Here is a 54,876-nt window from a genome sequence, read left to right as displayed (position 1 = left end):
ACCGGGTCGACCAGTGCGTCGCGTTGGCCGGCGTCGACTCCAGCGTCGCGGTGATCACCGCCTCGACCTGGTCATCGGAGATCGTGCGCGGACGCCCAGGACGCGCCTCGTCGAGCAACCCGTCCAGCCGGTCGACCACAAACCGCGAACGCCATTTCGCCACCGTCGCCCGCCGGATCCCCAGCTCCGCCGCGATCTCACTGTTCGAGCCGCCTTCGGCGCACCGCAACACGATCCGCGCCCGCAACGCCAACGCCTGCGCCGTCTTCCGACGCCGCGTCCAGCCTCGCAACACGCTCGCCTCGTCGTCGGAGAGCGCCAACTCGGGCAGCTTCGGGTTCGGCATGCCGCCGAACCCTACGCCTGCACACGAACTAACGACTCAGGACACTAGATGTCCGCTTCGCGCAGCAGACGGCCGCCCGCGTCGTAGGCCCGGACTCGCACGATCCTGACGTGGTGGTGCGGAATCCGGCAGAGGTAGGTCTCGCCGTACAACTCGGCCTTGAAGATCTCTCCGCTGGGCAGTACGAACTCGAGGGCGGCGACCTCGGGGCCGACCCGCCCCACCTCGACGGTCCAGTCGTCGCCGACCAGGCCCAGGCGGCCGGCGAAGTACTCGGCACCAGGTGGACCGACCTCGGCTGTCGAGGTGCCCTGTGACTGGGGGTCGACGGTGCACACGACGAACTGGCTGTCGGTGACGCCCACCTCCAGGACGATGCCGTGCAACCGCTGCAGGGTGTTGAGCCGGAATCCGGGTGGCCGCTTGCAGCCGTCGTCGGCGAGGACGCGCATCGACTCGATCGACAGCGGGGTCGGCGTCCCGGGAATGGCGGCAGCGCCCGCCATGTCACGGGCGAGAGCCAGCCCGGTGACGACCGCGAGCGCTCCCAGCACGTAACCCGTCGCTCTCATGCGTTCCCCCCGGAACGCAGTCTAGGGCGGTGACCACCGCCCTAGACCGGTTTCGCCACAACTAGCTGACGAGAGAGAGGTTGCGGCGCGAGGGCGTTTCGGGAGCCTTGACCTCTGCCGAGGGGATCTCGACCTCCTCGCCGCCGATCTCGCGGGTGATCCAGGCGCCGGACTCCACCATGACCTTCAGGGTGCGGGTGTCGAGGGCGTTGACGCGGCCGTAGTACCACTCGTCGGTGGCCAGCGGGCCCATGCGGTCGCCCATGCGCTTCTTGATGTCGAGAACTCGCTCGAACAGCGTCTTCACGAGCGCCGCGCGGTCGTAGGGGCCCTGGAGGCCCTCGCGGATGCGGTCCTCGATGCCGCGCGGGGTGCCTTCCGAGTCCGGCATGAGCATGGTGGTCCAGGCGCGGGACTTCTCGCGGTACTGGAGCTGCTGCATGATGCCCTCGTGCTGGGCGAAGTCGGCGGCGCGGAAAGACCTGCCACGCCAGCGCTTCTGCAGGTTCACGGCCAACGACAGCGCGCTCTTCAGGCCCGTGTTGAGGCCGCGGCCCGGCCAGAAGTGCAGCGAGTTGGCGGCGTCGCCGAGCAGGAAGCCGAACGTGTCGGGCGCCAGCTGGGCGGTGAACTTCGACATCTGCTGCATGCCGAGCGTGAACGAGTTGATGCCGACGACGTCCGCCACGCCGACGCCGAAGAAGCGCAGGCCGTCGAGGATTCGGGGCCACAGGTAGGAAAGCTTGTCGACGGACGGCTTGAACACGGCGCGGTGCCGGTCGCAGACGAAGCGGCCGTTCGGAGCAGGACGCATGGTGCAGCCGAACTTGCCGATGCACGAGACCGGGCCGCTCTCACCGAGCGCGACGATCTCGGACGCCTCCTCGGCGGTCAGGCGCATGTTGATGAAGCCGCCGCCGAGCGAGTTGAAGAGGAACCTGTTCTGCGCCACGGTGAGCGGGACGGTGTGCTCGTCGGGCGACTTCGCGGTGACGCGGATGCCCAGGACGCGCTCGTCGAGCGGCGAACCGTCCACGGAGAACAGTTCGCGGCTCGGGGTGCCGAACTGCGCCGAGAACGCGTCGCGGGTGGCGGAACGCGCGCCGTCCGCGATGGCGAGCACGTGCAGGCCGTCGAACTTCGCGGGCGGGGTGTAGGCGGCGGGGACGACCTCGATGCCGTAGACGTCCTGCGCCATGTCCAGCAGGCAGTCCTCGATCCAGCGGATCTTGATGTTGCGCGGACGGCCCTTGGACGCGGGTGAATCGGGGCCGAGCGGCCACATCTCCGAGAACTTGCCGGGCGTGAAGAGGCGCTGCTGCACGGCGGACGGCAGGGCGGCCCAGACGTTGCTCTGCAGCGTCACGACCTGCTCGCGCCGGTTGTTGCCCTCGGACAAGCCCTTCCACACGACGCGATTGCCCTGGCGCATCCAGCGGCGGTCGTGCACGCGGACCGAGACCTGCTCGCCCAGCAACGACTTGATGGTGCACGCGAAGGCGAGGCCGACCGGGCCGCCACCCGCCACGTCCACCCGCAGCGGGGTGGACCTGCGCAGCGGAACGATCTTGCTGCCCTGCTTGGGCAGCAGCACCGTCGGGCCGCAGCGGCCGATCAACACCGTCTTCTCGTCAGCCATGGCCCATCCCCCTCGTTCCCGTTGTACGGCGGGAACACGTAGCGAGACGGGAGGCGGTTCAACGAGTTTCGAGGAAATTTTTCCGGCTAGCCGAACCGGTTGCGCGCGAAGCCCGACCTGCTCTGACCGAACGCGTTCAGCACGTGCACGGCGACGGCGTCACCGGTGTCGGAGAACGCCCGGACCGTGCCCAGGTTCGCCGTCAGGCTCATCAGCTTGCGGAACGTCACCTGGTCGTCGCGGAACTGCGGTGCCGGGGTGTGCGCGTGGGCCTGGCGCAACGTCTCGACGTGCTCGGCGAGCCGGGAGTTCGCCGTCTCCCGGTCGTTCTGGTAGAGGTCGTCGAGCGCGTAGAAGGTGATCTCGCTCGTCCACAGGCCCACGGCGTGCGCGAAGGCGGTCTCCGGGGCGATCGTGCTGTCGGCGCCGAGTCGCAGCTTCTGCAGACGGTTCCCGCCGGCGACGAGGTCCACGTGCTGCACGGTGGCGGTGCCGAAGACCGCGTCGGCCGGGGCCTGCACCTCCAGGACCACCCAGTAGGTCTCGCCGTGGGCGAGGTCCGGGGCGAAGATCCGGATGCCCTCGTCCTGGGTGACGAGGTCCGGCAGCGACTCGACGCCGAACTCCTCCCGTGCGCGCTCGCGAGCCGCGGCGACGTCTCGCTCCACGCGGGCACGGGTCGGGACGTCGGTGATGAGGTCGTGGCCGTACAGGTGCCAGGCGGTGACGGTCGCGTCGAGGCTGATCTGGAGCTGGATGTTCAGTGCGGCGAGGTGTTCGCGCCGCGCGAGGTCCTCGGCGAGGGTGACCCGCACGTCCTCGGGATCGGTGACGAGCGTGCAGAACCCCCCGGTCGTGCCCGCCAGTGCCTCCAACTCGCGCAGGCGGGCGTCCCGGCCGAACCCGAAGCACGACAGCGTCAGTTCGCCCCGAGCTTTGGCGGCGATGTTGCGGCGGATGGCGATCCAGTCGCGTTCGCCTGAGTTCGGCTCCCCGTCCGAGAACAGGTAGACGCAGTTCACGACATCCGGCCGGGAGTGCCGGGAGATCTCGTCGATGCCGTAGAGGACGCCCAGGTTGATGTCGGTGCCGCCGTCCGCGCGCAGTGCCGCGACGATGGCGTCCAGCTTCTCCTGCCCGAGCGACGCTTTCGGCGTGGCCTTGAGCAACGTCCTGGCCGTGGTGTCGAACGCGACGATGCCGAGGACGTCCGTGTCGCGCAGCTGGGCGTAGAGCTCGCGGATCGCGGTCCTGACCGTCTCGATCTTCCCGCCGGCCATGGAACCGCTGGTGTCCACGACGAACACGAAGTTCACCGGCACGGACTGCGCGGCGGACCCGCCCGCTTCCCCCGCCCGCAACGCGATCTCGACGAAGTGGGTCGTGTTCTCGTTGGCGCGCAGACCTGCCTGGGCGGGACAGGAGCCGCTGCTCACCGCGAGCGCGTGGCCTGGCGGCGGCAACGGGATGCCGGACGGGTCCGAGGCGACGAAGTCGTCGAACCTGATCTGCGCCTGGTCGATCAGGACCCCCTCGTCGATCAGGTCCTTGATGCCGAGCACCGCCCTGGTGCCGAACGCGTTGTTGCGGCGCACGAACAGGCCGTCCCGGGGCAGTGGAGACTTCCTGCCGCCGAGCGGGACGTCCTCCGAAAGCCAGCGCCCCAGCTGAGCGGCGACCGTGAACCCGGACCTCGAGGACTCTTCCCCGCCGACCGACCGTGCTGCGGACACGCCGTCCCACTGGTCGTCGTAGTAGTCGGTGTCGTCGAGGTAGTCCGTGTCGTCGTCGAACTGGTAGGCGGGCTGTCGCCGGTACAACGACTCCTCTTCGACACCACCGATCAATTTTGAGTGCCTGTCCCGACCCGCGGAGACGCGGCGCGTCCTGGACGAACGACGCCGGAGCCGGAGCCATGCGCCTGCCACGACGGCCAACGCCACGCCCACGCCAAGCAGGACCCACACGAGGTTCATGTGATCGTCCTAGCAGGCTGTGCCGCCGAACGGAGCAGTTGTCAACTAACTGGCAACCTCTGGACGAAGTTCGCCCAGGCGATGGCACCGAAGGTCAGAACGCCCCCAGCCGGATTCTTCGAGTCACGGACCAGAGCATCAGCGGCGACCGACACCTCGACGCAGTCGCTGTCCTCCGTGCCCCCGCTGTAGCTGCTCTTACGCCAAACGCGTTCCTGCGCCATAGAGGTCCTCTCGCGGTCGGCTGACGTACTCCGCCAGCTTGCTCCGCGATTGTTCCTCATCCAAGGCAACCTCAGCCAAACGGTCGAACAGCAAACGAGCCCTGATGATTGCGGCGGGATCCTGCACGAACACCTTCGCCAGGTCGGTGTCGATGAACGCCACCGGCATCGCCTTTTCGAACTCCCACAACGTGCAACTGGAGGCGAACACAGGCGCGTCTGCGGGGATGATCCGCACGAGGGGCGCGTAGAACAGCAGCTGGAGGTACTGATCCTCCATGACTTGGTCGTCGCCGACCCGCACCTGCAACGCGCGCTCGTGGATGTAGAACAGGCAGCTCGGCTTGTTGTGCCGCTTCAGGATCGACTGACGATCGATCCGGGACTGCACGAGTGCCGGGATGCGGTCCTCGGTCACGAACCCGCTCAGCTGGTAGACGCCATGCGCGTACTCCGGCGTCTGAATCAGCCCCGACACCGACTGCGGGTCGTACCGCATGATCTTCGTGGCGGTCGCCTCCGCCATCGCGAGGGTACGGAGGTTGTCCGAGACCTGGACGATGTACTCCTCGAACGCGTAGCGGAAGCGGCGCTTGAAGTCCTCGAAGAAGTCGATGTCCTTGCCCAGCATCGACAGGTACTGCACGAGGTCGATCTCGCTGGGACGGTACTTGCCGTTCTCCAGCGTGGAGACCTTGCTGGGGTCCCAGCCGAGGCGGACGGCCAGGGCGGCGCCCGTCAGTTCGGACGACGTCTCGCGAACTTTGCGCAGTTCGTCGCCCAGATCCCGGCTGTATGCGGTAGATGGAGTACTCGTGGCCATAACCTCGACCGTAGGGCTTGCTCGAAAAGCAACAAGGGGCTCATTCGGGTGAAAACGGTCGAGCTGATCTTCAGCTCGTTGCCAGGAAACTCGCAGCCCTGACACAGCTTGCCGGACGACGATCCCGAGCCATGACTCGACGTCGCAGATCCTTGTTGATCAACGGACTGCTGGTGGTGGTGCTCCTCGGGGCCGGTGTGGCCGGCTACCTGGTGTTCTTCGGTTCCTCCGGCAATGCCCAGTCCACCACCACCGCTCGTACGGCCGCCGCCGCCAACCGGGACGTCAGCGAGGTGGTGACGGCCTCGGGGACGGTGCAGAGCTCGTTCAGCGCCGCCGCGTCGTTCGGGGCGAGCGGCACGGTCACCGAGATCAACGTCAAGGTCGGCGACGCGGTGACCAAGGGGCAGCAGCTCGCGAAGCTCGACCCGACGCAGGCGCAGCTCCAGGTCGACATCGCGCAGGGCAACCTGAACGCGGCCCTGGAGAAGGGCACAGGCACGAACGCGCTGCTCACCGCGTACCGGCAGACGCAGCTCGCGCTCCAGCAGGCCAAGGACAACCTCGCCGCGACCGTGCTGACGGCTCCCGGCGACGGCACGATCACGTCGGTGACCGGGGCCGTCGGGCAGAAGGTCGGCAGCGGCAGCACTTCCAGCAGCAGCTCCTCCACCTCCAGCACCACGGCCACCACGACGGCGTCCGGGTTCGTGGTCGTCACCGACCTGAAGAACCTCGTGGTGAAGGCGAACGTCTCCGAGTCCGACGTCAGCAAGCTCAAGGCCGACCAGGCGGCGACCGTCACGGTCAACGCGATGGCCGGAACTCCGGTGCAGGCGAAGGTCACCACCGTCGACCTCACCCCCACGACCGCGAACAACGTTGTGCAGTACGGCGTGAGCCTCGCGTTGACGCAGCCGCCGGCCGAGCTGAAGCCGGGTCAGTCGGCGAGCGTCGAGATCACCGTCGCGTCCGCGCAAGGTGTCCTCGCGGTGCCCGCGGCGGCCGTGCAGACCGTCAGCGGCGCGAGTTCGGTGCAGGTCATGGAGAACGGCGTGGAGTCGCGCAAGACGGTGGAGATCGGTGTGCGCGGTGACCAGTACGTGGAGATCAAGTCCGGGCTGAGCGCCGGTGAGGAAGTCGTGCTACCGCAGGTGAGCACGTCCAACAGCACCAACCGTCAGCAGCAGCCGGGCACCGGGCAGTTCCCCGGCACCGGTGGTGGGCAGCGCAACGGCGGCGGCCTCACCGGGACCGGTCGATGAGCCCGGTCATCGAGGTCCGTGACCTCCGCAAGACGTACGGCAACGGTGACACGGCCGTGCATGCGTTGCGGGGCCTCGACCTGATCGTCCAGAAGGGCGAGTACATCGCGATCATGGGTGCGTCGGGCTCCGGCAAGTCGACGTTGCTCAACATCCTCGGCTGCCTCGACATCGCGACGTCCGGCCAGTACCTGCTGGACGGCATCGACACGGGCGAGTTCGACGAGGAGCAGCTCTCGTTGCTGCGCAACAGGAAGATCGGGTTCGTCTTCCAGTCGTTCAACCTGGTGCCGCGAACCACGGCACTCGCGAACGTCGAGCTCCCGCTGGTGTACGCGGGAGTTCGGCGTGCCCAACGCCGGGAACGGGCGCTGGCGGCGCTTGAACTCGTTGGTTTGCAGGACCGCACGCACCACCGGCCCAACGAGCTTTCCGGTGGCCAGCAACAACGTGTCGCGATCGCGCGGGCGCTGGTGACGTCGCCCGCGATCGTGCTGGCCGACGAGCCGACCGGCAACCTGGACACCGAGTCGAGCCGTGAGGTGCTGGGCATCCTCGACCGGCTCAACGCAAGCGGGCGCACCGTCGTGCTGATCACGCACGAGGACGAGGTCGCGTCGCACGCCATGCGCACGGTCCGCGTGGTCGACGGGAAGGTCGCGGGGGTGCTGGTGTGAGGATCTTCGAGATCGCAGCGTTCGCGGTGAGAGGCCTGACCGCCAACAAGATGCGGTCGGGGCTCACCACGCTGGGCATCCTGATCGGTGTCGCGTCGGTGATCCTGCTGATCGCGGTCGGCAACGGCGCGTCGAGCGCGGTGCAGCAGAGCATCGCCGGGCTCGGCACGAACATCCTGACGATCAGTCCGCAGCGCGCCCAGCCCGGCAGCACGGCGAAGCCGCTGACCACGGCGGACGCGGCTGCGCTGGTGAGCCAGGACTCCCCCGACGTCAAGTACGCGTCGCCGGTCGTTTCAGCGCAGGCGACCGCGGGCTACGGGGACACCACGCACGACATCGGGCAGTTCATCGGTTCCGACCCGCGCTACTTCGACACCACGAACAGCTCGGTCGCGCAAGGAAACCTGTTCTCCGACAACGACGTCCAGCAGGCGCGCAAGGTCGTCGTGATCGGCGCGACCGTGGCAACGGAGCTGTTCCCCGGCACGGATCCGGTCGGGAAGTCCATGCTGGTCAACAACATCCCGTTCACGGTCGTGGGAGTGCTGGCGGCCAAGGGTTCCAGCGGGTTGCAGGACGCCGACGACATGGCCGTGGCGCCGTTGTCGACCACGCAGAACGCGTTGACCGGCTACGGCAGTCTCACCCAGATCGTGGTGCAGGCGCAGTCGGCCGACGCGCTGCCGAACGCACAGGCCCAGGTGACGACGATCCTCAACGGCCGGCACAAGATCACCGACACCGCCGACTACCGGATCCTGAGCCAGGACCAGCTGCTGACCGCGCGGACCGCGACGACGGAGACGTTCACCGTGCTACTGGCGTCGGTGGCCGCGATCTCCTTGCTGGTGGGCGGAATCGGCATCACGAACATCATGCTGGTCACCGTCACCGAGCGGATCCGCGAGATCGGCATCCGCAAGGCCGTTGGTGCGCCTCGTTCCTCGATCCTCGGGCAGTTCCTGATCGAGGCGACGCTGCTGAGCCTGTTCGGCGGGGCCCTGGGTGTGGCGGCGGGGATGATCGGCAGCCAGTTCACCATCGCCGGAATCCAGCCCGTGCTCGTGCCGTCGTCGGTGCTGCTCGCTTTCGCGGTGTCGGCGTTGATCGGCCTCTTCTTCGGCAGCTACCCGGCTTCGCGCGCGGCGAAGCTCCGCCCCATCGAAGCCCTCAGGCATGAATAAGGAGTTTTCGACGTGACCAACCCACTCGATCAGCCGCTCGAGAACGACATCTCGGCCAAGCTGAAGGAGCGCAAGACGGGCTTCGGCAAGACGACGGTCATCCTCGGGGTCGCGGTGCTCGCCATCGTGGCGTTCGTCGGCGGGGTGTTCGTGCAGAAGTCCTTCGGTGCCAGCGAGACGCCGACCCGCACGAACGCGGCCGGGCGGCAGTTCCCCGGCGGCAACGGTGCCGCTCCCCCATCCGGCACGAACCGGCAGGGCGGTGGCCAGTTCGGAGGGCGCGGCACCGCCGGCACGATCGACCACGTCGAGGGCACGACCGTCTACGTGAAGACGCAGAACGGGCAGATCGTGAAGGTGTCCACTTCGGACACGACCAAGGTGGAGGTCACGTCCGAGGGCAAACTCGCTGATCTGAAGGCCGGTCAGCAGGTCGTCGTGCAGGGTCAGGCGGGTTCCGACGGCACCGTGAGCGGGCAGACCATCACCCAGCGGCCGACCACCGGGTGATGCAGGATTCACGCGTGGAACGGGGCCGGTTGCTCGTCGTCGAGGACGAACCCAGCATCCGCGAGCTGCTGTGCGCCAGCCTGCGGTTCGCGGGGTTCACCGTGTCGAGCGCGGCGACCGGCTCCGAGGCGTTGACGGCGGCTCGGACGGACGTGCCTGACCTCGTGCTGCTCGACGTGATGCTGCCCGACCGGGACGGGTTCGAGGTGGTGCGGCGACTGCGTTCCAGCGGCGTGCGGGTGCCGGTGCTGTACCTGACCGCGCGGGACAGCACGGACGACCGCATCACCGGCCTGACGATCGGCGGCGACGGGTACATCACCAAGCCGTTCAGCCTGGAGGAGGTCATCGCGCGGGTCACGGCCGTGCTGCGCCGCACCCGGCCCGGAGTCGAGAGCGAGCAGCTCACCTGCGGTGATCTCTCGCTGGACGTGGAGAGTCATGTGGTCAGGCGTGGTTCGCGGGTCGTGGAGCTGTCGCCGACGGAGTTCCGGCTGCTGCACTACCTGATGCGCAACAGCGGGCGGGTGCTGTCGAAGGCGCAGATCCTGGATCAGGTGTGGTCGCACGACTTCGACGGTGACGTCGGCGTGGTCGAGTCGTACATCTCGTACCTGCGGCGCAAGGTGGACGCCTCCGAACCTCGGCTGATCCACACGGTTCGCGGCCTGGGGTACATGATCCGCCGATGACGTTGCGCGTGCGGCTGGTGGTCGTGCTCGTCGCCCTGGTGGCCGCGGGCCTGTTCGGCACGTGGCTGATCGGGTCTCAGGTGATGGAGCGCTATCTGCTCGGCCAGCTCGACGCGCGGCTGGACCGGGTGGTGTCGGTGCCGCGGACGTTTCCCCTGCGCGAGAACGTGATCGTGCGCGACGCCGGCGGGGTGCTGTCGGGAACCGCGTTCGACGGGTTGCCTGCGTTCGGTGTCCTGGCGTCCGGCGAGCACGTCACCATCGGCGCGCGGCGGGTGGTGGTGCGGGACCTGGACGGGACCGAGTTGATCGCCTCGGTCGACCAGTCGGAGGTGGATCGGGCGGTCGACGACCTGCGCCTCGCGTTCCTGCTGATCAGTCTCGGCGCGTTGATCCTCGTCGGGATGGCAGGGTATGCGCTGGTCAGGGCTTCGACGCGGGCGTTGGAGGAGGTCGAGCAGGTCGCCGGGGAGATCGCGGCCGGTGATCTGTCGCGGCGGGTTCCGGTACGGCGGCCTGGTTCGGAGGTCGGGCGGCTGGCCTCGGCGTTGAACACGATGCTGGGGCAGATCGAGCAGGCGTTCGCCGTGCGGGTGAGCTCGGAGAAGCGGATGCGGCAGTTCGTCGCGGACGCGTCGCACGAGTTGCGGACGCCGTTGACGTCGATTCGGGGTTATGCCGAGCTTTACCGGCAGGGCGCGGCTTCGGATGCCTCCGAGGTGTTGAAGCGGATCGAGGACCAGGCCTCGCGGATGGGGTTGCTGGTCGAGGATCTGCTGCAGTTGGCGCGGCTCGACTCGGAGCAGCCGCTGGCGTTGTCCACTGTGGACCTGGTGGTACCGGTGAGCGATGCCGTGGTCGAGGCACGGATGCGCGATGCGGACCGGTCTGTCTCGTTGGTGCTGTCCGCGGGGCCGGTGCTCGTGGAGGCCGACGAGGCGCGGGTGCGGCAGGTGCTGACGAACCTCCTCGACAACGCGCTCATTCACACGCCGGCGGGGTCGCCGATCGAGGTCCGGTTGGGGGCGGGCGAGTTCTCGGTCGCTGATCACGGGCCTGGGATGACCGCCGAGCAGGCTTCGCGGGTGTTCGAACGGTTCTACCGCGCTGATCCCGCGCGTGGGCCCGGTGGAAGCGGGCTGGGGCTCGCGATCGTGGCAGCGCTGGTCGCGGCGCACGGGTGGCGGATCGAGCTGGACACCGCGCCCGGTGAGGGCGCGGTGTTCCGGGTGCTATTCGGGGCGTGAACGGTTCGGCCAGGCTCGTTCGTAGTGCTCTTCCGGGAAGTCGCTCGGGCTGGAGCCGGTCGCGTGGGCGTGCTGGATCTCCTTGGCGTAGCGGTCGTTGCGAGGGCATGACGGCGCGGCCGGGATGTACATGACGTTGCCCCAGCCCTGCTGATCGATGACCGGCGCGACGCTGTGGATCATGTCGCAGTGCCACCAGACCGAGTCGCCCGCGCGGACGTCCGGGATGCCGCTCAGGGCCTCGATCAGGAGTGAGTGGTACTTCGGGTTGACCGGGAAGACCTGGTTGACCGTGACGCCGCACATGTCGTCGTCCGGGACGTCGTCGAGCAGCGGGCGCAGCATCAGGTACGCCATGGCGCCGGGGATCGGGACGGTGTGCAGGACGCCCTGGTCGTGGGCCATGTCCGACAGCGCGGTCCAGCCCTGGAAGGTGCGGAACACCGAGCACATCGTCGTTCCGGGGTACTGCGGGCCGGTGGTGCGGTGGGCGGCGTCCCACGGGTCGTACTGCTCCGGCGTGCCGTTGAACAGGTGCCGGAACGCCTGCTGGTACTCGCGCGTCATCCACAGGTCGAGCGTGCCGGGGTCCAGGTGGGTGCCGAGGCCGTTGGAGTTCGCGCCGGGTGGGCGGCGGCGGATGCGGTCCGGGTAGCCAACGTCCTTCGCCGGGTCGAACCAGCCTTCGTGGTGCCACAGGCTGTTCAGGAACTGTTGGACCGTTGCCATGCGTTTGTGTTGCCTGGCTTGGGTTTGCGCTTCGGACCAGTAGATCGGGTAGATCTCGGGCTTCGAGCCGACGCTGCCGAAGAAGTCGTCGCCGGGGCCGCGGTAGTTCTCGAAGAAGTCGTTGCTCTCGACGTAGTCCACAATGGACTTGTCCCAGGCCAGCGCCTGCTCGCGGTCGAAGTGGTTCCGCACGACCAGGCAGCCGCGGCGTTTCACGAGGTCGGGTGACGCGGTGCCGGCCTCGATGTCGGCGTAGTCGATCACCGGCCAGGCCTGCCCGGCTTTGACGTCGTCGACCTCGCGCTGGATCTGGCGCTCGACGACCGCGAACACCTCCTCGACGGAGCGTCCCGACGCCTCGATGTTCGCCCGGATCGCCTTCTTCACCTCCCTGACGGCTTTCGGCAGGTCAGCAGGGGTGGTCTCCCAGTTCGGCAGCACCGCGACTCCTTCCAGTAAGGACTCCTAACTTAGAACCATAGGCGTGTCGTGCCGTTGTAGGCAAGCCCCCTAACTAGAGTGCGGCGCGTGACCAGGCCGTCCCAGGAGTTGCTGCGCTCGATCTCGGACGAGCACGTGCTGCGGTCGTTGATGTCCGAGCGCAAGCTGACGCGGGCCGAGCTGGCGACGACCACGGGCCTGTCGAAGCCGACCGTGAGCGAGAGCGTCCGTCGGCTGGTCGAGAGCGGACTGGTCGCCGACACCGGGGAACGCACGCCGGGCGGGCGTGGCAAGGGCAGAGTCGGCTCGTTCTACAGCCTGGCCGAGGACATCGGCGTCGCGCTCGTCATTGCGATCGCGCCGGACGGCATCACGGCCGAGTGCGTCGACGCCTACGGGGACGTCGTCGGCCGCACGCACCACCCGATCGCCGACCCGGCCGAGGTTGCGGCCGTGCTGCCGTCTGTCGCCGCGGAAACCGTTGCGGCGCACAACGTCCGGCTCTGCACGGTGAGCGCCGCAGATCCCGTGGACCGGCGCACCGGCAGGCTCGTCCAGCTGCCCGACTCGCCGTTCCTGGTGGGAGAACTGGATCCGGTCGCGGTGCTGGGGCCGTTGCTGCACGGGCCGGTCGTGGTGGACAACGACGTGAACTGGGCCGCGCAGGCCGAACACGCCGCGCTGGGCGTCGCGGACTTCGCCTACCTGTTCTTGGACGAGGGCCTGGGTTGTGCCGTCGTCTCCGACGGCGAGGTGCGGCGCGGGCACTCGGGCCTGGCGGGCGAGATCTCGCATCTGATCACGGCCGGGCCGTCCGGCGCGACGCCGTTCATCGAGGTGTTCGGCGAGCTCGGGTTGCGCCGGCCGGGGACGACCGCGATCGACGTGGCACGGCTGCGGACGGCGGATCCCGTCGTGCTCGCACGGGCCATCGGGGGTGTCGTCATGGCGTTGGTGACGCTGGCGGATCCCGAGGTCGTCGTGATCGGCGGGTCGTGGGGGCCGTCGTTGCTCGGCGCGATCAGGGACGAGTGCGCACGGTTGCCGCGTCAGGTCGACGTGGTCGCGGCGTCCGTGGCGTCTCCGTCGCTGACCGGAGCACGAGCGTCCGCCCTCGACCAGCTGCGGACCGCTCTCGTCACGGCGTCGCGCTAGGTCATTTCCTCGCCGCCCAGACAGTGCGTTCGGTGCGCAGAGACAGGTCGTCGCGGAGCAATGCCTCTTCTGCCGCCTCTGGGCCGAGTTGCCTACGCAGAACGATGCGGGCGTAGCGTTCCACGGCCTCGGACCGTTCGATGTGGACGGTGATCGTGCGTTCGTCTTCGACGGTGAACCCGGCTTCGGTCAGCTTCGGGCCCCAGTCCGCGCCTCGGTGGGGCAGGCGTTCGTCGTGGCCGTCCGGCGCCTGTTCGGGGAAGAACTGCGGCATGCCGGCGAGTTCCACGACAGCCAGCAGGCCTGCGGGGGCGAGGGTCTTGTGGAGCCGGCCGAGGGTGTGGGCCGGGTCGGCCAGGTGGTGCAGGGACGCTGATGCCCAGATCAGGTCGGGGGTGCCCAGGTCCGGCCAGTCCGCGTCGAGGTCGGCCAGGACGGTGTGGACTCGGTCGGCCAGGCCTCGTTCGCCGGCCTTGGTGCGGAGTCGTTGGAGGTGGTCCAGCGAGGAGTCGACCGCGGTGATGTGGGCCTCGGGGTAGCGGGCTAGCAGGGCGAACGTGCCCGCGCCCGTGCCGCTGCCGAGGTCGACGATGTGGCGGGGGTTCGAGGTGGGCAGCCAGTCGATGATGTCGGCGGTGTGGGTGGCGAGGAGTTCGGCGTCGAGGTCGAGGATCTCGGCCTGGTCGTCATCGTGCCCATGCCCGTGGCCATGCCCGTGGTCGGAGCCGTGGCCGTGCCCGTGCTCGGAGCCGTGCCCGTGCTCGGAGCCGTGCCCGTGCTCGGAGCCGTGCCCGTGCTCGGAGCCGTGGTCGGAGCCGTGGCCGTGGCCGGAGCCGTGCCCGTGGCCATGCCCGTAGTCGGAGCCGTAGTCGGAGCCGTGCCCGTGGCCACGGCCGTGGTCCTGCCCGTGCCCGCCACCGTGGCCATGTCGTTCGTCGCTCATGCGGCCAAGCTAAGCCGCCCGTGCGCTAGATGCACGGCAGCTTGCGCAAGACGCAAGAAGGTCGTCCCAACCAGTGCCGGCCGCGCAAGATCACGCCTTCTTGTCGGCGTTGTGGCCGCGCCGCGCCTCCCGGTCGAAGATGCCGAGGATCTCGCACGGACCACCCGCCGTGCCGATCGCGTGCGGCAGCATCGTCGGGAACTCGGCGGCCTGATTGGTCTCCACCCGGAACCTCCGGTTGCCGAGCAGCAACACGGCCGTGCCCGACAGCACGACCAGCCATTCGCGGCCGGAGTGCGCGCGCAACGAGGCGGGGTTGTCGGGCGGCGGGGTGGTCATCCGCTGGCGCATCACGGTCATGCCCGGCTCGGCCTTGATCGGCCAGCGCATGTTGCCGTGCGCGCCGTCGAGCATCGGGCTGACGATCACGTCATCGGTGTCGGTCTCGACCAGCTGGTCCAGCGACGTGTCGAGGGCGCGAGCCAGCGTGACGAGCTGGTCGAGAGCGAGGCGGCGCTGACCGTTCTCGATGCGGCTCAGGGACGACGGGCTGAGCCTGGCGCGGGTCGCGAGCTCGTCCAGCGACCAGCCCTGCGCCACCCGCAACGCGCGGATCCGCTTGCGCACGAGGCCGTCCAGATCGCCATCTTCTTGCGTCATACGCATGATCGTATGCTTCTCCAGCAAACCCTGCTTAGCGTCAGAGCCATGAATCGAACGAAAACCCTGGTCGCGGTGTGCGTCGCGTTGATGGCCGTGATCTCGTCGGTGACCGGGCTCAACGTCGCCCAGCCCCACCTCGCCGCCGAGTTCGGCGCGTCGCAGGGCACGGTGTTGTGGATCATCAACGTCTACGTGCTGACGCTGTCCGCGTTGCTGTTGCCGCTCGGCGCGGTCGGTGACCGGTGGGGGCGCAAGCCCGTGCTCCTCGCGGGGCTCTTGGTGTTCGGCGCGTCCAACGTGATCGCGGGGCTGGCCTCGTCCGCCGAGGTGCTGCTGGCGGCGCGGGTGCTCGGCGGGATCGGGGCGGCGACGATCATGCCCGTCACGCTCGCCGTGATCACCTCGTCGTTCCCGGCCACCGAACGCAGCCGGGCGATCGGCGTGTGGACGGGCGTCGCGGGCGGTGGCGGGTTGCTGGGCATGTTCCTGTCGGCGCTGCTCGTCGACGTGGCGGACTGGCGGTTCCTGTTCGTGCTGCCGGTCGTGCTCGTGGTCGTCGCGCTGGTCATGGCGCTCACAGCGGTGCCGGACTCACGGGAGGCGCGGCCGTTCGACGTCGTCGGCTCACTCACCTCCGTGGTCGCGGTGGCCGGGCTGATCCACTTCCTGCACGAACGCGACGTGCCCAGCTTGCTCGTCGGGGCCGGCGCGGCGATCGCGTTCGTGGCGTGGGAACTCCGGCATCCCGCGCCGCTGCTGGACGTCCGGCTGTTCCGGGAGCGCCGGTTGGCCACCGGGTCGGTGGTGTTGCTGGTGGTGTTCGGGGTGCAAGCCGGTGTGTCGATCGTGCTGTACCCGTTCTTCCAGACCGTTCTCGGCTGGTCAGGACTGGTGTCGACGGTGGCGTTGCTGCCGATGGCCGGGCTGATGATGGTCGCGTCCGGCCTCGCGCCGCGGCTGGCCGAACGGATCGGTGCCCGCGCGACGATGGCGACGGGAATCGTGTTGGGCGGCCTGGGTCTGGTGTTCATGGCGGTGTTCGTGGACGCCGGGTACCTCACCGTGCTGCCCGGCATGATCGCGATGGGCGCGGGCATGGGGCTGTCGATGCCGCCCGCCACCGAGGCGATCACCAGTGCGCTGCCTCGTGAACGGCAGGGCGTGGCGTCGGCGCTCAACGACGTCACGCGCGAGTTCGGCACCGCGCTCGGTGTCGCTTCGCTCGGCGCGATGGTCGCCGGCGCCGTGGACACCGGAGAGTCCTTTGTGGAGGGCTGGCGGACCGCCATGTGGACCGGGGTGGCCGTCATGGCGGTCCTGCTCACCTACGTTCTCAGGCCTCGAGGAGCAGGTCGACCAGCTTCTGCGGGGGCTCGTCGCCGAACAGGCTCTTGAGCATCTCTTCGGAGTCCTCCGCGGTGTGGGCGGCGCGCGCGAACATCGCCTCCTCGTACTCGGCGAGCGCGGTCTCCACGTCCTTGGTGGCCAGCGCCTGGCCCAGTTCGGCGCCGTCCAGCATGGCGAGGTTGGCGCCCTCGCCGTTGGGCGGCATGAGGTGCGCGGCGTCGCCGACCAGGGTCACACCCGGCACTCGTTCCCAGCGGTGCCCGGACGGCAGGGCGTAGTGCGGTCGGAACACCGGCTCGGTGTCGGACTCGGTGATCAACGCGGTGAGCTCGGGCGCCCAGCCGTCGAACTCGCCGACGATCTTGCCCAGGTCGTCGAACCACTCCAGCGGACGGGTGAACTCCACGTAGCCGTGCAGGACGTCGCCGGCCTCGCGGTGCGCGAAGATCGCCTTGCCCTGGCCGGGGGCGAACATCGAGCCGCCGCCGACCGCCTTCGCGACCTCCGGGTACCGCGTGCCGGCGTCGTAGATGTACGTCTCGACGAACGCCATCCCCACGTACTCCGGTTTGGCGTCGGTGACCAACGCGCGCACCTGCGACCACGCGCCGTCAGCTCCGACCAGCACTTCGGCGTCGACGGTGCTGCCGTCCTCGAACGTCACCGTCCTGTCCTGGACGCCGGTGACCTTGCAGCCCCACCGGACCGTGCCTTCCGGGAGCGAGTCGAGCAGCATCTGCCGCAGGTCGGCGCGCTGCACCTCGGGACGGCCGCCCGTGCCGTCGTCGCCTTCCTCGTGCAGAAGCGTGCCGTCGGACTGCAGCACGCGCATGGCCTGGCGGCCAGGCAGGACGAGGGCGCGGAACTCGTCCATCAGCCCGGCCGCCTCGACGGCGATCTGGCCGTTGTAGTCGTGGATGTCGAGCATGCCGCCCTGCGTCCGCGCCGTCGGCGACTCGTCCGCCTCGTAGACGGTGGACGGGATGCCGTTGACGTGCAGCACACGGGCGAGCGTGAGACCGCCGAGACCGGCACCGATGATCGTGACGTGCATGAATGGGCTCCCCTGGAGATCGTGCCGCCTCCCTGACGGCACGACCAGGTTCACCTGGGGCGCTGACAGCGGACGCACACGTCACTGGCAGCCGCTGGCAGGCCCTGTCACCACTCCGCGAACGAGCCGTCGTCGTGCCGCCAGATCGGCGACCGCCACGCGTGCCCGGCCTCGGCCGCCCGGCGCACGGCGGCCTCGTCGACCTCGACCCCCAGACCGGGCCCGGTCGGCCGCGCGATCCAGCCGTCCACGACCCGCACCGGCGCCATGTCCACCAGGTACGACGGGTCAGAGCCGTTGTAGTGCATGCCCGCGCTCTGTTCCTGGATCAGGAAGTTCGGCGTGGTGAACGCGACCTGCAACGACGCCGCGAGCGAGATCGGCCCGAGTGGACAGTGCGGCGCGATCGACGCACCGTAGATCTCGGCCAGCGCCCCGATCCGGCGCAGCTCCGAGATGCCGCCCGCGTGCGACGGGTCGGGCTGCACGACAGCGACACCGGCGTCGAGGACGGGCTTGAACTCCCAGCGCGAGAACAGCCGCTCCCCTGTCGCGATCGGCACGGTCGACGCCTGCACCACCGACGCCAGCACCTCGGCGGCCAGTTCGGGCAGCACCGGTTCCTCGACGAACATCGGCTGCACCTCTTCGAGCATCCGCACCAGCCTGCGCGCCATGGCGGGCGACACGCGGCCGTGGAAGTCGATCGCGAGATCTCCTTGCGGGCCAAGGGCTTCGCGCGCCTCGCGGGCACGACCCAGCACCGCGTCGGCCTCAGCGGGTGAGGCGATCGGGCGCATCTCCGCCGTGGCGTTCATCTTCACGGCGCTGAAACCCGCCGCGACCTGCCGTGACACGGCTTCGAAGATGTCGTCTGGGCGGTCGCCGCCCACCCACGAGTACGCGCGCACCCGGTCGCGCACCGGGCCGCCGAGCAGTTCGTGGACGGGTAACCCGCGTGCTTTGCCGGCGATGTCCCAGAAAGCGTGGTCGTAGCCCGAGAGAGCGGACGACAGCACGGGGCCGCCGCGGTAGAAGCCACCTCGGCGCAGGACCTGCCACAGGTCCTCGACGCGCAGCGGGTCCTGGCCGATGACCAGCTCGGACAGTTCGTGGACGGCCGCGCGGACGGTCTCCGCCCTGCCCTCCACGACCGGCTCGCCCCAGCCGCTCACCCCCTCGTCGGTGCTCACCTTGAGGAACAGCCAGCGGGGCTCGACCAGGAACGTCTCGACCGCCGTCACCTTCATTTGAAATCCTCCGAGAAGAACCCCGCCAGTTGGGTGGAGTGGAGTCGAATCCCTGTGCGGCAGAACAGGGTCAGACGTACGAAGGCGGCACGGCAAGCTGCTACCTTTGGCTGGTGTGCAGCAAGGTGAAGCGGGCGTTCAAATACCGCTTCTACCCGACCGGGGCTCAGGCCGCAGAGCTGTCGCGCACGTTCGGATGTGTCCGCAAGGTTTACAATCTCGCATTGCAAACTCGGACAGAGGCCTGGACCCACCGCCAGGAAAGAGTCGGCTACCAAGCCACATCGGCGATACTCACTGCCTGGAAGCGCACTGAGGAACTGGCGTTTCTCAACGATGTCTCGTCGGTGCCGTTGCAGCAAACGCTCAGGCATCTGCAGGCTGCGTTCACCCACTTCTGGGCGAGACGCGCCAGGTACCCACGATTCAAGTCGCGTAAGCGGTCGCGAGCGAGCGCCGAGTACACACGTTCGGGTTTCCGTTGGTGCGGAGGTGTGCTGACGCTGGCGAAGATGTCCGAACCGTTGGACATCCGCTGGTCCCGACCGTTGCCGGAAGGTGCGATGCCCTCGACAGTCACCGTGTCGCGAGATGCTGCCGGACGTTGGTTCGTTTCCCTGCTGTGTGACGACGCCAGCGTGCGACCGTTGCCTCCCACGGACTCGGTCGTGGGCGTTGACGTCGGCCTTGAGCATCTCCTGACGCTCTCGACCGGGGAGAAGATCGCCAATCCCCGGCACGGGCGCCGCGAGAGGGTCAGGCTGGCACGAGCCCAAAGAATCCTGTGTCGAAAGCAGATCGGCAGCGCCAACAGGACCAAAGCTCGTCTCAAGCTCGGCCGTGTCCACGCCAGGATCGCCGACCGGCGTGCCGACCATCTTCACAAGGTCACCACTCGACTCGTGCGTGAGAATCAAACGCTTGTGGTCGAAGACCTCTCTGTGACGAACATGGTCCGCAACCGTCGCCTCGCTCGCTCCATCAGTGACGCGGGCTGGCGTCAGTTCCGGCACATGCTGGAATACAAAGCGGCTTGGTACGGACGGAGGGTGATCGTGGTCGATCGCTGGTTTCCGTCCTCCAAGCTGTGCTCGGTCTGCGGTGTTTCGACGGGCGACATGCCGTTGCACGTACGTACTTGGACCTGCGGTTGCGGAGCGGTCCACGACCGTGACGTGAACGCGGCCCGCAACATCCTGGCCGCCGGACTGGCGGTGACAGTCTGTGGAGCCGGCGCAAGACCTCAACGGGACGTCCCGGGCGGGCAGTCGGCGACGAAGCAGAAACCCCCGCGGCGCGAGCCGCGGGAATCCTCTCGTCTCCATGGATGAGAAAGTCAAGAAGAATCCTTCGCCGCGGACCAGCCGCCGTCGACCAGAAGCTCCGCGCCCGTCACGAACGACGCCGCCGGAGACAGGAGGAAACCGATCACCGAGGCCACCTCGGCCGGGTCGCCGAGGCGTCTCGCCGGGGTGGCTCGGGCACTGCGTTCCCGATCCTCGGCGGAAACCCGGTCCCAGGCCGCTGTCAGCACGGGACCGGGCAGCACCGCGTTGAACCGGACGTCCGGCGCGTACTCGACGGCGAGCTGGCGGGTCAGTGCGACCAGCCCGCCCTTCGAGGCCGCGTATGCGCCGTGGCCGGGGATGCCGAAGTGCGCGTGCACCGACGAGACGAGCACGACCGAGCCCTTGCGTTCACGCAACGACGGCAGGCAAGCCTGGACGCCGTAGAACGTGCCGCCGAGGTTGACGGCGAGCTGGCGTTCCCACTCGGCCGGTGTCGTCGCGTCCAACGGCTTGACCACGGCCGTGTAGGCGTTGCTCACCAACGCGTCCACGCCGCCGTCACACAGCTCGAGCGCTCGCTGCCAGGTCTCCGGGTCGCTGACATCTCCCCGCACGGCCACATCACCGCGCAGGTCGATCCCGACGACCCGGTAACCGTTGTCCGTCAGGTACTTCGCCGTCGCGGCACCGATTCCGGCACCCGCACCCGACACCACCGCGCACTTCATGCACGTTCTCCTAGAGCTTCTGCCGGTAGACCCTGTTGTCCGGCCCGCGCACGACCGTCCACGCGGAGCCGTCCGCACCAGCAGTAGCACCGACGGCGCCGATCAGCGAGTTGCTCGGGAACTCGGGGCGGTTGAACCAGCCGCCCCAGACGCCGGCGGAGGAGTTGATCTGCCAGAGCGTGTAGTCGCCGGCCCGCGCGAACAGGTAGATCCGGTCCTGGAACTCGACCATGGTCGGGCTGCCGGAGATCACGCCTCCGAGTGACGTCCACTGGCCGCCGCTGACCGGGCGGACCCAGACGTCGTCGGCGGCGGTCCGGACGGCCACCTGACCGCCGGCGACGCTGGGCCTGCCGTAGATCGGGGCGTCGCCGGGGGCGCCGAGCGAGGTCCAGGTGCCCTTGTGGAGCCAGACCTTGCCGTCCTCGCCTCGGGCGACGATCGTGCCGTCAGCCGAGACCGAAGGCGCGTCGGTGAGCTTGCCTCCCAGCGACTTCCACGAGCCCCAGCGTCCGTTGTGGAGGGTGCGCTGCCAGGCGCGGTTGTCGTTGCCGCGAACCGTGACCTCTACGTCGGAGCCGACGGTGCGTACGGCGGGCTGGCCCTGGATCGCCTTGCCCAGGCTCGACCACTGACCGTTGCGGAGCATCTTCAGCTCGCCGCCGGTGCTGCGTGAGAACACCAGTGCCTCGTCGCCGACCCGTGCGATCGCGGGCGAGGCGGTGGCGTCGGAACCGACTGCCTCACCGGGCACGAGGTCCGTGCCGCGCAGCTTGAGCATCGCGGTGCCGTGCGGAGGAACCGTCACCGTGTACTTGTCGGTCGTCGTGCCGCGGTCCGCGCGAGCGCGCAGATCCCGCACCGAGACGTTGCCCTTGAGGCCGGCCTGAGCGAAGTTCACCGTCATCTCGGCGGGGACGTCGCGACGGTTGAGCAGCACGACCGAGCGCTCACCCTTGCGGGACAACACCTTGCTGTAGACGTCGGTGTCGCCGGTCGAGGCGACCCGGACGCCCTGGATGGCGAGCGGGTCCTGGTTGACCGCGAGGATCTCGGGGTTCTTGAGCGTGTTCACCATCGACGGCGGGAGCGTGCGCGGGTCGGAGCCGACGATCAACGGTGAGGACATCTGCGCCCACATGACGAACTGCGAGGTCGACTCCTCCTCGTTGAGCTCGTAGGTGCCCTGCTGCGTCTTGCGCATCGGGATCAGGTAGTCCGGGTCGTTGTAGTGGCCGGGGCCGTTCGACTCGGGGTGCGCGGCGTTGCGGTCCATGTTGCGCAGCACGTCGCGCCAGATGCCCTCGTACGGCGTGCCGAACGCGATGTCGGTGCTGGTGCGCCACGAGTCGCCGACCAGCGGGCCGAAGGTGTAGGAGATGTCGGCGGTCTGGTCCGGCTCGTGCGGAACGCCCCATTCGCCGGTGACCGGGTTGCAGATGTTGAGGATCATCGGCCGGCCGGCTTTGGCGAGGGCCTTGCTGAAGTCCGTGAACGCCTGCGCGGGCTTGAGGTTCGCGAAGATGCCGCACAGGAAGTCGACCTTCACGGCGTCGAACTTCCAGTCAGCGAACCGCTTCGCGTCCTTCTCGTAGTAGCCACCGCCGCTGCCGACCGCGCAGTTCTTGCCGTCGGACGGGCCTGCGTCGGTGTAGATGCCCGCCTTGAGGCCCTTGGCGTGCAGATCCTTGACGAGTTTCGGGAGGCCGCCGGGGAACTTCGCCGGGTCCTCGACCAGGTTGCCCTCAGCGTCGCGCGGGGCCGGGGCGGTCCAGCCGCCGTCGATCCACACGATCTTGTACCCGACGTCGCGCATCCCGCTGCTCACCAGGAAGTCGGCGACACCGCGCACGTCCTTCTCGGTCGGGGCGCCCAGGCCGTAATACGTGTTCCAGCCCATGTACGGGGTCTTGGCGACACCACTGTCGTAGTAGGTGGGCGCTCCCTGGTCGTCACCTGCGTAAGCGGGTGCCGCCACCAGGGACATCAAGGCGATGGCCAACGCGACTCTGCGAACCGACATGCCCGTGAGCCTCCCCCGCGCCTGATACAGGTGTCAAGAATAATTCGTAATTTATGTGTAGTAGGCTGACGGGCGTGAGCTACCGCTACGAGATCACCCAGGCAGTCGTGCGGCAGGGCATCATCGCGATCGTTCGCACCGCGTCCGCCGCTACCGCTGTCGAGGCCGCCGTTCCGTTGCTGGACGCGGGTCTCACGTCCCTCGAACTGCCGTTGACGAACCCCGGTGCGCTGGAGGCGATCCGGCAGCTCCGCGCGGACTACCCGTCTGCCGTGATCGGCGCCGGCTCCGTGCTGGACGAGGCTTCCGCTGTCGCCGCGGTGCGGGCTGGGGCACAGTTCCTGGTGGCGCCCAACCTGAACGTGGCCGTGATCCAGGCCGGGCACCGGTACGGCGCCGCTGTTCTGCCTGGTGCCGGATCGGTCTCCGAGGTCGTGCAGGCGCTGGAGGCCGGGGCGGACGCGGTGAAGGTGTTCCCCGCGCCCACTCCTCAGTGGGTGCGCGACGTGCTCGCTGTGCTGCCCTACGCGCCGCTCGTGCCCACCGGTGGCGTTGCGCCGGCCGATGTTCCGGCGTGGCTGGAGGCCGGGGCGGTGGCGTGCGGGGTCGGGTCAGCCCTCGCCCGCACGCCGATCGAGGAGATCAAAGCCCTGATCAGAGCGGCTTGAGCACGACCAGGTCGGCGTCGTTCGTCTGCGACCAGGCGAACGGCAGCCCGACATGGGTCAGGTGCGCCGCCGAGTAGACCTGCCCGTTCTCGTCCACATAGGACCCGGTCAAGCCCTGCAACTTCACGCGTGACGACCGGCCGGGCACCATCGGCACCCCGGTGAGCGAACCCGTGTTCCAGGCCAGCACGACGATCCGGTCGTCACTCGAGTACTGGATCGCGTCGTTCAGCAGGTGCGCTTCGCCGCCGTGCACGACATCGCGGATGTCCTTGTAGCGGGAGATCAGCTGAGCGGCCTCGGAGCGTTCCTCGGCGGACCAGTGCCGCACGTCGGCGCCGATACCGAGCACACCGGCCATGGCCAGCACGAACCGGAACTTGAGCGAACGCGGGCGCGCGTCGAAGAAGCCGGGCGCGTCCGTCACCCACGAGGACATCAGGTGCGGGGCGTGCATGTGCAGGAAGCCGTGCTGGATCTTCAGGCGGTCGAGCGGGGCGGTGTTGTCGCTGGGCCACACCACGTCGACCTTGCCGGTGGTCGCGAGGTCCGTCCGGCCGCCGCCGCCCGCGCAGCCCTCTACCAGCACGTGCGGGTGCTTCTCGCGCAGGTGGTCGAGCACGCGCCAGTAGTTGCGGACGTGGGCGTCGTCCTGGTCGAGCGGACGTTCGGTGGCGGGGCGGTTCATGTCCCACTTCAGGTAGCTGATCCGGTAGTCGGTCAGCAGTCTGTCCAAAGTGGAGACGACGAACTCGTAGACTTCGGGCAGGCCCAGGTTGAGCAGCATCTGGTTGCGGATCAGCGTCGGCTCGCGGCCCTCGGCGCGGTACACCCAGTCCGGGTGTTCGGCGTAGAGCCGCGACTTCGGGCTCACGCACTCCGGCTCGACCCACAGGCCGAACTCCAGGCCCATCCCCCGCACGTCCTCGACGAACACGCCGAAGTCCGGCGACTCCGGGTACCAGTCGCCGAGGCCGCCGGTGTCGTCGTGGCGGCCGACGAACCAGCCGTCGTCCACCACGAACAGCTCGACGCCCAGGTCGGCGGCGATGCGGGCCAGGTCGCGCTGCTTCTGCAGGTCGACCTCAAAGCCCGTCGCCTCCCACGAGTTGTAGAGCACGGGCTTGCGAGCAGGCCTGGAACGCAGCCGGTCGTAGGCGTGCCAGACGCGGGCCAGGCCGTCCGTCGAGTACGCCAGCGCCAGTTCCGGGGTCGTGAAGGTCTCCCCCGGCCCGACCACGACCGGGCCGAGCATTCCGGCACGCACACGAGTGAGCCCGGACGGCTCGACCTCGGCCGTGATCTCCCAGGAACCGGACCACGCCAGCGACACGCCCCACGTGTCGTCCACGGACAACCAGGGCGCGTAATTGTGCCCGGGAACGCCGTAGGAGCTGCCGATTCGGAACCCGCCCGCGGGCAGGGAGACGTGGTCCAGCTGGAACTCGCGAGCCCACTCACCGTGCAGAAAGGACAGTCGAGGCTCCCGGACGGGCAGGCACACGCCCGCCGAACCGATCCTGCCGAGACGGACCGGCTCGTCTCGCAGATTGGTCACCTCGACCCATCGCGACAGCACGTCGACCGTGGTCTCCGGCTGGTAGCAGAGCACGGTGCGCAGGCCGGCGACTTCGTCGACAAAGGCCAGGCGCAGCACGCCGTCCGACTCGTCCGCGCCCTCGAACGTGAACCACGAGTCGCCGTCCAGTTCGAGGTCGGCGCCGGTGAACGGGCGCTCGCCGCGCGGCGCGTACTCGATCGGCGCCGCGTCGGCCTCGGTGATGAAGTGGATGTCGCCGAGGTTCCGCAAAGGCGACGGGCCGGTCTCGACGCCGTGCGGGCCCCAGGCCACGAGTTCGGCCCAGCGGCCACCCGGTTCGACGGCCACCGTGTAGGAGGTGGTGGCCATCCGGAGGGTCCAGGTCATTTGACTGCTCCCACAGCGAGTCCGGAGATGAAGTGCCGCTGGAACCGCAGGAACACCGCGACGGTCGGGATCGCCGCGATCACCGAACCGGCCGCGATCACGTTCCAGTTGGAGACGTACTGGCCCTGCAACGCGAGCAGCGCTGGGGTCACCGGCATCACGGCCGAGGACCGCAGCACGGTGATCGCCCACAGCAGGTCGTTGAAGATCCAGGTGAACGCCAGCGCGGCCAACGCGGCCAGGGCGGGCCTGGTCATCGGCAGCACGATCCGCCAGAAGATCTGCACGGGACCGGCACCGTCGATCGTGGCGGCCTCCTGCACCTCGTTCGGCATGGCGCGCATGAAGCCCTGCAGCACGAACGTGTAGAAGCCGAGTCCGAAGCCGACCTGCACCACGATCAGCGCGAAGAGCGTGTCGTAGATGCCGAGCAGCTCGGTCAGCTTCGACACCGGCACGAGCAGGATCTGCGGAGGCAGCAGGTTGCCCGCGAGCATCAGCAGGATGATCGAGCGCCGGCCGGGAATCTCGAAGCGGCTCAACGCGTACGCCGCCGCCGCGCTCAGTGCGAGCGAGAGGAACACCGTCGGCACCGTGACGAGGACGCTGTTCCACATGGCGCCCGCGCCGCCGTTGGTCCACGCGTCGGCGAACCCGGCGAAGGTGAACGACTGGGGCAACGACGCGAGGCCGTTGGCGGCGATGTCGTCGAAACTGCGGACCGCCGTGACGAGCACGGCGACGATCGGCAGCAGCCAGAGCACGGAGATCGTGCCCGCCACGGCGTGGAAGACGCGGCCAGAAGAAGTGCTACCCGACATCTCAGTTCTCCCGGAACGCGCGGACGAGGTAGGTCACGATCACGCCGAACGCCAGCACGAAGATGACGACGGCGAGTGCCGATGCGTAGCCGAGCTTGAGCGACTGGAAGGCGGTCGAGTACATGTAGGTGCTGAGCAGCTCGGACGAGTGGTAGGGACCGCCGCGCGTCATCGACCACACCACGTCGAACGACCGCAGCGAGTCGATCACGATCACCGACAGCACCACCGAGTTGACCGAGCCGAGCTGCGGCCACGTGATGTGCCGGAACTTCTGCCAGGCCGTGGCACCGTCCAAAGTGGCCGCTTCGTACAGCCCGGGGTCGATGCCCTTGAGGCCCGCCAGGTACAGCACCATGACGTACCCGACCTGCCGCCACAGCGCCGGCACCAGCACCGCGTGGAGCGCCGTGTCCGGGTCGGCCAATGGGCTGCTGTCGAAGATCCCGCCCGGCTGGTAGAGCACCTGCCAGATCAGCGAGGTGGCGACCAGCGAGAACACCACCGGTACGAACAGCGCGGCCCGGTAGATCCCGACGCCGCGGCGTTCCTTCTGCAGCAGCACGGCCATTCCGAGGCCGCCGACCGCGGACAGCCCGCCGAAGAGCACGAGCCAGATCGCGGTGTTGGTGACGGCGGTGTGGAAGACCGGGTCGTCGATCATCCTGGCGTAGTTGTCGAGCCCGACGAACCGGGGCGGCGAGACGCCGTCCCAGTTCGTCAGCGCGAGCCAGAACCCCTGCACCGCGGGCCAGAAGACCCAGAACCCCTCCACGAGCAACGGGATGAGCACGAACAACAGCAGGATCGGAGGGACTCGGGTGAAGCTTCTGGTCATGCTGGTCATGTCAGGAGGACCACACCTGCTCGGCGGCCTTCTGCCAGGTCGTCAGAATCGTGTCCAGCTGGTCGGGCTGCTGGAGGAACTTGACCAGCGCGGCGTCCGCGGTGGGCTGCAACGCGTCGCTGGAGTCGCGGTTGAAGAACTGGGTGATCTCCGCGGCCTCCTTGAGGTGCTGGCGGCCCTTCGTGACGAGAGGCGTGCCGGAGTCCTTGGCGTTCGGGTGCGTCGGCAGGACCGTGCCGGACGAGGCCTTGATGTAGGCCTCCTGACCCTCCGCCGTCGCCGCGTAGGTCAGGAACTCCTTCAGTTCCTTGACGTGCGGTGACTTGGCGCTCGCGAAGAAGCCGTCGGTCGGACCCTCCTCCGCCAGCGGCACGTTCGGGTCGATGATCGGGAACCGGAAGAAGTCGATGTCGTCGATCGCGTCCTTCGGTGCCGCGTCGGCGAAGAACGCGCCGGTGAGCAGCATTCCCGTGCGGCCCTGCAACATCGCGGTCGTGGCCTCCTGGAACCCGATCGCGGTGCCGTTGGGGTCGGTGTAGGGCAGAACCTCGCGCCACGGCGTGAAGATGGCCTTCACCTTGGGGTCGTCGAACTTCTGCTTGCCCGCGAGGAGTTCGCGGTGGAACCCGGCTCCGTTGACGCGGATGTTGAAGTAGTCGAACCAGCTCGACGCGGTCCACGGCGAGTCAGATCCCGCGCCCATGCCGAGCGGGATCACACCCTTGCCCTGCAACGTCTTGCACAGCTCGACGAACTCGGTCCAGGTCTTCGGCGGGGTGACACCCCACTTGGCGAAGTTGGACTTGCGGTAGAAGAAGCCCCACCAGTAGTACGTCGTCGGCACGAACACCTTGCCGCTCAACGTCTTGAACGACTGGGGGTAGTCGCCCATGGTCTGCCAGACATCGCTGATGTCGAGCAGCAGACCCTTTTCCTCGTACCCCTTCAGCAGTGCGCCGGGGTACCAGGTGAAGAGGTCGGGCGGGTTGGCCGAGGTGAGGTAGCTCGGCAGCTGGGTCCGGAAGGTCTCGGAGGCCACGGTGTTGACCGAAGCCTGCGCACCCTTCTTGTCGTTGAACGCCTTCACCAGTGCGTCGATCGCCGCTTTGGCAGCAGGCGCCGAGAGGTTCGACTGGATCGTGGCCGTGCCGGCGGCCTGGGTGACCGGGCCGGAGGACGCCGAGGTGGCGCAGGATGCCGTGCCGCTGACCAGCAACCCGGCTCCCGCGGCAGCGGTGACGCGGAGGAAGTGACGCCTGTCCATGGCGGACAGATTGCGCTCAGGTCATGATCATGTCAAGAATAATTCATAATTTATGATGTGCCGTATGCTCTGACCTCATGAGCGAGAAGCGGCTTCGTGGCGTGCACGGCCAGACCGTCGAGGCGCTGGCGGGCCGGATCCTCGCCGGCGAGATCGGCGAGGGCGACACCCTCGACCTCCCGGCGCTGCGCGAGGAACTCGACGTGTCGCTGACCGCGCTGCGCGAGGCCCTGAAGGTCCTCTCTGCCAAGGGCATGATCGACGCCAGGCAGAAGCGCGGCACGTTCGTGCAACCGCGCTCGTCGTGGAACCTCCTCGACACCGACGTGATGCGCTGGCAGACCCAGGCCGGCAACACCGACCACAGCCTGTTCGACGAACTCACCGAGATGCGCGTGATCGTCGAACCCGCCGCCGCCCGCCTGGCCGCCGAACGCGCCTCGGCCGCCGACATCGAGGCCCTCGGCGGGGCCGTCGACCGGATGGCCTCCGCGCGCGACCTCGCCGCGACCGTCCGGGCGGACCTCGAGTTCCACCGGCTGCTGATGGCGGCCACGCACAACGCGTTCCTGACCCAGGTCGAGCGGATCATCGCGATCGGGCTGGCGGAGCGGGACAAGCTTGTGCACGGGAGCGTGGACGACGATCCGGTTCCGTCGCATCGGGCGGTGCTGGACGCGGTCGCGGCGCGCGACCCCGAAGCCGCCTACGAGGCCATGAAGGCGCTGGTCGACAAGTCGGGCGCGGACCTCGATCGCCTGCGCTGAGCCGCATCGACTCTTAATCGATACGACACCTTCGGGTCACCCCCAGGCGGTTGTGAAAGACTTTCACGTCCGTCACCATCGGGCTTCATGCGCCTGATCACGCTCGCCGCCGCCGTCGCGCTGACGATCTCGGTCGCCACCCCGGCGGTCGCGGCCCCCGCTGCCCCGAAGATCGCCACCTACAACGTCTTCATGCTGTCGCGGAACCTCTACCCGAACTGGGGACAGGTCGCCCGCGCCGACCTGATCGACAGCACCGGCGTGCTGAACGGCCAGGACGTCGTCGTGCTCAACGAGGCCTTCGACAACGCCGCCTCGGACCGGCTGCTGACGAACCTGCGCGACACCTACCCGCACCAGACGCCGGTACTGGGCCGCAGCCGGGCCGGGTGGGACGTGACGAGCGGCAGGTACAGCGACTCGACGCCGGAGGACGGCGGTGTCGCGGTGCTGAGCCGGTGGCCGATCACCACGCGGGTCCAGCACGTCTACCGGGACGGCTGCGGCGCGGACTGGTTCTCCAACAAGGGGTTCGCCTACGTGCGGATCGAGGCGCCGACCGGGCCGCTGCACGTCATCGGAACGCACATGCAGGCCGAGGACTCGACCTGCACCAGCGCGCCGGGCGGCTACCGGGCGAAGCAGCGGGCCGAGATCAAGGCGTTCCTGGCAGCGCGGAACATCCCCGCGGCCGAGCCGGTGTACGTGGCGGGCGACCTGAACGTGGTCAAGGCGAGCGCCGAGTTCCCGCAGATGGTCGCGGAGTTGGGCGCGCAGACGCCTGAGGTGGGCGGGCACCCGTTCTCGTGGGACTGCGCGGACAACAGCGTGTGCCGCGACCAGTACGGGCCGGAGTACGCCTCAGAGCACCTCGACTACGTGCTGACGATCCAGGGACCGTTGCTGCGCAACGAGACCCGGCGCGTGAAGAGTCCTGAGTGGTCGATCTGGTCGTGGGGGCGCAAGTACACCTTCAACGACTTCTCCGACCACTACCCCGTGTTCGCTAGCTGAGCGCGGGCGCGACGGTCAGGCCGAGTTCGGGCATGCCCAGCCAGTCCAGGGTCGCGCCCGACTCGGCCAGTTTGATCCGCACGGCGTAGACGCTGAGCAGCAAGGCCTGCAACGAGTCCACGCCGTACGCGGCAGCGACCTCGTCGTCACCGATCTGATGTGGACACTCCCAGTCACCGTTGTCGCTCAACGGGTCCGGGCGCGGGGCACCGAACCGGATCACCACCTCGAAGGATGATCCGTCCGGTGCCTTGCCCTCGATCTGTCGTTCCGCGACGACGACGCCCAAGTCCATGCGACTCAGCCTAGCGCGCTCACCAGCCGCCTCGCCTGGACGACGGACTTGCTGGAACCCTTGCGGGCCGCCACCTCCGCGAGGCCGTCCACGGTGCCGCCCGGCTTGAGCTGCTGGGCCAGTTCGACCGCCAGCTCGACCAGTTCCGCGACCCTGTTGTGCGACCAGGCCTTCGGCAACGCGGTCACCAGCAGGTCCCAGACCTGGGCCGCGGCGCCGGACCTGGCCGTGTCGCGCAGGCACGGGACCACACGGTTCAGCGCGAGATCACCGCGTTCCAGCAGCAGGCCGACGACCTCGCCCAATGCCTTGCCGTCGAACTGGTCGCGGGCCGCGAGGATCAGCAGGGCGTCAACGGCGTGGGCGCGGGCGACCGTCGCCTCGGCGCCGAGCCCGTACGCGAGGGCCAGATGTGTGGCGATGCCGATCGGGCCTTGTGTCTCGGCGAGCGCCGGGAGCAGCGCGCCGTCGTCGCCCTTCGATTCGCAACGGCTCGCGAGGTGCGGCACCAGGTGTGCGGCGACGACCTCGCGTTGCGCGGGCAGAAGCGCAGGCCAGCACGGGAGCATGGCCTCCCAGTCGCTGTACCCGTACCAGTACCGCTCCGGGGCAGGTAGGACGGGCGCCACCGTCACCAACAGCCGCTTCTCCACCCGCGGCGGCGCGATGTAGCCGTTGGGCGTCGAACGGGTGCGTTCCACCAGTTCCACGACCGGATCGGCGACGCCGGTGAGCCACTCGCGCAGCAGCGATCCCGCGGTGCCACGCAGCGACGCGAAGTCCTCGGGCCCGGTGCCGCGCGGCAGCCGGCGGCAGGCCTGCTTCAGATCCTGCGGCCACGGTTCCCACTCCTCCGCCTCGGCTTTCGCGAGCCGTTCGAGGAGCGCTCCCGGATCGAGCAGGCCGGACATCTCGGTGGGAGTGGACACCAGGAACGGGCGCGGTGACCTGACCAGCCCTCTGGCGATCTCGCGCAGCCGCTTGGCGAGGTACTGGCTGGGTGTGCCCGGCTCAGCGACCTTCAGCGCCGGTGTCAGCCGGTTCATCTGGCCGAGCGGCTCCGCGGGCGCGGGCACGGCGGCGATGATCGAGAACAACATCGACCGGCAGTCCGGCGACGGTCTGTCGAGGTAGGCCTGCAGGTTGAGGCGGTGCCGGATCCACGGGTACTTGTCGTAGATCGGCCCGAACGCGATCGCGACGGCTTCCCGGTCCTGCCAGGCGAACCTGACCACCGCTTCGACGATCCGTTCGACGGTGACCGGGTCGAGGTAGGCGGTGTTGCGGCCGAACAACGCCCTCACTTCGCCGGTCAGCTCGTCGAGCGTGGCGATCGGTTCCGGCCAGGCGCGCGGCGCGAACGGTGCGAGCTCGGCAGCCTCCTCCGCGACGGTCTCGACGCCGAGCTGGGCGGCGAGGTCGGACGGCAGCTGCTCGGCCAGCACCAGCAGTTCGGTTCTCGTAGCGTCGCTGATCGTCGCTTGGTGCTTGGCGATCAGCTTGACCGCCTGGCCGCGCACGTCGTCCGACTCGTGCGCGAACAGTTCCGCGACGGCCAGAACCACCTCGTCCGGAGTGGACTTCGCGTGCTTGCCGAGCCACGTCAGCTGAGCACGGATCAGCTTCTTCTCGGTGCGGCCGAACACCCATCGGCTCGCGTCGGCGAGCAGGTCGAAGTCGAGCCTCCCCGCCTCGTCCAGCACCTTCAGGCGGTCCTGCGCGAGGGCGGCCACCACCGACCGCGAGTCGGGCAGCATCGCCACGTAATCCCGTGCGTGCTCGGCGGTCTCGTCCAGCGTCACGTCGAGGATCTTGTGCAGTGCGAGGAAACCCTCCATCTCCTTGGCGCTGCCGCCTTGCTGGAGCCTGGCGAGACAGCCGTCGAGGAGCACCCGCCGATCCGCCCGCTCCTCCAAGAACTGCGGCCACTGCCAGGTGTTCGCGAAGATCGACCCAGCTCCGACGACCTCCAGCATGCGCGGGATCAGCGCGTCGAAGGCCTGACGCCAGCGGGTGTGGCCGCCGAAGTCCATGAACGCCAACAGGAATCCGTCGGAGTTCGGTGGATCCTCCCCGCAGAACTCCAGCACGATCCTGAGCAGGTCGTGCCGGCCGGGTTCGCGGGTCGGCATTCTGGTGGCGATCCGCGTGACCAGGTCCGGCAGCCACGCGGGGTCGCGCTGCCGCAGCACGTCCAGGGCCTCGAGCGTGCCGTTCTCCTGGCTCATGCGATGCCACCAGATCCGGTAGCGCACCAGCCACGGCGTGAGCGTGGACGCGTTCGGCAGCAGTCCGATGCCCGCGATGTGCATCGCCGGGTGGTGGTCCCAGTTCCGCCCGGACGCCCGCCGCTTCTTCTCGTACGCGACGAGGTCGACAGCCCGTTCCTTGCGTTCCTCCGGGGTGAGGCTCTTGAGCACCTCCCCCAGCGCGAGCAGCTGGTCCGACTCGATCAGCGCCTGGATTCTGTCGAAGCTCACGCCTTGCCCCTGACCATGTCCGCGGCCAGCACGTGCTTGCACTTGCCGCGCCCGCCGCGGTACTCGGCCCACCACTGGCAGGTGCACGCTTCGCCGTTGACGCGGTAGTCGCCGACCAGCGCGGTGTCGCCGTCCCAGCTGACGGCGTTCTGCTCGACCAGCGCCTTCGCGTTGCGCAGCCTGGGGTTCATGGCCTGGATGTCGACGCCGTCGTACGGGAGTTCGCGGTGGAAGTACGACGCTTCGGCGAGGTCGTAGCCCACGCGCCCGGACGTGCCCAGCTGCGCCAGCGCGTCCTTGACCCTGGCGGGGGTGAGTCCGGAGCGGTCGGCGAGGTCCGCGATGTCCACGCGGGGTTCGAAGTCGAGGAGGGCGCCGATCAGTTCGGCGTCGGTGTCGGCGTCTCCTGCGGCGAGACCGTCGAGGACGGCGCCCTCACCGGACAGGCCGCGGGTCACCTCGGGTGAGAGGACCAGCGTCAGGCGTTGCGAGCCGAGGTCGACCTCCCAGCCACTCGCGACCGGCTTGCCATCGGCGGGTGGGCCGTAGAGACGGACGGCCTTCGCGAAGCGCAGCAACGGGATCAGGGTCTCGAGGCGGTTCGGGCCCGCCAGGCACACGGCGTTGGCCGAGGCCGTTCCGCTGAGGCGCAACGACTTCCCGGAGGGCACCGCCCACACCGCCACGCGTCCCTTGGGAAGGGTCTTGAGGAACCGCTGCGCGTCCATCGGAGCGAGTTCGGCCTTCAGGTCGAACTTCGAGGTGAGGACCTGGGTCTCGGCGAATCCCCGCAGCCAGCGCGGCGGCAGCGGGACCTTCTTCTCCACGACCGCGCCGTCGAGCGTGCCGACCTCGACCTGGTCGGGGCCGACCGTGAGGTGCAGCGGGTCGCCCTTCGTCACGCGGGCGAGGGCGCGGCGCAGCGGCTCGTTGACGTCGACGTTCGTGGTGCCGCGGTCGTGGACCTCGCCGTCGAGGGCGTCGCCCAGCACGTCCAGGCGCGCGTAGACGCCGCAGCAGCCCGAGAACGACTCGAAGCGCAGCCGGTCGCCGTTGCAGGTGACGACCGGGTCCCGCAGGCGTTCGGTGGTGGGCTGGAAGTAGCGGGTGCCCGCGATCTTGGCGATGGCGAGCAACGCCGTGGCGGCCTGCTGCGAGTCGCCCAGGAAACCGGTGAAGAAACGCGGGTTCGGCGCCCTGCCGCCGGAGGTCTGCAGTCCCAGGGCGCGCCGCGTCTCGTCCAGCCGGGAGTCGGCGACGTAGGCGTACGAGTGCATCGCGCCACTCTAGGGAACAGACGTTCGACTCGGCGGCGGTTTGATCAAAGGTATCGGCGCAGGAGGTCCTCCTCGGTCTCCCGGCGCACGATCGGCCTCGCGACCCCGTCCCTGACGGCGATGATCGGCGGCCGGCACACCTGGTTGTAGTTCGAGGCCAGCGCGTGGTGGTAGGCGCCCGTCGCGGGCACGGCGAGCAGGTCTCCGGCGTGGACGTCCCGCGGGAGCAGCACGTCCTCGGCCAGCACGTCGCCGGCCTCGCAGTGCCGGCCGACGACCGTCACCGGCTTGGGTTGCCCGCCGCGACCGACCAGGCGGACCGCGTACTTGGCGCTGTACAGGGCGGGACGCGGGTTGTCGCTCATGCCGCCGTCGACGGCCACGAACGTGCGCGCTGAGGCCTTGACCGCGCACACCCGGTACAGGGTCACGCCGGCGTTCGCGACGATCGACCGTCCGGGCTCGATGAGGAGGCGCGGCGGCGTTACGCGGTGAAGCGCGCACTCGTAGTTGAGGGCGCCGGTGATCCGGTGCGCGAACCCGGCGAGGTCGAAGTCCCTGTCCCCCTGGAGGTACGGCGCGCAGAAGCCGCCGCCGAGGTCGAGCTGCTCGATCCTGGTGCCGCAGGACGCGATGAGGCCGACCATCCGCCGCACGGCCTCCTCGTAGCTCGCGACGTGCCTGACCTGCGAGCCGATGTGGCAGTGCAGGCCCACCAGTTTCAGCGACGGCTGCTCGACCACGCGCAGGATCGCTTCCAGGGCGGCGCCGGACGCCAGCGAGAAGCCGAACTTCTGGTCCTCGACGCCGGTCGCGATCTTGGCGTGCGTGTGGGCGTCGACACCGGGCGTCACCCGGATCATGACCTCCTGGCCGTGCGTCGCCAACGCACCCAGCTGCGCGATCTCGTCGAGCGAGTCGACGACGATGCGGGAGACCCCGTACTCCAGCGCGGCTTTCAGGTCCTCGGCGGTCTTCACGTTGCCGTGCATGATGATCCGCTCCGCCGGGAAGCCCGCGGCCTTGGCCAGCGCGAGTTCCCCTGCCGACGACACGTCGAGGGACAGGCCCTCCTGCGCCATCCACCGGTAGACCTCGGGGCAGGGCAACGACTTGCCCGCGAACACGACCTCCGCCCGCGGCAGGGCGTCGCGGAAGGCCTGTGCCCTGGCGCGGACCGTCCGTTCGTCCAGGACCTGGCACGGGGTGCCGAACCGGGCCGCCAGCTGCGTGGCCGGGAGTCCACCGATGATCAGGTCCTGGCCGGCGAGGCGCGTGCCGTCCGGCCAGAGACCGTCTTCCAGCACCGGTTCGGTGGCGCATCCGATGCTGGGCAACAACTCGGCGAGTGTCATGCGTCCAGCACACGCCTGACGGCGGTCCGTGCCCAGATCCCGGACGAGACCCTGACACCGGCGATGGCGACCTTGACGCGATCCTGACGATCACGGTGGCGCGGGCCACATCAGTGCGGGCAGCACCCCATCGGCGTTGCCGGGACCTCGACGGGCTCCTGGGCGGCGGCCTCGATCTCCTGGAGAATTCGTGTGCGGTCGGCCGGGCCGAGGTAGCGGCCCCGGCTGACGACGGCGTGGACGCGGCTGACGTTCGTGATGTCCCGCAACGGGTCCGCGTCCAGCACGACCAGGTCCGCCTGCTTGCCGGGCGTGAGGGTGCCCGTCTCCTGCTCCAGGCCGAGGCAGCGCGCGGCCTCGCTGGTGGCTGCCCGGAGTGCCTGGCCCGGTGTGAGTCCGGCCCGCACCAGGAGCGCGAGCTCGTCGTGCAGGGAGAAGCCCGGGAAGACGTAGGCGAACCCCGCGTCCGTGCCCGCGACGACACCGACTCCTGCCTCGTGCATCTCTCGCAGCAGGCGCATGCGGGCGTCGGCGAACCTCTGCAGTTCCGCCACTTGCTCGGGCGTGCGCGTCGGGCGGCCGGACATGATCGCCTGCCACTGCGCGCGCAACGCCACCGGGACGTAGCGCATCCGTTCGAGGGCCACCGGGTCGTTCGCGATGGTCTCGGGTGAGCGGGACATGTTCCGTTCGACGAAGAGCGTCGGCGACTGCCAGGTGCCCTGCTCGACCATGGCCGCGAACAGCCTGCGGGCGCGGGCCGGCGAGTGGGTGGCGACGGCGGCCCGTTCGATGCGGCCTCCGTGGCGGCCCCACCAGTTCGGGTCGGCCGGGTCGTCGGGCATGGCGCGGAGCTGGGCGTAGAGGGCGTCGGCGTTGTCCGAAGTGGACGTGAACAGGTTGTAGAGGTGTTCGTGGGTGTGCTGGTCCAGGGCGTCCTGGACCGGTACGCGGGCCGGAACGTGGCCGGCGAACGGGATCCGCAGCCTGCGGGCCTCCGCGGCGATGGCGGCGTGGCACTCCGGGGACAGGAACGAGTAGACCTTGACGAAGTCCGCTCCCCCGTCCTTGGCCCTGCGCACGGCGGCGCGGGCCTCCTGCGGCGTGCGGACGATGTCCGAACCCGGCCAGATGGAACCGGGGCCGTCCACGATCGCGCTGGCGATCACCATGCGTGGGCCGAGGATCTCACCGGACTCGATGCGACGGCGCGTGTCGTGCGTTTCGGGCTGACCCCACATCTCGCGGATGCCCGTAACGCCGTGGACGACGTGCAGCGGTGCGACGGTGTTCTCCAAGAACGTCGCGTGGGTGTGCATGTCCCACAGGCCGGGGATCACGTACTTCCCGGTCACGTCGATCACCCGGACGCCGCGCGGGATCTCCCGGTGGCGGCCGGCGGCCAGGATCCGGTCGCCGGCCAGCACGATGGTCGCGTCGCGGACGGGCGCGCGGCCGGTGCCGTCGATGAGCGTCGCCCCGCGCAGCACGGTCACGCCGCTCGCCGCCATCGCGGGTTGCCCCGCGGCGCCCAGCGCGACCGCTCCGAGTGCGCCTTTCCCCAGCCAGGACAGCACGTCCCGGCGCGCCAGATCCCCCACCGCTCCACCTTCCCCCGAAGTCCCCTGCTTCCAAGCTAGCGACCTCGGGGAGGTGGAGCAGTAGGGCTGGCCACAGGTTCTAGGGTCGGGTCCACACCGCCACGTAGTCGACGGCCATCGAACGGCCGGGCGTCGTCTCCGGGACAGGAGTGCCGCGGCCTGCTACGCCGTTCGGGAACGCGCCGCCCATCGCCACGTTCAGCAGGATGAAGTAGCCCTGGTGGGACGTCATGTTGTTCCAGGAGGTCGCGTCCATCTGGTTCTGCCGCACGGTGTGGAACTGCTGGCCGTCGACGTACCAGCGCAACTGGTTCGGGCTGACCGAGCGGTCCCACTCGAAGCGGTAGGTGTGGAAGTTGCCGGGGCACTGGCTGCCGGGGCAGGCGCGGGAGGCGCCGAGGCCGTTCGTCTCGTTGCACGGACCGCCGGGGTTCACGCCGCAGTGCAGCACGCCCCAGACGCTGTTGATGCCGTTGACGTTCTCCATGATGTCGAACTCACCGATGCTCGGCCAGTTCCAGTAGTTGCCGCGGTACGGGGCGCCCAACGCCCAGAACGCCGGCCAGTAGCCGAGCGCGCCGGAGCCGGTGATGTTCGGCATCTGGATGCGGCCCTCGATGCGCAGCACGCCACCTGCCGGTGCCTTGAAGTTCGCCCGGCGGGACTCGATGCGGGCCGAGGTCCACTCGCCGTTGGCCGCGCGCAACGGCACGATCCGCAGGTTGCCGGTGCCGTCGAGGCGCAGGTTGGCTCGGTCGTTGGTGTAGCGCTGGATCTCGCCGGTGCCCCAGTTTCCGGGGCCGCCGGGGTAACCGTGACCGGTGTCGACGATCCAGTTGTTCGAGTTCGGCGCTGTGTTGTTCGCGCCGGTGAAGTCGTCCGACCAGGCCAGCGACCAGCCTGGCGGTGTCGGTGGGACCGCTGCCTGCGCGATGCCGGAGAGCGGGAGGACCAGGATCAGTCCCAGCAGGGCGCGCGTGAGTTTTCGAGCCACGATGATGACCTCTCTGTCACGATCGCACGGCAGCGGAACTCCATGGAAGCGCTCTCACAGCCTCGCGTCAACTCACACCTCGAAGCGGTACCCCATGCCGGGCTCGGTGATGAGGTGCCTGGGGTGGGCCGGATCGTCCTCCAGCTTGCGACGCAGCTGGGCGAAGTAGACGCGCAGGTACTGGGACTCGTTGACGTGCATCGGCCCCCACACCTCCTGAAGCAGCTGCTTCTGCGACACGAGCCGGCCGGGGTTGCGCGCCAGGACCTCGACCAGGCCCCACTCGGTCGGCGTCAGGTGCACTTCACGACCGTCGCGGCGCACCTTCTTCACCGCCAGGTCCACGACGAACGACGACGTCTCGACGACGGGATCGCCCGCCTCCCGCGCGAGGTTGCGGCGCACGGCCGCACGCAACCGGGCCAACAGCTCGTCCATGCCGAACGGCTTGGTCACGTAGTCGTCGGCGCCCGCGTCCAGGGCCTCGACCTTGGCCGACGAGTCGGTCCGCGCGGACAGCACGATGATCGGGATCGTGGACCAGCCGCGCAGACCGGCGATCACGTCCACGCCGTCGATGTCGGGCAGGCCGAGGTCGAGCACGACCACGTCCGGCTTGCCCTCGACGGCCACGCCGAGCGCCGATTTGCCGTCGTAGGCCGTCATCACGTCGTATCCCCGCGCGCTGAGGTTGATCCTCAGCGCGCGCACGATCTGCGGTTCGTCGTCCACTACCAGCACTGACGTCATCCGGAAGCCTCCTCGTAGGCGGGCAGCGAATTGACCTCGGTCAGACCGCCGCCTGGGTGTCCTCGGCGCGAACACCTTGTATCCCGCCTTCTTCGGCAGTCCGGGACCGTGGTCGACGATCCGCAGCCGCGGTGCCGGATCACCTTGCGCGCAGCACCTCCGTGCCGCGCTCCCGGCGCCGGTGGGCCTCGCCGAGCATGGCGAAGCTCTTGCCGACGCCGGGAGCGGCGCCGAGGTAGATCCTCAGCTCACCCCGGCGACCGTCAACCGGCGCTGTCGATGGCACGGTTCAGCGCAGTCACGTTGACGGTGGTGGTGAAGGTGCCGTGAGTGTTGGCAGCGACCAGCTCACGCACCTTCTCCACCGGCAGCCCGGACGCGCGTGCCACGCGGGGCACCTGCAACGCCGCGTACTCCGGGCTGATGTGCGGGTCGAGGCCGGACGCCGACGCCGTCACGGCGTCCTGCGGAACCTGGCTCTCGGGCACGCCTTCGCGTTGCGCGATCTCCGTCCTGCGCTCAGCGATGACCTTCGTGTAGTCCTCGTTCAGCTCGCCCTTGTTCGAGCCACCGGACGCGGGCAGCGTCGCCGCGGACGGCCTCGGCACGAAGTACTTGTCCCCCTCGCGCGTGACGGCGACCAGCGACGTGTCGGTGGCCTCGGCGTTGGCGTGCAGGCCGGGGATCCGCGACACGCCCCACACCGACAGCGGGTAGAGCACCCCGAGGAGCACCGTGAGTGCGAGCAGGATCCGCAGACCCGCCCACGACTGCTTCAGAAAGTTGTCCATTGGTTCAGCCGATCCCGGGGATGAGTCGTACGAGCAGGTCGATCAGCCAGATCCCAGCAAAAGGCGTGACAATGCCGCCCAGGCCGTAGATCAGCAGGTTGCGCCGCAGCAGGGCGCTTGCGCTGGACGGCCGGTACCGGACGCCCTTGAGCGCCAGCGGGATCAGCGCCACGATGATCAGCGCGTTGAAGATCACCGCCGACAGGATCGCGGACTGCGGCGTGGCCAGGTGCATGATGTTGAGCTTGTCCAGCGCCGGGTAGATGGCGGCGAACATGGCGGGCAGGATCGCGAAGTACTTCGCCAGGTCGTTCGCCACGGAGAACGTCGTCAGCGCACCGCGGGTGATCAGCAGCTGCTTGCCGATCTCCACGATCTCGATGAGCTTGGTCGGGTCCGAGTCGAGGTCGACCATGTTGCCGGCCTCCTTCGCGGCCGACGTACCGGTGTTCATCGCGACGCCCACGTCCGCCTGCGCCAGGGCGGGCGCGTCGTTCGTGCCGTCACCGGTCATCGCGACCAGACGGCCACCCTCCTGCTCCTTGCGGATCAGGGCCATCTTGTCCTCGGGCTTGGCCTCGGCCAGGAAGTCGTCCACACCGGCTTCCGACGCGATGGCCTTGGCCGTCAACGGGTTGTCGCCGGTGACCATGACCGTGCGGATGCCCATCGCGCGCAGTTCGGCGAAGCGTTCCTTCATACCGGGCTTCACGACGTCGGACAGCTTGATGACGCCGAGGACCCGGCCGTTCTCCGCCACCACGAGCGGGGTGCCGCCCTGGCCGCTGATCTCGTCCACGATCTCGCGGGCCGTGTCGGTCAGTTCGAACGCGGACGCGGCGCCCTTGCGGATGCTGCGGTCACCGAGGTCGATGCCGCTCATGCGGGTCTGCGCGGTGAACGGCACGAACTCCCCGGTCTTCTCGTGCTCACTGGCAGACCGGCCGCCCGCGAGTTCGAGGATGCTGCGGCCTTCCGGGGTGTCGTCGGCCAGGCTCGCCAGCCGCGCAGCCGCCACGAGCGTCTCCTGGGAGGTCGGGCCGACCGGGATGAACTCGGTCGCGCGCCGGTTTCCCCAGGTGATCGTGCCGGTCTTGTCGAGCAGCAACGTGTCGATGTCACCGGCGGCCTCGACCGCCTTGCCCGACGTCGCCAGGACGTTGCGCTGCACCAGCCGGTCCATCCCCGCGATACCGATCGCGGACAGCAACGCACCGATCGTCGTCGGGATCAGGCAGACCAGCAACGCGGTCAGCACGACCACCGACTGCTCACCGCCCGAGTAGATCGCGAACGGCTGGAGCGCCACCACCGCGAGCACGAAGATGATCGTCAGCGTGGACAGCAGGATCGTCAGCGCGATCTCGTTCGGCGTCTTCTGCCGCTCCGCGCCCTCGACCAACGCGATCATCCGGTCCACAAAGGACTCGCCGGGCTTCGTCGTGATCCTGACGACGATCCGGTCCGACAACACCGTCGTGCCGCCCGTGACCGCGCACCGGTCGCCGCCGGACTCGCGGATGACAGGGGCGGACTCGCCGGTGATCGCCGACTCGTCCACGGTCGCGATGCCCTCGACCACGTCACCGTCGCCGGGGATGACCTCGCCGGCCTCCACGACCACCAGGTCGCCGATCTTGAGCTCGGTACCGGCCACGACGTCGCCGTTGAGCATCCGGGCGACGGCGTCCTTCTTGGTCCTGCGCAGCGAGTCGGCCTGCGCCTTGCCGCGCCCTTCCGCGACGGCCTCGGCGAGGTTCGCGAACAGCACGGTGAACCACAGCCACAGCGCCACCGCGACGGTGAACACGCTCGGGTCGGTCGCCGCGAACACGGTGACCAGCAGCGAGCCCACCCAGACCACGAACATGACGGGACTGCGCAGCTGGTGACGCGGGTGGAGCTTGCGCAACGCCTCCGGGATCGCCGCGGCGATGCTGGGCTTGGCAGGTGTCTTCTCCTGTGCCACAGCCGGTTTCTGAAGTGTGGTGGTCACAGCAAAGCCTCCGCGATGGGACCAAGAGCGAGAGCGGGAACGAACGTGAGCGCGGCGACCAGCACGATCGAGCCGGTCAGCAACGTCGCGAACAACGGCCCGGTGGTGGGCAGCGTGCCCGCCGTGACCGGCACCTTCTTCTGCGCTGCCAACGATCCGGCCAGTGCGAGCACCGCGATGATCGGGATGAACCGGCCGAACAGCATGCACAGACCCAGCGACGACTGGAACCAGTCGTTCGTCACCGTGATACCGGCGAACGCACTGCCGTTGTTGTTCGACGCCGACGCATAGGCGTACAGAATCTCCGACAAGCCGTGCTCACCGGGATTGTTCAGCGCACCCTGAGTACTCGGCAGGATCGCGGCGATCCCCGCGCCGATCAACAACACCGTCGGCATCGCGAGAATCGACACCGCGGCCGCCGTGACCTCCTTGCGCCCCAGCTTCTTCCCCAGATACTCCGGCGTACGTCCGACCATCAACCCCGCCAGGAACATCGCGATGATCGCCATCACCAGAACGCTGTACAACCCCGTGCCGACACCGCCCGGCGTCATCTCACCGAACAACATGTTCAGCAACGTGCCACCACCACCGAGGCCGGTGAAACTGTCGTGCAGCGAGTTGATCGCGCCCGTCGACGTGCCCGTCGTGGAGTTGGCGAACAACGCGCTGCCGGAGATCCCGAACCGCAGCTCCTTGCCCTCCAGCGGACGCAGGCCGTTCGCCTCCGCCACCCAGATCACGGTGAGCATCGCCGACCAGATCACGCCCATCACACCCAGCAGGACGTACCCCTGCTTCTTGTTGCCCACCAACTGACCGAACGTGCGGGTCAGCGCCACCGGGATCACCAGCAGCAGGAAGATCTCGATCAGGTTCGACCACTCGTTCGGATTCTCGAACGGGTGCGCCGAGTTCGCGTTCAGAACACCGCCACCATTGGTGCCAAGCTCCTTGATGGCCTCCTGGCCGGCGACAGGCGCGTTCGCGATCGTCTGACCATCAACGTCCACACCGGACTTGAGACTCATCGTGACACCCGTGATGATCAGCACGATCGCCGCGATGAACGCCAGCGGCAGCAGGATCCGGATCGCGCCGCGCACCAGGTCGACCCAGAAGTTGCCGAGCCGATCAGTCTGGCTGCGCACGAACCCGCGGACCAGGGCGATGGCGACGGCCAGGCCGACGGCAGCCGACACGAAGTTCTGCACCGTCAAACCGATCATCTGGACCGTGTGACCCATGACCGCTTCCGGCACATAGGACTGCCAGTTCGTGTTCGTCACAAAACTGATCGCCGTGTTGAACGACATGCCCTCCGGCACGTTGCCGCGGTCGAAGTTGAACGGCAACACCGACTGGACCCGCTGAATCACGTACAGGAACACGATCCCGACGAACGAGAAGCCCAGCACGCCGTACGCGTAAGTGCTCCACTTCTGCTCGGCGCGCGGGTCGATCCGCGCGAACCGGTAAATGGCCTTCTCGGCTTTCAGGTGGCCCTTGGTGGTGAACACGCGGGCCATGTAGTCGCCGAGGGGTCGATACACGACCGCCAGGGCCGCGACCAGGATGCCGACCTGCACCAGGCCGGCCACGAGAGGTGACATCAGAACTTCTCCGGCCTGACGAGTGCGATGAACAGGTAGACGATCAGCGCGAGCGCGATCACGCCGGCGACGCCGTTGGCGACAAGTCCCGTGCTCACAACTTCTCCAGTCCACGCACCGTCAGGCCCAGCACGACGAAACTCCCGATCAGCAGCAACGCGTAGGCCAGGTCGGCCATGACGCCGCTCCCTTCAACGACAAGGATTCTTGATGACGCACGGAAGCGTGCATCACGAAATGCCTGATCAGAGGGTGCCTGACAGCGTCCTTACGGAGGCGGGTCCGGCTTTTACGCGTTCTTGAGGCCAAGGAGACCTGGGTCTCATCCGATAGGGCCTGTGGCGGTCACGATCTGTGAGAACGTCGATGCCATGACGCGTGCCGGGATGCTGAACGAGGTCGCCGATCTGCTGCCTTCGCGCGGCCTGGTCGGGGTCGACGGGGTCGATGGCGCGGGCAAGACGACGTTCTGCGACGACCTGGCTCAGGTGCTGCGTTCCAGAGGCCGCGAAGTGGTGCGCGCGTCCGTGGACGACTTCCACCACCCGCGCGCGATTCGCTGGCAGCGCGGACGGACCTCACCTGAGGGCTTCTTCCTGGACAGCTACGACTACGACCGTTTCACCGGCCTCCTGCTCACGCCGTTCGCGGCCGGGCGACCGTTCCGGCGGGCGAGCCACGACCTGGCGACCGACGAGTACGTGGACGCGCCGGCCGAGGTCGCGTCGCCGGCCGCGCTCCTGCTGGTGGACGGCATCTTCCTGCACCGGGACGAGCTCGTGGGGCACTGGGACTTCTCGGTGTTCCTGGACGTCGGCTTCGCGGTGTCGATGGCGCGCATGGCCGTTCGCGACGGCAGCCCGCCCGATCCGGACGACCCCCGCAACCGCCGTTACGTCGAAGGGCAGCGCCTGTACCTGGCGCAGTGCGAACCGGCGGCGCGGGCAAGGCTGCTGATCGACCACCGGGACGTGATATCCACTCGCGCGTGATCAACCCAGTGCGCCGCGACGAGACGCGGCACCGCCCTGCCAGAAGCGGCCATCCGGACCCCTTGAAGATGCTGCGGTACGTCTGGCCGGTCGTCGAGGAACTGCGAAGCAAGCCTCGCGAGGACTGGCCGAGTCCGGACGCGTTGACGGAAGCCCTGGTGGAGCTGGCGGAGTGGTTCGAGGAGTGCGGCTGGGACGACTTCGCGTTGCGCACGCACGAGGAGGTGCTGGAGTTCCGCCGGGAGGCCGGTGACGCCGAGAAGCTGCGGCGCGTCCTGACCTTGATGCGCGACAACCTCATGCGGCAGGAACGGCACGAGGAAGCGCTGGCGGTCGTGCGGGAGGAACTGCCGCTCGCCCGCCGGCTGGCCGTGCCGGGCGAGCACAGCACCGAGATCGCCAACACGGCCAGGTACTGGATCACCAATCTGCTGGGCAAGCTGGGCAGGCACACGGAGGCCGCCGACAACGCCCGCGAGGCGATCGCCGAACTGCGCGAGCAGATCCCGACCAAGAACGGACCACCACCCGGCTACAGCCTCGCGCACGCCCAGTTGGAGTACGCCCACCGCCTCACGACGATCGGCGAGTACGAGCAGGCGGCCGACTTCACCGCTCTGAACGCGGCGTTCTGGCGGCAGAACGGTTCGTGGCGGGGCATCAACGGTCACACCGCTTACGACGAACTCAGTCTCCTGCAGCTGCGTCTGGGCCGGTTCGAGGAAGCCCGCGCGTCCGCCATCGAGGCCGTGGCCATCCTCCGGGAGCACGCGGAGAGCGAAGACCGGGACTGCCTCAGCAACCTCGCCGGCGCCCTGCACAACCACGGCAACCACCTGCGCGACCTCGGACTCGACGAACAGGCGGTGGAGGCGGCGCAGGAGGCCACTGATCGTTTTCGCGAACTTCTCGCGAAGGCGGAGGGCCGGGCCATGATCATGAAGATGGAATTGCGCGTCGCCCTGGCGCTCGTCAGTCTCGGCAGCCGGCTGCACGACATCGGCAGGCTCGACGAGTCGCTCGCGGCCAGCGACGAGGCCATCGCGCTCGCCACCAAGCACGAGGAACGCGAGCTGGGCCGCAAGGAGCTCGCGCGGGCGTGGACAAACCGCGCCAGCCTCCTGATCTCGCGGCAGGCCTACTCCGAGGCCGCGCAAGCTGCCGCGAAGGGCATCGAGCTGTACCAGACCGCGGACGGCAAAGCCATGGCGCGCAACACCTTCGCGCTGTCCTCGGCGCACGCGGGCGAGCCGGACGCCGCGCTGGAGGCGTCACTGCTGTCGGTCGCGCACTACCGCGAACAGCATGCCGAAGATCCATACGAGTACAGCTACCTGCTGGCCGACGCGCTCTCCGATCACGCGCTGATCCGCGTTCTGCGCTCCGAACGCGCCGAGGCCGAGGCTGCGATCAGCGAATCCCTTGCGATGTACGAGGAACTCGCCGCGCACAACCCCAGCCGCTACCAACGCGAACTGGACCGAGCTCAAGCGGTCGCCGCCCGGCTCTAGAGGAGGGCTTGCGCTTCCTTCTTCTGTCGGCGCAAGCCCTCCCGTCAGATCACTTGCCGGCGCGGTAGGCCGTCCAGGCGCTCTGCATGCGGGTGTTCTGACCAGGGGTGAACTGGTTGTAGCAGTCGTCGTAGGAGTAGTCCATGTAGTTGTGGATCGGGTCCAGGCCCGTCGCCGTACAGGAGTCACGGCCGGTCGGGCAGCCCGAGGTGGAGCTGGCCTGCGCCGGGGTGTCCGCGACCTCGTCGCCGGGCGCCTTGCAGCCGCCCTGGAAGGTGTGCCAGAGCCCCATCCAGTGGCCGACCTCGTGCGTCACGGTCTTGCCGAGGTTGAAGTTGACCTCGGAACCGCCGGGAACGGTGGCGTAGTCGACCACGACGCCGTCCATCTTCGGGTCGCCCTTGTACCAGGACGGGAACGTCGCGAAGCCGAAGCCGTCGATGTCGGTGAACCAGATGTTGAGCGTCGCGGCCGTGCCGACGCGGGTCTGGGTCTTCATCTGGCGCTCGGTGTTCGCGCTGTCCGCGCCTCCGTTGAACCAGGCGTTGTTCGTGTAGCGCTTGGTGTCCTGAAGCACGAACTTGAAGCCCGTCTTCGCCGCGGCGCTCGACTCCACGCCCGCGAAGCCGTCGTTGAGGACCTTGAGCTGCTTGGTGAGGGTGGCCTCGGTGATCGCGCCCTTGCCCGCGGAGTTGGTCACGACGTGGAAGACCACGTTGATCGTGCCGCCCGCCAGCGCGCTGAACTCGCCGAGCGAGTTGTTCTTGGCGATCTTCGCGCGCAGGTCCGCGTTCATCTGGGCGGCCTGGGCGTCGGAGATCTCGTTGCGGTCGTGGCCGGTGCTGCCGGGCCTGCCGCGAGCAGCCGAGTGCTCGTCGGCGTGCGTGTCGACGCAGTCGGCCGAGCCCACGGCGGTTGCGGCGGGGCTACCGCCGAGCAGGGTGATCGCGCCCGCCGCGAGCAGACCGGCGGCGAACGCCGGCAGCACGCGCTTTCTCGTGAGAGACATTGAACTTTCCTCCATGCAGGGTGGAGGAATAGTGACTCACGAACGGTCCTTTGTGGATCTTGACGTATTCACACAGTACGAACGTCGTGGGCCGGAAGGCCGCTCCACCACCGTGCGTAACGTTTGTACACCTGCGGTTCGCGGTCGCTGAGGAGCTTGCGCAGTGCCGCGGCCTCGTCCGCCAGCCCGGCCCATTGTTCCTCGTCAAGGGCGTGGAACGCGGTCGCCTCAACGCCTCCGTCCTCGGTGGGACGCCACACCCCGGCCACGTGGCCGTCGACGAGAAGTGTCGGCAGCGTGTCACCGTTGTTGCGGATGACGAGCTTGCGATATTCGTTCGGAATGATCCGGCTGCGGTCGGCGTAGGCGAGCAACGTGCTGTCCCACATGGCCATCAGGCGTGGCGGCGCCGGTGTGTCTTCGTCCGGGATTGTCCGATTTGGAATGTCGAAGTGATCGCCGTGCTGAACCAGATCCAGCAGCGTCAGCGCTTCCCGGATCGTGGTGCGCGGCAGCATGCTGAACTGGTTCATGTCGAGAACGGTCGCGGGCCCGAACCCGGTGAGGTAGCGGCGCAGCATCTCCGCGACGGCCGCCATCCGTTCACGGGGCTCGGCCGCCACGGCCAGATAGGACGGCCGCAGCCCGAACGACCACGGCCCACCCGTCGGCGCGTGCACGAGTCCGCCGTAGGTCCGCAGCGCCCACCAGACGCCAGGCTCACCGACGTCGCCGACGTGCGAGTGCAGCAGGTCCTCGATCTCCGCCTTCTGCCGGGGTGTCGCCGCGAACTCCAGCAGGTGCTCCAGCAGGGCGTCGACCTGCTCGATCGTGACGTCCATCGACTTGAACCGCTTGTCGTACAGCCGTGACGCCCTCAGCGCGGGCAGCATCGCGTGGTGGAACACCTCGTGATCCGCGGCCGTGACGGCGTGCAGGGTGATCCGCATCAGCGATGCCTTGCGGACCACCCCGCTCGTGAACGCCTCGTCCAGATCCGCGGGGTCGAAGCCCTCGATCCGGTTCCACAACGCGATGTACGGCGACGCGGGTTCCTGCGCCTGGATCGCCACGACCCGGTCCACGGCCGTCAGCAGGTCGACCGGTTCACGCTGCAGCAGCATCTGCCGGTCGAGCGTGGCGCGGTTGAGCTGACGAGCCGTGTAGGTCATGCCCGGAATCCTGACTCACCGCAGCTTCGACGGCCACCAGATTCGCCCGCCGATGTCCACCGACAGCGCCGGCACGAGCAACGACCGCACCAGCAACGTGTCCAGCAGGACGCCGAACGCGACGATGAACGCGATCTGCGTCAGGAACAGGATCGGCAGCACGGCGAGCGCCGCGAACGTGGCCGCCAGCACCACACCCGCCGACGTGATCACACCACCGGTCAGGCTGAGACCCTTGAGCGTGCCCTCGACGGTCCCGAGCCGCTGGGTCTCCTCGCGGACGCGGGTCATCAGGAAGATGTTGTAGTCGATGCCCAGCGCCACCAGGAACACGAACCCGAACAGCGGCACCACGGGATCGGCGCCGGGGAAGTCGAAGACGTGGTTGAACACCAGCGCCGACACGCCCATCGTGGCCGCGAACGACAGCACGACGGTCGCGATCAGCAGCAACGGCGCCAGCAACGACCGCAGCAGCAACGCCAGGATCAGGAAGATCACGAGCAGCACGATCGGGATGATCAGCGCCCGGTCGTGCTCGGACGTCGTCCTCGTGTCGAGCAACGTCGCCGTCGGCCCGCCCACCTTCGTGCCGTCGATGCCGTCCACGGCCGCGCGAAGCCGTTGCACGGTCTCCACCGCGGCGTCGGAGTCCGGCGCGTCCTTCAGCGTGGCCTCGATCCGCACGAGCCCGTCGGCCGTTCCGGAGGGCCGCACGTCCGCGACACCGTCCACCTTGGACTTCTGCACGACCTCGGCGGTCTTGCTCTCGGCGGCGATGATCACGGTCGGCGAGCCGGTGCCGCCGGGGAAGTGCCGCGACAGCACCTCCTGTCCCGCAACGGACTCGACCGGTGTGAGGAACACGTCGGACTGCGCGGTGCCGGACGCCTTGAGCTGCGGCAGGAACGCGGCGCCGGCGAGCAGCACGAGTGACGTGACGATCCAGATCGCCCGAGGCTTGCGGCGCACCAGGTTCGCGACGCGGCCCCAGAGCCCGCTGGTCTCGGGGTGCTGCGAGCCGAACTTCGGTGCGAACGGCCAGAAAGCGCCACGTCCGAGCAGTGCCAAGGTCGCGGGCAGGAACGTCATCGTGGTCAGCAGCGCGGCACCGATGCCGATGGCCGCGACCGGTCCGAGGCCCTTGTTCGAGTCGAGGTCGCTGAACAGCAGGCACAGCACGCCGAGGATCACCGTGCCGGCCGAGGCCGCGATGGGTTCGATCGTGCCGCGCCAGGCCGTGCGGATGGACGCGAACTTGTCCTGGGTGTCGCGCAGTTCCTCGCGGAACCTCGACACGAGCAGCAACGCGTAGTCCGTCGCGGCCCCGAACACCAGGATCGAGAGAATGCCCTGGCTTTGGCCGTTCAACGCCAGCACGTCGTTCTTCGCGAGCAGGTACACGACGAAGCTGGCGAGTCCCAGGGCGAACACCGCCGACACCAGCACGACGACCGGCAGCAGCGGGCTTCGGTAGACGACCAGCAGGATCAACGCGACCACGGCACCCGCGACGATCAGCAGCAGCCCGTCGATCCCGCCGAACGCCTCGACGAGGTCCGCGACCTGCGCGGCCGGGCCCGTGACCAGCACCGTCAACCCCTCTGGGGCGCCACGCGTGCCGTCGCGGAGCTGGAAGACCGAGTCCTTGACGTCGTTGCCCGGGTCGAGCAGCACGACGAGCTGGGCGGCGTCCTTGTCGTTCGGCGCGGGGATGACCGGCGACGCCTGGAAGCCCTTGGCCTGGTCGGCGAGGTACTTCCGGTCCTCTTCGGTCAGTCCGCCGGACCGTTCGATCACGACGATCGCGGGGATCGCGTTCTCGCGCTGGAACTTCTTCTGCAGCTCGGCGACCTGGGTGGACTCGGCGGAGTTGGGCAGGAACGCGCTGCTGTCGTTCTCCGCGACCTCCGACAACTTGCCCGCGTACGGCCCGGTGAAGCCGCCCAGGGCCAACCAGACGACGAGCAGTACCCCGGCGAGGACTCGCATCACGCATTCCTTCGATCGTCGAACGTTTCGATGGCCGAAACAGTAAGCTGTGACCGTGAGCGACGCAAGTGACTACGACCTGAGCATGATGCTGCGCGCTTTGGTGATGGAGTCGAACCGATTCCTGGAGATCTTCAGCGCCGCGCACGCCCTGCACCCGACCGACATGACAGCGCTGAACCTCATCATGACGGCTCCCATGACACCCGGCACGCTGGCGAAGGCGCTGAACCTGAGCGCGTCGGCCACGACGTCCGTGCTGGACCGGCTGGAGAGGGCCGGCCACGTGATACGAGAGCGCGATCCGGACGACCGTCGCCGGGTCGAACTCCAGGTGCTCGACCGGGCGACGGCGCTGGCGGCGACGTTCTTCCAGCCGCTGGCGCGCGAGTACGCCTCGGTGTGGAACGACATGAGCGACGCGGAGCGTCAGGTCGTCGCGCGGTTCCTGATGGCGACGACCGACGCGACGGCCCGCGTGCGCAAGGCGGTCAGCTGAGTCTTCCCGGCGGCAGCGTCCGTCCGCAGACCAGCAGCAACAGGTCCTGGGCCTGTGCTCTCACCGGCCTGCCCTCGCCGAACGTCCAGTCCATGTCGGTGGCCTCCAGGCGTTTGCCGTCGAGGTCCGCGCCGAAGTACTTGACGTTGCTGGGCTTCATGCCGCCGAGCACGAGCTTCAGCCGTTCGTGCGGGACCTTGCGGTCGATGCCCAGCGCGGTCGTGATGTCGAGGCCGTGGATGACGTCGTGCGAGAGCGCGCCTACGGGCCCGCTGCCGGGTGGCGTCCACGGGTGGTCGATGTTGTCCTTCAACGCGGCGAGCAGTTCATCGGTCGTGCACGTTTCGGCGTCCTTGCGGGCCATGCGGTCGGAGGCGTGGTTGAAGCGGCCGGCCGACTTCAGGATTTCCAGGATCACTCGCTTGCCCGAGGAGCGGAACGGCAACGTCGTGTGCGCGACGACGTGCTTCACGGTCCAGCCCTCGCACAGGCTCGGCGCGTTCCACTGTTCCTCGGTGAGGCCGCTCAGGACTTCCGCCTGATCGCGCCGTTCCGCCGCCACCGCGGCGCGGATGTCTGCTGTCATGGTCGTACATACGTTCCGGCCGACGAGAACTCATCGGTCATCCGGCTCGAGGACCACGACATGAACCGCAAGGCCATCATCTTCCACGGCACCGGGGCCCATCCTGACGTCGTGTGGCTTCCCTGGCTCCGCGAACAGCTGACCAAGCGCGGCTACACCGTGGAGGCGCCGCACTACCCCACCCTCAACGCCGAACCGATCACCACGTTCCTGCCGAAGGTGCTGGCCGGTCACACGTTCGACGAGAACACCGTCCTGATCGGCCACTCCGGCGGAGCCGCCCTGCTGCTCGCGATCCTCCAGCACATCGACACCCCGGTCAGCCAGGCCGTCCTCGTCGCCGGCTACTCCACGAAGCCCAACACCGACGACGAACCCGTCCTCCAGGACGACTACGACTGGGCGGCGATCAGCGCACACGTCCGCGACCTCTACTTCATCAACTCCCGCAACGACCCCTACGGCTGCGACGACCGGCAAGGCCGCGTGATGTTCGAACGGGCGGGCGGCACCCAGATCGTCCGCGACGACGGCCACTTCGGCGACGAGAACCAGCCCTACCCCACGTTCGAACTGGTGGACCGCCTCATCGACTGACCCGCGGACCAGCCCCGGTCCGCGTAGGGTTCTTCCCGTGATCGAGACGCTGGAGCCGTTCCGGATCGAGCTGACCGGCTACTGCTACCGCATGCTCGGCTCCGGCTTCGAGGCCGAGGACGCCGCGCAGGAAACACTCGTGCGCGCATGGAAGGCGCACGACAGCTACGACTCCACACGCGCGTCGTTGCGGACCTGGCTCTACCGCATCGCCACGAACATCTGCATCGACATGCAGCGAAGCGCCCAGCGCCGCGCCCTGGCCGTCGACCTGCGACCGTTCGGCGGGGACCTCGGCGCACCTTTGCCCGAGAGGGTGTTCGTGCAGCCCGCGCCGGACGCCCTGGTGCTGCCGGAAGACCAGGCGATCCGCCGCGAGACCGTCCGGCTGGCGTTCGTGGCCGCGTTGCAACACCTGCCGCCACGTCAGCGAGCCGTGCTGATCCTGCGCGACGTGCTGGCGTGGCAGGCGTCCGAGGTGGCCACACTGCTGGACATCTCGGTGGCGTCGGCGAACAGCGCGTTGCAACGAGCACGGGCGACGTTGCGGGTCGCGGACGTCGGCGAGCCTCTGACGCCCTCCGATCCGGTGCAGAAGTCGCTGCTGAGCCGGTACTGCGAGGCGTTCGAGCGGCATGACGTGAAGACTTTGGTCGCACTGCTGCACGAGGACGCGACGATGTCGATGCCGCCGTTCAGCTGGTGGCTGCGCGGGCGTGGGCCGATCTCGGTGGCTCTGAGCGATCCTGCGTCCGCCTGTGCCGGCGCGTGGCTGGTGCCGGTGCGGGCCAACGGGTCGCCCGCGTACTGGCAGATGCGGCCGGGGATGGATCGGCCGTTCGGGCTGGTGTTCATCGACGTGCGGGGCGGGTTGGTGACCGGCAGCACGACGTACTTGAACGTCGAGGAGTTGCTGCCTTTGTTCGGCGCACCGATGAGTTCTGGACGGCCGCCCCGTATCTCCACCGGAGACTAGGAGGAGTCCATGGCGATCCAGCCCATCATCCTGACGCCCCACCTGGAGCGGGTGCAGGCGTTCTACGAGCAGGTTCTCGGCGCGACCGAGGTGTTCCGGCAGCCGCCGGAGGGAGAGGTGTTCTACAAGACCCTCAAGATCGGCGACTCGGAACTGGGACTCGTGGCCGCGGACGCGGACGTGTCAGCGGCGCCGCGCATCCTGCTGAGCTTCGGTGTGGACGACGTCGACGCGTTGCTGCCGCTGGTCGAGGCGGCAGGCGGGCGGGTGCAGGGACCTTCGAACGACATGCCCTGGGGGCAACGGGTCGCGCACGTGTTCGATCCGGACGGGAACCCGGTCAACCTGACCCAGGAGCTCTAGTCTGGCCGACATGATCCGGATCGTGCCGTCGGACGAGGTGCCGTGGGAGGACGTCGAGGCGATCTTCGACAGCTCCGAGCCCGGCAAGTGCCACTGCCAGCGGTACAAGGTGAAGGGCTGGATGTGGCGCGACTCGACGCTCGACGACCGCGTCGCCGCGCACGAGTCGCAGTCCGCGCGTGGCAGCGGCCTGGTGGCCTATGTGGACGACCAGCCCGCCGGGTGGGTGGCGGTCGAGCCGCGGTGTGACTACGCGAAGCTGCTCGACATGCCCATTCCCTGGAAGGGCCGCGCCGAGGACAAGGACGACGACGGCGTGTGGGCCGTGACGTGTTTCGTGGTGCGCAAGGGATTCCGCAAGCAGGGGCTCACCTACGAGCTGGCGGCGGCGACCGTGGAGCACGCGCGCAAGCACGGGGCTCGTGCCGTCGAGGCGTATCCGATGATCGCCGCGCCTGGGCAGAACATCACGTGGGGCGAGCTGCACGTCGGCGCGCGGCAGGTGTTCGAGGAGGCCGGGTTCGCGCAGGTGACGCACCCGACGAAGCGGCGGTTCGTGATGCGGGTGGACTTCTGATGCGAGCACGGTTCCTGTTCCAGGTGCCGGGGTCGGCGAGGCGCTGCTGAACGACAGAGTGATCGACTACCTGTGGCGCACCTGGTCGCCTGGGCTCGAGGTGCCGGACTACGTGTGGGCGATGTAGGCGGACCCGGCGATCAGGGCCAACGCGTTGAAGCTGTACCGGGCCAACTTCGACCGGTCGCTGACCTGGCCAGGCTCTCCGAGGAGCCCGCGGCGGTCCCGGTGCTCGCGGGCGCCGACGACGGGTGCGTCACGCCGGACAACTACGCCGGCGCCGCCACGGGTCTCGCGCCCGGTTCGCGGGTCGAGATCGTGGCGGGCGGCGGGCACTTCCTACAACTGGGCTGCCCCGACGAGGTCGCGGCGCTGACCCTTGACTGGCTGGACTGGCTTGCGGATCCGGCCCCACGGCTTGAACACGGACAGGACGTAGGCGAACAGCAGCAGCGTCGGCGCGACCACGACCGGGTGCAGGATGTCGGCCGGGATCACCGCGGACGGGTCGCCCGCCAGCATCCGTTCGCCGATCCGCGCGGCCTCCGCGACGCCGGGGCGCAGCGCGAACGCGATCAGCAGCGACATGCCGACGTTCAGCACCAGCTTGATCGCGACCCACCAGTACCTGATCAGGCCGTACTTGCTGCCGACGCCGAGCACGACGCCGGAGATCATGCAGACGACGCTGGCGCCGAACATCGGCCAGATCGCGAAGAGGTCGACCGCCTGGATCGCGACGCCCGCGGTTCCGGCGTCCTCAGTGGACAGTGCGATCACGACGAGGATCCCCAGCGCGAGGTCGATGCCGAGCCACGCCGCCGCCGACAGGACGTGCACGAGCAGCACGGCCTTGCGGGCGCGGCCACTGAGCTTGCGGGTGGTAGCCATTGCTCTCCCTCTCTCGTGGTGTCGAGATCCATGCTCGTCACCACGAGGGGCCGCATCATCCGCTCACGCTCTGATCTCGCCTACGTCAGATTGCGTACGCGAAACCAGATCATCAGGCCAGGCCGAACTTCTCGGCGTGCACCTGGGCCTTCGGCACGTTCAGCCGGCGCAGTCCGTTCAGCACGGCCGCCGTCATGGCGGGCGGACCGCAGACGTACACGTCGCGAGCCACGATGTCAGGCACCAGCTGGTGCAGGGCCCCCGGTTCGAACGGCCGGGCTCCCTGGCCGGTCCGGCCGGTGAGCAGGTGCAGCCGGCCGCGGCGGGCCGCGACGAGTTGGCGCAACTCGTTCAGCAGCACGGCCTCGCGCTCGTCACGCACCCGGTAGAGCACGACGAAGTCGCCGGGGACGTGCTCCTGCAGCAGAGCTCGGATGGGGGTGACTCCCACGCCGCCCGCGATCA

General features: G+C 68.7%; 53 protein-coding genes and 2 pseudogenes. 19 read left to right on the top strand and 36 right to left on the bottom strand.

The genetic code is table 11. From position 1 onward, the window contains the following. From BM417_RS45940 to BM417_RS45915, 6 genes are all read right to left on the bottom strand, one after another. Positions 1-346, bottom strand: a 346-nt coding sequence (locus BM417_RS45940) for a helix-turn-helix domain-containing protein (RefSeq protein ID WP_143139107.1), incomplete at its 3' end; no start/stop codon positions are given. 44 nt (positions 347-390) lie between these two features. After that, positions 391-918 (bottom strand): hypothetical protein, encoded by a 528-nt coding sequence (locus tag BM417_RS45935; protein WP_093606425.1) that lies wholly within the window; start codon positions 916-918, stop codon positions 391-393. 61 nt (positions 919-979) lie between these two features. Then, positions 980-2,557: a hypothetical protein gene (locus tag BM417_RS45930; protein ID WP_093606424.1), complete on the bottom strand. Its 1,578-nt coding sequence runs from the start codon at positions 2,555-2,557 to the stop codon at positions 980-982. An 86-nt stretch (positions 2,558-2,643) separates the two neighbouring features. Continuing rightward, positions 2,644-4,533 (bottom strand): VWA domain-containing protein, encoded by a 1,890-nt coding sequence (locus BM417_RS45925; protein ID WP_093606423.1) that lies wholly within the window; start codon positions 4,531-4,533, stop codon positions 2,644-2,646. Between the two features lie 41 nt (positions 4,534-4,574). After that, positions 4,575-4,757, bottom strand: a complete 183-nt coding sequence (locus tag BM417_RS45920; RefSeq protein ID WP_093606422.1) for a DUF397 domain-containing protein — start codon at positions 4,755-4,757, stop codon at positions 4,575-4,577. Further along, positions 4,732-5,580, bottom strand: coding sequence for a helix-turn-helix domain-containing protein (locus BM417_RS45915; protein ID WP_093606421.1), 849 nt, complete (start codon positions 5,578-5,580; stop codon positions 4,732-4,734). The genes BM417_RS45920 and BM417_RS45915 overlap by 26 nt, the downstream gene beginning before the upstream one ends. 131 nt (positions 5,581-5,711) lie before the next feature. Here BM417_RS45915 and BM417_RS45910 point away from each other — a divergent pair, with 131 nt between their 5' ends. The 6 genes from BM417_RS45910 to BM417_RS45885 are packed head-to-tail and all read left to right on the top strand — an operon-like array spanning position 5,712 to position 11,158. Beyond that, complete coding sequence (locus BM417_RS45910; RefSeq protein WP_093606420.1) at positions 5,712-6,845, top strand: efflux RND transporter periplasmic adaptor subunit; 1,134 nt, start codon at positions 5,712-5,714, stop codon at positions 6,843-6,845. Continuing rightward, the gene (locus tag BM417_RS45905) at positions 6,842-7,522 is read left to right on the top strand and encodes an ABC transporter ATP-binding protein (protein WP_093606419.1); all 681 of its coding nucleotides are present in this window, start codon (positions 6,842-6,844) and stop codon (positions 7,520-7,522) included. Before BM417_RS45910 ends, BM417_RS45905 begins: the two co-directional genes overlap by 4 nt. Further along, positions 7,519-8,709, top strand: a complete 1,191-nt coding sequence (locus BM417_RS45900; protein ID WP_093606418.1) for an ABC transporter permease — start codon at positions 7,519-7,521, stop codon at positions 8,707-8,709. Before BM417_RS45905 ends, BM417_RS45900 begins: the two co-directional genes overlap by 4 nt. Before the next feature lie 12 nt (positions 8,710-8,721). After that, complete coding sequence (locus BM417_RS45895; protein ID WP_093606417.1) at positions 8,722-9,219, top strand: hypothetical protein; 498 nt, start codon at positions 8,722-8,724, stop codon at positions 9,217-9,219. Further along, a complete protein-coding gene (locus BM417_RS45890; protein ID WP_093606431.1) occupies positions 9,219-9,911 on the top strand; it encodes a response regulator transcription factor in 693 nt (230 codons plus the stop codon). Before BM417_RS45895 ends, BM417_RS45890 begins: the two co-directional genes overlap by 1 nt. Continuing rightward, positions 9,908-11,158, top strand: coding sequence for a sensor histidine kinase (locus BM417_RS45885; RefSeq protein ID WP_093606416.1), 1,251 nt, complete (start codon positions 9,908-9,910; stop codon positions 11,156-11,158). The genes BM417_RS45890 and BM417_RS45885 overlap by 4 nt, the downstream gene beginning before the upstream one ends. Here the strand turns inward: BM417_RS45885 and BM417_RS45880 are convergent. Next, on the bottom strand, positions 11,144-12,328 hold the full coding sequence (locus BM417_RS45880; RefSeq protein WP_245822873.1) for a YbiU family protein: 1,185 nt from the start codon (positions 12,326-12,328) through the stop codon (positions 11,144-11,146). The two genes, BM417_RS45885 and BM417_RS45880, sit on opposite strands and share 15 nt — an antisense overlap. Positions 12,329-12,415: 87 nt before the next feature. Between BM417_RS45880 and BM417_RS45875 the strand changes: the two genes are divergently transcribed. Further along, positions 12,416-13,483 (top strand): ROK family transcriptional regulator, encoded by a 1,068-nt coding sequence (locus BM417_RS45875; RefSeq protein ID WP_245822871.1) that lies wholly within the window; start codon positions 12,416-12,418, stop codon positions 13,481-13,483. A gap of 1 nt (position 13,484) precedes the next feature. Here BM417_RS45875 and BM417_RS45870 read toward each other — a convergent pair whose 3' ends face one another. After that, positions 13,485-14,426 (bottom strand): class I SAM-dependent methyltransferase, encoded by a 942-nt coding sequence (locus BM417_RS45870; RefSeq protein WP_093606414.1) that lies wholly within the window; start codon positions 14,424-14,426, stop codon positions 13,485-13,487. A 90-nt stretch (positions 14,427-14,516) separates the two neighbouring features. Then, complete coding sequence (locus BM417_RS45865; protein WP_177320990.1) at positions 14,517-15,086, bottom strand: XRE family transcriptional regulator; 570 nt, start codon at positions 15,084-15,086, stop codon at positions 14,517-14,519. A 48-nt stretch (positions 15,087-15,134) separates the two neighbouring features. Between BM417_RS45865 and BM417_RS45860 the strand changes: the two genes are divergently transcribed. Beyond that, the gene (locus BM417_RS45860) at positions 15,135-16,484 is read left to right on the top strand and encodes an MFS transporter (RefSeq protein WP_245822869.1); all 1,350 of its coding nucleotides are present in this window, start codon (positions 15,135-15,137) and stop codon (positions 16,482-16,484) included. On the opposite strand, the gene BM417_RS45855 is transcribed toward BM417_RS45860, so the two are convergent. Both BM417_RS45855 and dgoD read right to left on the bottom strand, forming a co-directional pair. Beyond that, positions 16,423-17,490, bottom strand: a complete 1,068-nt coding sequence (locus BM417_RS45855; protein ID WP_093606412.1) for an FAD-dependent oxidoreductase — start codon at positions 17,488-17,490, stop codon at positions 16,423-16,425. The two genes, BM417_RS45860 and BM417_RS45855, sit on opposite strands and share 62 nt — an antisense overlap. A gap of 107 nt (positions 17,491-17,597) precedes the next feature. Beyond that, the gene (dgoD, locus tag BM417_RS45850; RefSeq protein ID WP_093606411.1) at positions 17,598-18,740 is read right to left on the bottom strand and encodes a galactonate dehydratase; all 1,143 of its coding nucleotides are present in this window, start codon (positions 18,738-18,740) and stop codon (positions 17,598-17,600) included. Between the two features lie 113 nt (positions 18,741-18,853). On the opposite strand from dgoD, the gene BM417_RS45845 reads away from it, so the two are divergent. Continuing rightward, positions 18,854-20,071: an RNA-guided endonuclease InsQ/TnpB family protein gene (locus BM417_RS45845; protein WP_218164784.1), complete on the top strand. Its 1,218-nt coding sequence runs from the start codon at positions 18,854-18,856 to the stop codon at positions 20,069-20,071. A 5-nt stretch (positions 20,072-20,076) separates the two neighbouring features. On the opposite strand, the gene BM417_RS45840 is transcribed toward BM417_RS45845, so the two are convergent. Beyond that, entirely contained in the window at positions 20,077-20,757 is a 681-nt protein-coding gene (locus tag BM417_RS45840) for an SDR family NAD(P)-dependent oxidoreductase (RefSeq protein ID WP_093606410.1), read from the bottom strand. A gap of 10 nt (positions 20,758-20,767) precedes the next feature. Beyond that, positions 20,768-22,780: a glycoside hydrolase family 27 protein gene (locus BM417_RS45835; protein ID WP_093606409.1), complete on the bottom strand. Its 2,013-nt coding sequence runs from the start codon at positions 22,778-22,780 to the stop codon at positions 20,768-20,770. 74 nt (positions 22,781-22,854) lie between these two features. Here BM417_RS45835 and BM417_RS45830 point away from each other — a divergent pair, with 74 nt between their 5' ends. Next, entirely contained in the window at positions 22,855-23,448 is a 594-nt protein-coding gene (locus BM417_RS45830; RefSeq protein ID WP_093606408.1) for a bifunctional 4-hydroxy-2-oxoglutarate aldolase/2-dehydro-3-deoxy-phosphogluconate aldolase, read from the top strand. Here the strand turns inward: BM417_RS45830 and BM417_RS45825 are convergent. From BM417_RS45825 to BM417_RS45810, 4 genes are read right to left on the bottom strand one after another with little or no spacing between them, the layout of a single operon-like run. Continuing rightward, complete coding sequence (locus BM417_RS45825; RefSeq protein ID WP_093606407.1) at positions 23,435-25,375, bottom strand: alpha-galactosidase; 1,941 nt, start codon at positions 25,373-25,375, stop codon at positions 23,435-23,437. The genes BM417_RS45830 and BM417_RS45825 overlap by 14 nt on opposite strands. After that, on the bottom strand, positions 25,372-26,196 hold the full coding sequence (locus BM417_RS45820) for a carbohydrate ABC transporter permease (protein WP_093606406.1): 825 nt from the start codon (positions 26,194-26,196) through the stop codon (positions 25,372-25,374). Before BM417_RS45820 ends, BM417_RS45825 begins: the two co-directional genes overlap by 4 nt. Before the next feature lies 1 nt (position 26,197). After that, positions 26,198-27,034 carry a carbohydrate ABC transporter permease gene (locus BM417_RS45815; protein ID WP_218164783.1) on the bottom strand — a complete coding sequence of 279 codons (837 nt, stop codon included), beginning with the start codon at positions 27,032-27,034 and terminating at the stop codon, positions 26,198-26,200. Positions 27,035-27,044: 10 nt separating this feature from the next. Beyond that, positions 27,045-28,307, bottom strand: a complete 1,263-nt coding sequence (locus BM417_RS45810; protein ID WP_093606404.1) for an ABC transporter substrate-binding protein — start codon at positions 28,305-28,307, stop codon at positions 27,045-27,047. A gap of 77 nt (positions 28,308-28,384) precedes the next feature. On the opposite strand from BM417_RS45810, the gene BM417_RS45805 reads away from it, so the two are divergent. Both BM417_RS45805 and sph read left to right on the top strand, forming a co-directional pair. Then, a complete protein-coding gene (locus tag BM417_RS45805) occupies positions 28,385-29,074 on the top strand; it encodes a FadR/GntR family transcriptional regulator (protein ID WP_093606403.1) in 690 nt (229 codons plus the stop codon). Between the two features lie 87 nt (positions 29,075-29,161). Next, entirely contained in the window at positions 29,162-30,088 is a 927-nt protein-coding gene (sph, locus tag BM417_RS45800; RefSeq protein WP_093606402.1) for a sphingomyelin phosphodiesterase, read from the top strand. Here sph and BM417_RS45795 read toward each other — a convergent pair. The 12 genes and pseudogenes from BM417_RS45795 to kdpF form a co-directional block, all read right to left on the bottom strand. After that, positions 30,081-30,383 (bottom strand): DUF6968 family protein, encoded by a 303-nt coding sequence (locus BM417_RS45795; RefSeq protein WP_093606401.1) that lies wholly within the window; start codon positions 30,381-30,383, stop codon positions 30,081-30,083. The genes sph and BM417_RS45795 overlap by 8 nt on opposite strands. 5 nt (positions 30,384-30,388) lie before the next feature. Beyond that, positions 30,389-32,863 (bottom strand): DUF6493 family protein, encoded by a 2,475-nt coding sequence (locus BM417_RS45790; RefSeq protein WP_093606400.1) that lies wholly within the window; start codon positions 32,861-32,863, stop codon positions 30,389-30,391. Beyond that, on the bottom strand, positions 32,860-34,140 hold the full coding sequence (locus BM417_RS45785; protein ID WP_093606399.1) for an SWIM zinc finger family protein: 1,281 nt from the start codon (positions 34,138-34,140) through the stop codon (positions 32,860-32,862). Before BM417_RS45785 ends, BM417_RS45790 begins: the two co-directional genes overlap by 4 nt. A gap of 44 nt (positions 34,141-34,184) precedes the next feature. Then, positions 34,185-35,495 carry a diaminopimelate decarboxylase gene (gene lysA, locus BM417_RS45780; RefSeq protein WP_093606398.1) on the bottom strand — a complete coding sequence of 437 codons (1,311 nt, stop codon included), beginning with the start codon at positions 35,493-35,495 and terminating at the stop codon, positions 34,185-34,187. A 110-nt stretch (positions 35,496-35,605) separates the two neighbouring features. After that, complete coding sequence (locus BM417_RS45775; RefSeq protein ID WP_093606397.1) at positions 35,606-37,096, bottom strand: amidohydrolase family protein; 1,491 nt, start codon at positions 37,094-37,096, stop codon at positions 35,606-35,608. Between the two features lie 79 nt (positions 37,097-37,175). Further along, positions 37,176-38,090 (bottom strand): glycoside hydrolase family 16 protein, encoded by a 915-nt coding sequence (locus tag BM417_RS45770; protein ID WP_245822867.1) that lies wholly within the window; start codon positions 38,088-38,090, stop codon positions 37,176-37,178. A gap of 72 nt (positions 38,091-38,162) precedes the next feature. Further along, positions 38,163-38,840 (bottom strand): response regulator, encoded by a 678-nt coding sequence (locus tag BM417_RS45765; protein ID WP_093606395.1) that lies wholly within the window; start codon positions 38,838-38,840, stop codon positions 38,163-38,165. Positions 38,841-38,991: 151 nt separating this feature from the next. Then, positions 38,992-39,126: pseudogene (locus BM417_RS45760) on the bottom strand (hypothetical protein); the annotation flags it as partial. Continuing rightward, entirely contained in the window at positions 39,104-39,631 is a 528-nt protein-coding gene (locus BM417_RS45755) for a potassium-transporting ATPase subunit C (RefSeq protein WP_093606394.1), read from the bottom strand. The gene BM417_RS45755 and the pseudogene BM417_RS45760, both read right to left, overlap by 23 nt. A gap of 4 nt (positions 39,632-39,635) precedes the next feature. Beyond that, positions 39,636-41,600 (bottom strand): potassium-transporting ATPase subunit KdpB, encoded by a 1,965-nt coding sequence (gene kdpB / locus BM417_RS45750; protein ID WP_245822877.1) that lies wholly within the window; start codon positions 41,598-41,600, stop codon positions 39,636-39,638. Between the two features lie 23 nt (positions 41,601-41,623). Beyond that, complete coding sequence (gene kdpA / locus BM417_RS45745) at positions 41,624-43,246, bottom strand: potassium-transporting ATPase subunit KdpA (RefSeq protein WP_093606392.1); 1,623 nt, start codon at positions 43,244-43,246, stop codon at positions 41,624-41,626. Continuing rightward, positions 43,246-43,344 carry a K(+)-transporting ATPase subunit F gene (gene kdpF, locus BM417_RS45740; protein WP_093606391.1) on the bottom strand — a complete coding sequence of 33 codons (99 nt, stop codon included), beginning with the start codon at positions 43,342-43,344 and terminating at the stop codon, positions 43,246-43,248. Before kdpF ends, kdpA begins: the two co-directional genes overlap by 1 nt. Before the next feature lie 273 nt (positions 43,345-43,617). Between kdpF and BM417_RS45735 the strand changes: the two genes are divergently transcribed. Next, complete coding sequence (locus tag BM417_RS45735) at positions 43,618-44,238, top strand: nucleoside/nucleotide kinase family protein (protein ID WP_093606427.1); 621 nt, start codon at positions 43,618-43,620, stop codon at positions 44,236-44,238. Further along, positions 44,235-45,749 (top strand): tetratricopeptide repeat protein, encoded by a 1,515-nt coding sequence (locus tag BM417_RS45730; protein ID WP_093606390.1) that lies wholly within the window; start codon positions 44,235-44,237, stop codon positions 45,747-45,749. The genes BM417_RS45735 and BM417_RS45730 overlap by 4 nt, the downstream gene beginning before the upstream one ends. A gap of 49 nt (positions 45,750-45,798) precedes the next feature. Here BM417_RS45730 and BM417_RS50040 read toward each other — a convergent pair whose 3' ends face one another. From BM417_RS50040 to BM417_RS45715, 3 genes are all read right to left on the bottom strand, one after another. Next, positions 45,799-46,758 (bottom strand): zinc metalloprotease, encoded by a 960-nt coding sequence (locus BM417_RS50040; RefSeq protein ID WP_093606389.1) that lies wholly within the window; start codon positions 46,756-46,758, stop codon positions 45,799-45,801. A gap of 68 nt (positions 46,759-46,826) precedes the next feature. Next, positions 46,827-47,930 (bottom strand): winged helix DNA-binding domain-containing protein, encoded by a 1,104-nt coding sequence (locus BM417_RS45720; RefSeq protein ID WP_093606388.1) that lies wholly within the window; start codon positions 47,928-47,930, stop codon positions 46,827-46,829. Positions 47,931-47,945: 15 nt separating this feature from the next. Continuing rightward, positions 47,946-49,922, bottom strand: coding sequence for an MMPL family transporter (locus tag BM417_RS45715; RefSeq protein ID WP_093606387.1), 1,977 nt, complete (start codon positions 49,920-49,922; stop codon positions 47,946-47,948). A gap of 55 nt (positions 49,923-49,977) precedes the next feature. On the opposite strand from BM417_RS45715, the gene BM417_RS45710 reads away from it, so the two are divergent. Continuing rightward, positions 49,978-50,421 (top strand): MarR family winged helix-turn-helix transcriptional regulator, encoded by a 444-nt coding sequence (locus BM417_RS45710; RefSeq protein WP_245822864.1) that lies wholly within the window; start codon positions 49,978-49,980, stop codon positions 50,419-50,421. Here BM417_RS45710 and BM417_RS45705 read toward each other — a convergent pair. Next, the gene (locus BM417_RS45705) at positions 50,414-51,007 is read right to left on the bottom strand and encodes a maleylpyruvate isomerase family mycothiol-dependent enzyme (RefSeq protein ID WP_093606386.1); all 594 of its coding nucleotides are present in this window, start codon (positions 51,005-51,007) and stop codon (positions 50,414-50,416) included. The genes BM417_RS45710 and BM417_RS45705 overlap by 8 nt on opposite strands. A 60-nt stretch (positions 51,008-51,067) precedes the next feature. On the opposite strand from BM417_RS45705, the gene BM417_RS45700 reads away from it, so the two are divergent. From BM417_RS45700 to BM417_RS45685, 4 genes are read left to right on the top strand one after another with little or no spacing between them, the layout of a single operon-like run. Next, positions 51,068-51,604, top strand: a complete 537-nt coding sequence (locus BM417_RS45700) for an RBBP9/YdeN family alpha/beta hydrolase (protein WP_093606385.1) — start codon at positions 51,068-51,070, stop codon at positions 51,602-51,604. Positions 51,605-51,641: 37 nt separating this feature from the next. Next, a complete protein-coding gene (locus BM417_RS45695) occupies positions 51,642-52,580 on the top strand; it encodes an RNA polymerase subunit sigma-70 (RefSeq protein ID WP_093606384.1) in 939 nt (312 codons plus the stop codon). 9 nt (positions 52,581-52,589) lie between these two features. After that, complete coding sequence (locus tag BM417_RS45690; RefSeq protein ID WP_093606383.1) at positions 52,590-52,943, top strand: VOC family protein; 354 nt, start codon at positions 52,590-52,592, stop codon at positions 52,941-52,943. Positions 52,944-52,953: 10 nt separating this feature from the next. After that, positions 52,954-53,520 (top strand): GNAT family N-acetyltransferase, encoded by a 567-nt coding sequence (locus BM417_RS45685; protein WP_093606382.1) that lies wholly within the window; start codon positions 52,954-52,956, stop codon positions 53,518-53,520. A 108-nt stretch (positions 53,521-53,628) separates the two neighbouring features. Here BM417_RS45685 and BM417_RS45680 read toward each other — a convergent pair whose 3' ends face one another. The 3 genes and pseudogenes from BM417_RS45680 to BM417_RS45670 all read right to left on the bottom strand — a co-directional run. After that, positions 53,629-53,856, bottom strand: a complete 228-nt coding sequence (locus BM417_RS45680) for a hypothetical protein (RefSeq protein ID WP_093606381.1) — start codon at positions 53,854-53,856, stop codon at positions 53,629-53,631. Between the two features lie 3 nt (positions 53,857-53,859). Continuing rightward, positions 53,860-54,411, bottom strand: coding sequence for a hypothetical protein (locus BM417_RS45675; protein WP_093606380.1), 552 nt, complete (start codon positions 54,409-54,411; stop codon positions 53,860-53,862). Positions 54,412-54,523: 112 nt separating this feature from the next. After that, positions 54,524-54,876, bottom strand: a pseudogene (locus BM417_RS45670) (oxidoreductase); the annotation flags it as partial.

The sequence above is a fragment of the Lentzea waywayandensis genome, assembly GCF_900115955.1.
GTDB lineage: Bacteria > Actinomycetota > Actinomycetes > Mycobacteriales > Pseudonocardiaceae > Lentzea > Lentzea waywayandensis.
The sequence above is the reverse complement of the archived record's forward strand: the minus strand, read 5'-3'. Positions and strand labels throughout refer to the sequence as shown.

Excerpts from the sequence above, each read along its gene's own strand:
- BM417_RS45910 (WP_093606420.1), top strand. The coding sequence starts at position 5,712 with ATGACTCGACGTCGCAGATCCTTGTTGATCAACGGACTGCTGGTGGTG.
- BM417_RS45915 (WP_093606421.1), bottom strand. The coding sequence starts at position 5,580 with ATGGCCACGAGTACTCCATCTACCGCATACAGCCGGGATCTGGGCGAC.
- BM417_RS45870 (WP_093606414.1), bottom strand. The coding sequence starts at position 14,426 with ATGAGCGACGAACGACATGGCCACGGTGGCGGGCACGGGCAGGACCAC.
- BM417_RS45715 (WP_093606387.1), bottom strand. The coding sequence starts at position 49,922 with ATGCGAGTCCTCGCCGGGGTACTGCTCGTCGTCTGGTTGGCCCTGGGC.
- BM417_RS45810 (WP_093606404.1), bottom strand. The coding sequence starts at position 28,307 with ATGGACAGGCGTCACTTCCTCCGCGTCACCGCTGCCGCGGGAGCCGGG.
- BM417_RS45865 (WP_177320990.1), bottom strand. The coding sequence starts at position 15,086 with ATGACGCAAGAAGATGGCGATCTGGACGGCCTCGTGCGCAAGCGGATC.
- lysA (WP_093606398.1), bottom strand. The coding sequence starts at position 35,495 with ATGACACTCGCCGAGTTGTTGCCCAGCATCGGATGCGCCACCGAACCG.
- BM417_RS45855 (WP_093606412.1), bottom strand. The coding sequence starts at position 17,490 with ATGCACGTCACGATCATCGGTGCCGGTCTCGGCGGTCTCACGCTCGCC.
- BM417_RS45935 (WP_093606425.1), bottom strand. The coding sequence starts at position 918 with ATGAGAGCGACGGGTTACGTGCTGGGAGCGCTCGCGGTCGTCACCGGG.
- BM417_RS45690 (WP_093606383.1), top strand. The coding sequence starts at position 52,590 with ATGGCGATCCAGCCCATCATCCTGACGCCCCACCTGGAGCGGGTGCAG.
- BM417_RS45885 (WP_093606416.1), top strand. The coding sequence starts at position 9,908 with ATGACGTTGCGCGTGCGGCTGGTGGTCGTGCTCGTCGCCCTGGTGGCC.
- BM417_RS50040 (WP_093606389.1), bottom strand. The coding sequence starts at position 46,758 with ATGTCTCTCACGAGAAAGCGCGTGCTGCCGGCGTTCGCCGCCGGTCTG.
- BM417_RS45925 (WP_093606423.1), bottom strand. The coding sequence starts at position 4,533 with ATGAACCTCGTGTGGGTCCTGCTTGGCGTGGGCGTGGCGTTGGCCGTC.
- BM417_RS45675 (WP_093606380.1), bottom strand. The coding sequence starts at position 54,411 with ATGGCTACCACCCGCAAGCTCAGTGGCCGCGCCCGCAAGGCCGTGCTG.
- BM417_RS45795 (WP_093606401.1), bottom strand. The coding sequence starts at position 30,383 with ATGGACTTGGGCGTCGTCGTCGCGGAACGACAGATCGAGGGCAAGGCA.
- dgoD (WP_093606411.1), bottom strand. The coding sequence starts at position 18,740 with ATGAAGGTGACGGCGGTCGAGACGTTCCTGGTCGAGCCCCGCTGGCTG.
- BM417_RS45705 (WP_093606386.1), bottom strand. The coding sequence starts at position 51,007 with ATGACAGCAGACATCCGCGCCGCGGTGGCGGCGGAACGGCGCGATCAG.
- BM417_RS45755 (WP_093606394.1), bottom strand. The coding sequence starts at position 39,631 with ATGGACAACTTTCTGAAGCAGTCGTGGGCGGGTCTGCGGATCCTGCTC.
- BM417_RS45840 (WP_093606410.1), bottom strand. The coding sequence starts at position 20,757 with ATGAAGTGCGCGGTGGTGTCGGGTGCGGGTGCCGGAATCGGTGCCGCG.
- BM417_RS45685 (WP_093606382.1), top strand. The coding sequence starts at position 52,954 with ATGATCCGGATCGTGCCGTCGGACGAGGTGCCGTGGGAGGACGTCGAG.
- BM417_RS45835 (WP_093606409.1), bottom strand. The coding sequence starts at position 22,780 with ATGTCGGTTCGCAGAGTCGCGTTGGCCATCGCCTTGATGTCCCTGGTG.
- BM417_RS45890 (WP_093606431.1), top strand. The coding sequence starts at position 9,219 with ATGCAGGATTCACGCGTGGAACGGGGCCGGTTGCTCGTCGTCGAGGAC.
- BM417_RS45920 (WP_093606422.1), bottom strand. The coding sequence starts at position 4,757 with ATGGCGCAGGAACGCGTTTGGCGTAAGAGCAGCTACAGCGGGGGCACG.
- BM417_RS45820 (WP_093606406.1), bottom strand. The coding sequence starts at position 26,196 with ATGTCGGGTAGCACTTCTTCTGGCCGCGTCTTCCACGCCGTGGCGGGC.
- BM417_RS45805 (WP_093606403.1), top strand. The coding sequence starts at position 28,385 with ATGAGCGAGAAGCGGCTTCGTGGCGTGCACGGCCAGACCGTCGAGGCG.
- BM417_RS45735 (WP_093606427.1), top strand. The coding sequence starts at position 43,618 with ATGACGCGTGCCGGGATGCTGAACGAGGTCGCCGATCTGCTGCCTTCG.
- BM417_RS45720 (WP_093606388.1), bottom strand. The coding sequence starts at position 47,930 with ATGACCTACACGGCTCGTCAGCTCAACCGCGCCACGCTCGACCGGCAG.
- kdpA (WP_093606392.1), bottom strand. The coding sequence starts at position 43,246 with ATGTCACCTCTCGTGGCCGGCCTGGTGCAGGTCGGCATCCTGGTCGCG.
- BM417_RS45930 (WP_093606424.1), bottom strand. The coding sequence starts at position 2,557 with ATGGCTGACGAGAAGACGGTGTTGATCGGCCGCTGCGGCCCGACGGTG.
- BM417_RS45815 (WP_218164783.1), bottom strand. The coding sequence starts at position 27,034 with ATGACCAGAAGCTTCACCCGAGTCCCTCCGATCCTGCTGTTGTTCGTG.
- sph (WP_093606402.1), top strand. The coding sequence starts at position 29,162 with ATGCGCCTGATCACGCTCGCCGCCGCCGTCGCGCTGACGATCTCGGTC.
- BM417_RS45700 (WP_093606385.1), top strand. The coding sequence starts at position 51,068 with ATGAACCGCAAGGCCATCATCTTCCACGGCACCGGGGCCCATCCTGAC.
- BM417_RS45765 (WP_093606395.1), bottom strand. The coding sequence starts at position 38,840 with ATGACGTCAGTGCTGGTAGTGGACGACGAACCGCAGATCGTGCGCGCG.
- BM417_RS45785 (WP_093606399.1), bottom strand. The coding sequence starts at position 34,140 with ATGCACTCGTACGCCTACGTCGCCGACTCCCGGCTGGACGAGACGCGG.
- BM417_RS45860 (WP_245822869.1), top strand. The coding sequence starts at position 15,135 with ATGAATCGAACGAAAACCCTGGTCGCGGTGTGCGTCGCGTTGATGGCC.
- BM417_RS45905 (WP_093606419.1), top strand. The coding sequence starts at position 6,842 with ATGAGCCCGGTCATCGAGGTCCGTGACCTCCGCAAGACGTACGGCAAC.
- BM417_RS45825 (WP_093606407.1), bottom strand. The coding sequence starts at position 25,375 with ATGACCTGGACCCTCCGGATGGCCACCACCTCCTACACGGTGGCCGTC.